We start from the raw sequence: 55,335 nt of genomic DNA, 5'->3' as shown, positions 1-55,335 counted from the left end.
CTGAGACCTCCCGCCGGCGTCCCGCGTGCTGTGCGCCCGCCGCCTCGGCGGGCGCGCCGCGCACCTCCGCCGAGGCGGAGTGGGGCTTTGCGATCCCGCAGCGGTCCCCCGCCGAGATCACCAAGAACATGGTGCTGATCCCGGGCGGGGAGTTCCGGATGGGCGGCGCCGACCCCGACGCGTTCCCCGAGGACGGGGAGGGGCCGGTCCGGACCGTGCGGGTGTCGCCGTTCTGGATCGACCGGTACGCCGTCACCAACCGGCAGTTCGCGGCGTTCGTGAAGGCCACCGGGTACGTCACCGAGGCCGAGCGGTACGGCTGGTCGTTCGTGTTCCACCTGCACGTCCCGCCCGGCACGCCCGTGCTGGACGGCACGGTCCCCGAGGCCCCGTGGTGGATCGCGGTCCCGGGCGCGTACTGGAAGGCCCCCGAGGGGCCCGGCTCGTCCATCGAGCGCCGCCCCAACCATCCCGTGGTGCACGTCTCCTGGAACGACGCCCGCGCCTACGCCGCCTGGGCGGGTAAGCGCCTGCCCACCGAGGCCGAGTGGGAGAAGGCCGCCCGCGGCGGGCTCGACCAGGCCCGTTACCCGTGGGGGGACGAGCTGACCCCCAAGGGCCGGCACCGCTGCAACATCTGGCAGGGCACGTTCCCCGTCCACGACACCGGCGAGGACGGCTACACCGGCACCGCCCCGGTCAACGCCTACGCCCCCAACGGCTACGGCCTGTACAACGTCTCCGGCAACGTCTGGGAGTGGTGCGCCGACTGGTGGAGCGCCACCTGGCACGCCGCCGACACCCCCGAGACCCGGATCGATCCCAAGGGCCCGCCCACCGGCACCGCCCGGGTCATCCGCGGCGGCTCCTTCCTGTGCCACCACACCTACTGCAACCGCTACCGGGTGGCCGCCCGCACCTGCAACACCCCCGACTCCACCACCTCCCACACCGGGTTCCGCTGCGCCGCAGACCCGGTGTGACCGGCCGCGGCGGACCGGTCGCCGTGACCGGAGACCGTGGCCGGAGGCGTCCCGGCCCGAGGGGCCGCCGGCCGCGCCCGGACCGGCGCCCCGTCCCGCCGGTCGCCGAAGGCCCCGCCCGCTCCCGCCTCCTCGTCCGGCCGGTGCGGCTCCGGCTCGGCACCACCGGACATCCCTCCCCTCCCGCCCTCTCCGCAGGCCGGATGAACGCCCCTATGGCGCGATATGGCGGGATGCGGGCTGTGAGGCGCCCGTTTGGGGGTAAGGGCTGGGTGTCGTGATGGGCTTGTGCGCCTGTCGCGGTGACATCGCACCCGGTCTCCTTGGGAGGAAGCGATGATCGGACGGGGCAGCAAGCTGTTCCGGCACGGGACCCGGCGTCCCAGGAACCACCCGGCCGATGTGGTGGACGGGCTGGAGCACATGAACGGGCTGGACGGGACCATTCGGGGGATCTCGGCGGTGATCTCCCGGGTGCTGCGGCCCGGACCGGTCAAGGACGCGCTGCACGGAGTGCCGATAGGCCACCCGGCGCACCCGTCGCTGACGGACGTGCCGATGGGGTGCTGGATGTCGGCGGCGGTGCTGGATCTGACGCCCGGCGGGGAACGGGCGGCGCGGACGCTGGTGACGGCCGGGCTGGTGGGGGCGTTGCCCACGGCGCTGACGGGCTGGACCGACTGGTCGGCGCTGCACCGGGGACAGCAGCGGGTCGGGCTGGTGCACGCGGCGGCGACGGGGGCGGCGTCGGCGCTGTACGCGGCGTCGCTGGTGGCGCGACGGCAGGGCCGCACCGCGGTGGGACGGATGCTGGGGTTCGCCGGGCTGTCGTTGCTGCTGAGCGGCGGCTACCTGGGCGGGCATCTGGCGTTCCGGCTGGCGGCGGGGGCCAACCACGCCGACAAGCTGGCGCACCTGGTGTCGCTGGGCTGGCACGACCTGTGCAAGCTGGACGAGCTGCCGGAGGGGTGGCCGGTGCAACGGCGGCTGGGCTACATCAGCCTGTTCGTGCTGCGGCAGGGCGAGGAGGTGCACGTCCTGGCCGATCGCTGCGCCCATCTGGGCGGACCGCTGCACCAGGGGCGGATCGTCTCCGACGAGAACGCCGAGAGCTGCGTGGTGTGCCCGTGGCACGGGAGCACCTTCCGGGTGGACGACGGGGCGGTGGTGCACGGGCCCGCCACCAGTCGTCAGCCGGCGTTCCACACCCGCATCTCCGAGGAGGGCATGGTCCAGGTCCAGCCCGTGCCGTGAGCGGACGCCCGGCGGACACCAGCAGACGACACCGGCGAACACCGGCGAACACCGGTGGACACGGCACGAGCGGACAGGCCGCAAGCAGACATTCAGCACGACAACGGTTAAAACCGGCAACACCCGGGTATAACTCGAATATACGTTCGAAACAGGGAGCGGGGGCATGAAGGGCGACTGGGTCGAGATCGTCATCGACGCCGGCGAGGGCACCCGGACCTACGAGGTGAAGGCCACCCGGGCGGGACGTCGGGTGGAGATCGCCAGCCGACGCGGTGTGGTCGAGGTCAGCGAGGTGACCCGCAACGGCACTCCGGTGCGCACCGCGCGCTTCATGACCAGCCGGATCCTCGCCCTGGTCGAGCACCCGGTGAACGACGCCGGCCCCGAGGAGCACGCCCCGCTGCGCGACGCCGGCTGACCCGGGCCGGCCCGCCCGGCGGCGATCCGCGCCCCCGCACGGGGACCGCGCCCGCCGCCCCGCACCCGGTCCCGCACGGTCACCTGACCCCGCCGATACGGCTTTTTGAGCCGATCCCTACCATCGGGGCATGACATATCCAGGGAGTCGGGTGTGAACCCGCTGGAGGCCGTGGCGATCTTCGCGGCCGGAGTCGGCGCGGGCGGGATCAACGCGGTGGTGGGGTCGGGCACCCTGATCACCTTTCCCACCCTGCTGGCCCTGGGCGTCCCGCCGGTGACGGCGAACGTCTCCAACAACATCGGCCTGGTCCCCGGCTCGATCGCCGGGGCGTACGGCTACCGCAGGGAGCTCGCCGGCCAGCGTTCCCGCCTGCTGCGGCTGGCCGCCGCCTCGCTCACCGGCGCCGTCATCGGCGCCGCCCTCCTGCTGGGCCTGCCCGACGAGGCGTTCCGGGTGATCGTCCCCGTCCTCATCGCGATCGCCCTGATCCTGGTCGTCGCCCAGCCCAAGGTGAACGCCTGGCTGGCCGCCCGGCGGGAGAAGACCCACCCGCACGGCGGCCCCTGGCTGTGGCTGGGCATCCTGGCCGCCGGCGTCTACGGCGGTTACTTCGGCGCCGCCCAGGGCATCATCCTGATCGCCCTGCTCGGGATCTTCCTCGACGAGGACCTGCAGCGCAACAACGCCGCCAAGAACGTGCTGTCCGCCCTGGTCAACGGGGTCGCTGCCCTGCTGTTCATCGCCATCTGGCTGACCGGCGGCGCCGAGATCTCCTGGCTCGCCGTCCTGCTGATCGCCCTCGGCTCCGCCGCGGGCGGCCTCCTCGGCGCCGCGATCGGCCGCCGGCTGCCGCCGGCCGCCCTGCGCGCCGTCATCGTCCTGGTCGGCCTGACCGCGATCGTCAACCTGGTGCGGGGGTGAGCGCGCGGGCCCTCAGCCCCGCGCCCGGGCGTACCAACGGCCGCCCTGCCGCTCCACCCGCAGCGGGAGGCCGAAGCACGCGGTGAGGTGCTCGTCGGTGACGACCTCCTCCACCTTGCCCTGGGCGACGACGGAGCCGCGGCGCAGCAGCAGGGCGTGGGTGAAGCCGTCGGGGATCTCCTCCACATGGTGGGTGACCATCACCATGGTGGGGGCGGTCGGGTCGTTCGCCAGCGTCCCCAGCCGGGCGACCAGGTCCTCGCGGGCGCCGAGGTCCAGGCCGGCGGCCGGCTCGTCCAGCAGCAGCAGCTCGGGGTCGGGCATCAGGGCGCGGGCGATCTGCACCCGCTTGCGCTCGCCCTCCGACAGCGTGGAGAACGTGCGGCCCACCAGGTCGGCGCAGCCCAGGGCCTCCAGCAGCTCCACCGCGCGGGTCACGTCGGTGGAGTCGTACTCCTCCCGGGACCGCCCCAGGATCGCGTACGAGGCGGTCAGCACCAGATCGATGACCTTCTCGTTGCGGGGCACCCGCTCGGCGACCGCGACGCTGGCGAAGCCGATCCGCGGCCGCAGCTCGAACACGTCGGTGCGGCCGAGCCGTTCGCCCAGCACGTCGACGGTGCCCACGGTCGGGAACAGCAGGGTCGCCGCGATCTGCAGCAGCGTGGTCTTGCCCGCCCCGTTGGGACCGATGACGACCCACCGCTCGCTCTCATGCACCGTCCAGTCGACGTCGTGCAGCAGCATGGCCTGGTCGCGCCTCACTCCGACGCCGCGGAGCTGCAGTACCTCGCCGCTCATCCGTATTCGTTCCTTTTGTCCAACGCTGCCCGGACCTGCCGGGATCGATCCTCGCAGCACGAACCTATGCCATCTTCGGTCGTCGTGCGCGCATCCCTGCACCGGTGTCCGGGACGGGCCCCGCCGCTTCGGTGCGCTGAGTGGACACCGCACCGAAGCGGCGCCCACCATGGCAGGGACGTCGGGCATGACGTCGAGCACGGCAAACGTTCGAAGACGGCAAACGTTCGAAGGTGGTCCCCATGTCAGAGGCGCTCCCTCCCCGCCGGGACACGGCGGCGGCCCTGGTCGCCTGGGGGAACGCCTGGCTGGGCGGCCATGTCGGGCTGGACGAGGCCGTCGACGCCGTCGAGCGGGCCGCCTGCCCCCAGGTGGTGGGCGGGCTGCCGGACGACCCCGCGGACATGCCGCTGCGGCGCGCCCTGGCGGCGTTGCGAGTGGCCGGAATGCGGACGCTGCGGCTGGCGCTGCCCGCCCCCGGCGATCCGCTGGGGCTGACCGGGCCGCCGGAGCTGAACGCCGCCGCCCTGGACGCCGGGGAGGCGGTCCTGGTGGGGCTGCCGGACGGGCCCCTCGGGCTGGTGCCCGCCGAAGACCGGCGCGGCTCGTCGTATGTGGGGATCCGCTGGCGGTGCTACCGGTCCCGGCCGGGGATCGCGGACGTCCCCTCGCTGCCCGAGGCCGACCGGCAGCTCGCCATGGCGATGCGCGAGGTCACCGAGACGCTGCTGACCGTGGACGGCGCCGCCGGGGTCCCGCCGCAGATCGCCGACGCGCTGGCCGATCTGCGCGATCCCGAACGCTGCGCCACCCTGGCCCCCGGCTATCCGCCGCGCGCCCACCGGGTGGCGGCGCTGGCCGGGCGGCTGGCCGTGGTGGTCGACCTGGCCCGCCGGCTGGAGGGGCAGGGGCTGACCGCCGCCCAGATGAGCCGCCGGGAGGAGGCCCTGCGGGTGCTGGACCGCGCGGTGCGCCGGGCCCGGGTCGCCGCCTGCAACAGCGCCTTCGACCCGGTCGGCTGACCGCCCCGGAACGCCACAGGGCGCCCCGCCGCCGGGACGCCCTGTGCGAAGCCGCCGAAGCGAAGCGTCAGGTGCGGACGACCAGGGTGCTCATCACCTTGTCGGCGAAGGTCTGCTTCTTGTCGTCGAACAGCGGCCACAGGTAGCCGATGGAGCAGGCGAGGCTGTCCAGGAAGTGCGCGAGCCGACGGACGAACGCCGAGAGGAATCCGATCGGCTGGCCGGAGTGCTCGCCGACGAGCCTGATGCCCATCTGCCGCTTGCCGATGGTCTGGCCGGTGGTGCCCTCCTGGTAGATCATCCACAGGGCGCCGGCCAGCTCCACGACGGCCGCCAGCAGGAAGAACAGGACCCCGAGCCCGACCAGACCGCCGTTTCCGTTGTCGTAGGGGCCGGGGGCACCGGCGCCGAGGCAGATGACGCCGATGACGTACAGCACGCCCCCCGGCACGCCGATGATCAGGCCGTCGATGATGGACGCGGCCACCCGCGAGCCCCACTCGGCCAAAGGCCCGTGGGCGGGGCCGTAGTGGTGGTGGTGGATCTCGGCCGGCTGGCCGTACGCCGGCTGGGGAGGAACAGGCTGACCGTAGCCGGGCTGACCATAGCCGGGCTGACCATAGCCGGGCTGGCCGTACCCGGGCTGCTGTCCGTACCCCGGCTGCTGCTGGCCGTACGGGTCATAGGGGTTGCCCACGCTTACTCCTTATTAAGTGATGGTTCCTCGTGGTCGTCTGACGTACGCCAGACCCGCCGGGCTCCATGACGCTCGGTACGAGACCATGCGCCCGCCTTGCGGTCCTGCGTTCACATGCGCAACAGATCGAACCGGGCGAGCTGCCACAGTTCGGAGGCCGCCAGAGCGGTGCCGAGGATCGCGGCGCGACTCGCGGGCCGCATCGACCACCATCGGCGCCCGGCCCCCAGGGGGGCCACGGCCAGCGCCACCGCGGCCGCTACCACGAGCGGGTTGGCGGCCACGGCGCGGATCGGGTGCCCCGATCCAAGCTCGATGAACACGGTCGTCCCGCCACACAGCGGACACGGGATCCCGGTGAGCGTCCGCATCGGACACGGCACGCCGGGACCGCCCACTCGGTGGACCCAGGCCACGGCGACGGCGGCCAACGCCATCGCCCCGGCCCGCAACGCGACGCCTTGAACGCCGTGCCGCGCAGCGGTGAGCACGCGGTCGACGACAATGCCGACGACGCCTCGCGGCGCCTCGGTCGTCGTGTCCACCGCCCCCGCCATGGAATCCTCCGCCCCCGATGGCAATGTCCAGATGACCCGTATACCCGGTGATCCCCAGGCCGGGTCAAGTCAAATCGGGCATCCGCGACCAGACCGTAATCTGATCTGTGTCCAAGGTCTCCTGCGGGGCAGGGGAAGGTTGCCGAAAGGGCGATCAGAGCCGCCCGGCGGCCCCCACGATCTGGGGTTCGCTCATGACGGAGCCGGGCTCGCCCTCCACCACGTCGGCGATCACGCACGTGATGTTGTCGGGGCCGCCGCCGTCCCGGGCCAGCTGGATGAGCCGGCGGATCGCGTCGGCGGGCTCGGCCTCCTCCGACAGCACCTCATAGATCGTCTGCGCGTCCACGACGCCGGACAGCCCGTCGGAGCACAGCAGGTACCGGTCGCCCAGCAGCGCCTCACGGCGGCGCAGGTCGGGGTCGCGGTCCTCGCGCCCGTCCAGCACCCGGTACAGCACGTGCGACAGCCGGGAGTGCTCGCTCTGCTCGTCCGGTCCCGCCTGCGGATTGAGCAGCCGCTCCATCGTGTGGTCCTGAGTGATCTGGAAAAGCTCGCCGTTGCGCAGCATATAACCGCGGGAATCGCCGATATGGGCCAACGCGATGTGCCTTCCCGACCACAACATCGCGGTCAACGTGGTGCCCATTCTGCTGAGGTCGGGACGTTCTTCCCGGGCGATGCGCAATTTCTCGTTGGCCTCGGCCACGGCCCGGGCGAGCGCGTTCTCCAGATCGTCAACGGGAACGTCGACGTCGAGGGAGCGCAGCGACCCGATGACGGTGGAACTGGCCACCTCACCGCCCGCATAACCGCCCATCCCGTCGGCGACCGCGATGAGCCGAGACCCGGCATAGGCCGAGTCCTCATTGTTCTCCCGGACACAGCCTATGTCGGAGCCTGCCGCATACTTGATTGTTACGTTCATACCGATTTCGATGACGATCTGGACATTGGAGTTCGTTCAGCCGCCGGTCCGACCGGGGCGGATGGCATAAAGCCGTCGAAGCGCGATCGTGCATCTTCGGCCCGGGATGCACACCGGGTCGCGTGCCGTGGTCCGGCCCGGGAGGACCGGCCGCCGCCCGCCGCCGAGAGCCACGGCCCGGCGAGCGCCCGCGGACGCACCGGCGGGACCGCGCGCGTCCCCGCACCCGGCTCCCGGCGAAGCCTCCGCTCAGTGCCCACGTTGCCGACCGTACTCTCTGTCATGGCCCTGCCGAATCAGTCTGCCGGACGGGCCGGGTAACCACCTGGTCATTCTGCCGTCTGGGATCGGTCACCCACGCGTCCCACCGGGGCGTTATACCGCTCTCGTCGATCTTCACGCCGGACGCCTCGCCGGGAGCGCCCCGGGATCGTCCTCCGGGGCGTCGGCGGAGCGGGCGGGCGGCCCGCACCCTCCCGAAGCGGCTCTCTCGTCCCCGACCCTCGCCCCGGATCCCGCTCTCTGGGACCGGGAGCGGACCGCGCCGCGGGAGCAGACGCGAGCCGGCGCGCCCGAGCGCGGGCGCGAAGGAGCGGACCGCGGCCGCCGGGGGCGCCCTCCCCCGTGCGAGCCCCGTGCACGCGACGGGCCGGACTGCGCTTATCCTCACCGAGGCGGTCTCGTCGGCGAGGCCGGGACCGCAGGGGGCGCATGACAAAGAAATCCAAGACGGACCTTGTGAAGGCCGAGGCGGCCACGCCCCGGGCGGGCCTGCTGACCGGCCGCTACCGGCTGCCGACCATCGGCATCGTGCTGACGGTCACGCTGCTGGCGTTCGAGGCCATGGCGATCGGCACGGTGATGCCGGTGGTGGCCCGTGATCTGGACGGGCTGACGCTGTACGGCTGGAGCTTCAGCGCGATGCTCATCGCCAGCATGGTGGCCACCGTGCTGGGGGGCGGCTGGGTCGACCGCGCGGGCCCGGGCAGGCCGCTGCTGAGCGGGCTGGGGGTGTTCGTCGCCGGCCTGCTGGTCGCCGGCGGCGCGCCGGCGATGTGGGTGCTGGTGATCGGCCGGACCGTGCAGGGCGTCGGCGTCGGCCTGGCGATGGTCGCGCTGTACGTGGTGATCGCGCGGGTGTATCCGGAGGCGCTGCGGCCCCGGGTGTTCGCGGCGACCGCGACCGCCTGGGTGCTGCCGTCGCTGGTGGGGCCCGCCGCCGGGGGCCTCATCGCCGAGCACGCGCACTGGCGGTGGGTGTTCCTGGGGCTGATCCCGCTGGTCGTCCCGGCGGCGCTGATGCTCGTCCCGGCGCTGCGCGGGATGGGCGCGCCGGAGTCGGACCAGGACCCGCCGCCGCGGCGCGTGATCCCCGCGCTCGTCACGGCGGTCGCCGCGGCGGCGGTGCTGTACGCCGTCGACGATCTGGCGTGGCCGTCGGTGCCCGCGGCGATCGCGGGGCTGGCCGGGCTGGGCTGGGGGCTGCCGAAGCTGCTGCCCGCCGGGGCGCTGCGGCTGCGGCGCGGCGTGCCGACCGCGGTGGTGCTGCGCGGGCTGCTGGCGGGGGCGTTCTTCGGGACGGACGCGTTCATCCCGCTGGCGCTGACCTCGCTGCACGACTTCACCCCCAGCCAGGCGGGGCTGGTGCTGACGCTGGCGTCGCTCGGCTGGTCGGCGGCCTCGCAGTACCAGGGGCGCTCGAAGCGCCCGCGGACGTTCTTCGTGCAGACCGGGGCGGTGTTCGTGGCCGCCGGGGTGGTCTCGGCGGCCGTGGCGATCCAGGTGGGCGGCTGGTGGGCGGCGCCCGCCTGGATCGTCGGCGGGCTCGGCATGGGGATGGCGCTGAGCAGCCTCAACGTCGTGGTGCTCAACCAGTCGGCTCCGCAGGAGCAGGGGGCCAACTCCTCGGCGCTGCAGCTCAGCGACACGCTCGGGTCGTCGCTGGCGATCGGCGCGGCGGGCGCGCTGGCCACCGCGTTCGGCGCCGACCGGCTGGAGATCGGCCTGCGGGTCGGCGCGGTGCTGCTCATCGGCATCGCGGCGGGCGCGGTCCTCGCCGCCCGTCGGGTGAAGTCCTGACGACGGACGTGTCGAACGTCACATCCGGTGGGCCCGCCGGGGGCCGCCGCGGCGATCGGGCGGCGATCGGGCGGCATCGTCCCCGCCGGGACCCCGGCCCGCCCCCGGATGACCTGTGGACGAAGGCCGTCGCGCGGAACGGGGCCGCCGGGCGCGGACGCCGGGGAAGGGGCCCGCGCCGCTCGACCCTCCGCGCGGCGCGGCACGAGCCGACCGGTAGCGTAGTCAGCAGCATGGACGGGTCCCAACGCACGCTGCTCCTCACGCTCACCGGCCACGATCGCCCGGGCGTCACGTCTCGGTTGTTCGCCACGTTGGCCGCCTTCCCGGTGACCGTCGTCGACGTCGAGCAGGTCGTCATCCGCGGCCGGCTGGTGCTGGGCGTGCTGCTGCAGTGTCCGCACGACGCCGACATCGGCCGGGTGTGGTCGGCCGCCGAGGAGGTGGCCGCCGACCTCGAGATGGACATCGAGATCTCCACCGGCCGGGGCAAGGTCTCCCCGCGTCGCCGCGGCCGGCTGCACGTCACCGTGCTCGGCAGCCCGCTGCGGCCGGGCGCGATGGCCGGGATCGCCGGGCGGATCGCCGCGAGCGGGGCCAACATCGACCGCATCGAGCGGCTGGCCTCCTACCCGGTGACCTGCATCGAGCTGCAGGTGTCGGGGGCCGACCCGGTGGCGCTGCGGGCGGAGCTGACCGCCGAGGCCGCGCAGCAGCAGGTGGACGTGGCGGTGCAGCGATCGGGGCTGTACCGGCGGGCCAAGCGGCTGATCGTGATGGACGTCGACTCGACCCTCATCCAGGGCGAGGTCATCGAGCTGCTGGCCGAGCAGGCCGGCTGCCTGCCCGAGGTCGCCAAGGTCACCGAGGCCGCCATGCGCGGCGAGCTGGACTTCGAGGGCTCGCTGCGGGAACGGGTGGCGCTGCTGGCCGGGCTGGACGCCTCGGCGATCGACGAGGTCCGCCGCAAGATCCGGCTCGCCTCCGGGGCCCGCACCCTGGTGCGCACCCTCAAGCGGCTGGACTACAAGTTCGCCATCGTCAGCGGCGGGTTCACCCAGATCACCGACGGGCTGGTGGAGGAGCTGGGGATCGACTACTCGGCCGCCAACACGTTGGAGATCGTGAACGGCAAGCTGACCGGGCGGGTGGTCGGCGAGGTGATCGACCGGGCCGGGAAGGCGCGGGCGCTGCAGGAGTTCGCCCGGCGCGCCCAGATCCCGATCAGCCAGACCGTCGCGATCGGCGACGGCGCCAACGACCTGGACATGCTGCAGGTCGCCGGGCTCGGCATCGCCTACAACGCCAAGCCGGTGGTCCGCCAGGCCGCCGACGCCGCGGTGAACGTCCCCTATCTGGACACGATCCTGTTCCTGCTGGGGATCTCCCGGGAGGAGGTCGAGGCCGCCGACGCCGAGGATCCGGCCGTGACGAGCGAATCCACGGCCGGCTGAGCCCTCGGCGCGTCAATCGGTCTGCTCCCGGCCGGTGTAGAAGGCCAGCACCCGTTCGGCCGCGGCCCGGGCGGCGGCCTCGTCGGCACCGGCGGCGATGTCGGCCAGGCACCACTGCTCGCCGCTCAGCGCCATGAAGCGCATGCCCTCCTCCGAGAGGTTCCAGGCCTGGAAGGCCTCCGGATCCACGGGCCGGCCGCTGTCGAGGTGCTGGAAGAGCCCGAGCAGGGCCAGCTCCCAGCCGATCCCCGTCGCGCCCGGACCGTACCGCTCCCAGAACTCCGCATGGTCCTCGACGCGCGCGATGTGCGCCAGCTCCAGCCGCGCCCGGCCGTCGGGCTCCGCGGTCAGCTTCACCTCGATCCAGCTCGTCTGCCCGTTGTACTCCCAGGTGGCGACGAAGCCGTGGGGCGGGTCGCAACGCTCGATCACGCCGCCCGCGTTGCCCTCGAGCTGGTAGCGCCCGCCGACCTTGAGCTCCCCGCTGACCGGAAGGAACCAGCGGGGGATCCGCTCGGGATTGGTGCAGGCGTCCCACAGGTCCTCGACGGTGGTGGCATAGCCGCGGCTGATGGTGCAGACCCTGGCCTCACCCGCCTCGAAGGTGCGGGTGCCGACGCTGCGGCGGACGGCGTTGATCTGTGCGGTGACATCGGTCATGGGGTGTTCTCCGTCTCGTCGGCGGCCGTCCGGCGGCGTTCCCGGCGTCCGCGGGCCACCTCGGTCTCCAGGGCGTCCAGCTTCGGCGCCCAGAACCGCCGGAACTTCTCCAGCCATGCGTCCACGTCCTGCAGCGGACCGGTGTCGACCGCGTACAGCCGCCGCGTCCCCTCCGCGCGCACGGTGGCGAACCCGTTGTCCCGCAGCACTTTGAGGTGCTGCGACACCGCGGGCTGCGAGATCCCGAACTCCTCGCGGATCACCGCGCACACCGCCCCGGAGGTCTTCTCCCCTTCGGCCAGCAGCTCCAGGATCCGGCGGCGCACTGGATCGCCCAGCACATCGAACGCATGCACGAACCCAAATTATTAGCTGCTGCTTATATAAGTCAATGCCGATATCACCTGGTCGTCCCGTCCTACCGCACCCCTCGCCCGGCGTTCTCCCCGCCCCCGCGTACTGCTCGCGGCGCACCCCGGCGGGGGCACGCCTCAGGGAGCGAATCGGCTCCACAGGCCCTCGCCGACGCGCTCGAAGCCCGCGCCGCCGACGCGGCCCGAGTCCGGTCCGTGCGGCCGCGGGGACCGCGGCCGTGCCCATGCGGCGCGACGGTGACGGCCTGAGTTCAGTCCGCGGGCGCGGGGATCGCGGCGACGAGCCCGCCGTCGACGATCAGATCCTGTCCGTTGACGTAGGAGGACTCAGGGCCGGCCAGGAACGCGACCGCCGCCGCCACCTCCTCCGGCCGGCCGAACCTGCCCGCCGGCACCCGCCCTCGCGCGGCCGCGGCCTCGGCGGGATCGAGATCGGCTTCGGGGTACATGGGCGTGTCGATGTATCCGGGGCTGATGGAGTTGACCCGGATGCCGCGCGGTCCCAGCTCGGCGGCCAACGTCCGGGCCAGGTTGTGCACCGCGGCCTTGGTGGCGGAGTACAGACCGGCGGTGGCGTTGCCCCGGTGCAGGGTCCAGGAGGCGTTGATGACGATGCGCGCGCCGTCGGCCAGCAGCGGGAGCGCCCGCTGAACGGTGAGGAACACCCCCCGGAAGTTCACCGCCACCACGCGGTCGAAGTCCGCCGGGGTGATCTCGGCGAACGGCTTGAAGACGGCGGTCCCCGCGTTGGCGAAGACGATGTCCAGCCGGCCGTGCCGGTCCCGCACGGCCTCCGTCGCCGCCTCCACCCCGGCCGCGTCCCCCACGTCCGCCACCACGCCCAGGCAGCGTTCGCCCAGCTCGGCGACGGCGGCGTCCAGGCGCCGCCGGTCCCGGCCGGTGACGACCACATGGGCGCCCTCGGCGACGAGCAGACGAGCGGTGGCCAGCCCCATGCCGCTGGTCCCTCCGGTGATCAGCGCGATCTGGTCGGTGAATCGGCTCATGGCCGTGATGCTCTCCGGCGCCCGGCCTCGTCACCAGAGCGCGCCGATCATGGGTGCGACACCACCACCCTGCCCGGCGGGCCCGCCAGCCGGTGCAGCTTCTCGGCCGTTCCCGTGCCCGGCCGCGGATTGTGCAGCACCAGCCGGTGCCCGGGGTGGTCCGGCAGCGGCAGCCCGGTGTACTCCAGCACCAGCAGGCCCTCCCGCGGATGCTCGATCGCCTTCACCCCCTGGGTGGAGTGGGCCACCTCGTGCCGCCGCCACAGCTCGGCGAACTCCGCGCTGGCCTCACGCAGCTCGGCGGCGATGCGCGCGAACTCCGGGTCGCCGGGATGACGGGCCGCGTCCGCGCGGAACTGGGCGACGATCCCCGGGGCCGCCGCCTCCCAGTGCGCGAAGGAGGCGCGGTAGGCGGGGCTGGTGAAGAACGCCACCAGGCAGTTGCGGTCCTCGTCGGTGAGGGCGAACACCTCCCGCGCCGTCTCGTTCAGCGCCGCGATCCCCCAGTGCCGGTCCAGCACGTACGCCGGACGCGGCGACCAGGCGTCCAGCAGCCGCTGCAGTTCGGCCCGGAGCGGCTCGCCCCGGTCGGCCTCCGGGAGCGGCGGATTGCAGCCCGCCAGCAGGTACAGGTGGGCGCGCTCGTGGCGGTTCAGCCGCAGCGCCCGCGCCACCGCGTCCAGGACCTGCGGCGACACCGTGATGTCGCGCCCCTGCTCCAGCCAGGTGTACCAGGACACCCCCACCCCGGCCAGCACGGCCACCTCCTCCCGGCGCAGACCGGGGGTGCGCCTGCGGCCGGTGTCGGGCAGTCCCACGTCCCGGGGGCTCAGCCGAGCCCGCCGGCTCCGCAGGAAATCACGCAGCTCCGTTCGGCGGCCCATGCCGCCAGGGTAGGCCGCGCCGGGTCAGCCCTTGGGGGTGCGATGGAGGACGAGGGTGCCGCTGCCGGGCCAGGCCCGCGCCCACGGACCGGGAAGCTCGATCACGGCCAGCGCACAGGTCGGGAACGACTCGGGGGCCTCGCTGGTGAGGGTGTGCACCAGCTCGTGCGTCGAGGGGTTGTGGCCGATCAGCAGGAGGCGTTCCACATCGTCGTCGACCGCCTGGATCAGCGACAGCAGGGCGTCGATGTGGTTGTCGTAGATCCCGGGCTCGAACTCCACCGGGGAGTCCAGTTCCAGGCCCTCCAGGGTCTCCCGGGTCCGCACCGCCGTGGAGCACAGCACCAGATCGGGCACCAGGTCGTTCTCGCGGAGCCAGGCGCCGGTGGCGGCGGCGTCGCGACGTCCGCGGTCCGCCAGCGGACGGTCGATGTCGGCCAGTCCGATACCCTCCACGGCCTTGGCGTGGCGCAACACGATCAGTGTGGGCATCCCCTCACTGTAGGGGCTGCGGGCGTCGGGCGCGGCCCGGGGAGCGGATCAGGGGCGGATCAGGGCGCGGCGATGGCGGCGATCACCCACAGGATGAGCATCACGGCGAACATCCCGCCGACGATCAGGGCGAATCCCTTCGCTCCGGACAGCGGAGCCTTCTCGCCGTTCATCCGCTCATCGTCTCCGTGCTGCGGCATCTGTCACCTCTCCCGACCTTCGGGAGGATTCCGTCGCCCCCAGCCTATGTCCCGGCGGGGACGGTCCGGCGCTCAGGGCCCGGCGGGCGCCGTCGTCTCCGCCACCAGATGGACGAAGGTGAACGTGCGGCCGGCGTCGGCCTCCAGCGTCTCCGCCTCCCGCCGGGACGCCTCCCGCACGGTCTCGTCGGCGGCGGCCTCGGCGCACACCTCGCACCAGGTCCGCCACAGCCGCCATCCCTCCTCCGGCTCCCAGGCCTCCAGCACCCGCACCTTGCCGGTCAGCTCCCAGTGCCGCCGCCACCAGGCGAGGGTGTGCAGCGACATGAACTCCCACTGCCACCACGGCCGCAGATGCCCGGGCACCCGTTCGATCTCCGCGCGCACCCCCGGGACGGTGACGCCGAGCATCCCGCCGGGCCGGATGAAGTCCGCCAGACATCCCGGGTAGAAGTCGTCGGTCCCGAAGTAGTGGTAGGCGTCCACGCTCACCACGGCGTCGAAGTAGCCGTGCGCGAACGGCAGCTCCCGGGCCTGGACCCGCAGCGGAACGACCCGGTCCGCGCATCCGGCCTCGGCGATCCGCCGCAGGTCGTCGGTGGGGTCGATCCACAGGTCGGCCGCCCACACCTGCACGCCGCACTCCCGGGCCAGGAACACCGACGTCATCGCCTTGCCGCAGCCCAGGTCCAGCACCCGCATCCCCGGCCGCAGCCCCATCCGGCCGATCAGCTCCTCCAGCGGCCACAGCGGGTTGGGGCCCATCACGTCCTCGATCATCCACCGCGGGTCGTAGGCCGCCGAACGCGGGAGGTGCGGGATCGTCAGGCGTTCCCGCAGGCGTTTCCCGTCGCCGTTCTCCATCCCTCTCCCTCGGTCCCTCTCCCTCTGCGCGCTCCCTCTGCGCGCTTTCGCCTCCCCTCGACGCCCGAGCCTTCCTCCGGGCCCGCCGCCCGACCAAGTCGTTTTCGGTGCGCGGCGGCCCTCCCCGTCCGCACGGCGCCCGAGACGGCCGAGGGACGACCGAGGGGCCGCCGATGAACCGCGACGGCACGGCGGACGGCGCGCGGGACGGGCGACCGGTGCGCCTCATCGGGTCTCCATGGGTCTCCCGTCGCCACGGCGCCGCCCCGGCCGGGGTGCAGGGCCGTGCGAACGGCGGAGGGCCCCTCCGCGCGGAGGGGCCCTCGCGTCGCGCTCTGTCGGGCTCTGTCAGGTGGACTTGCGTTCGGCGGCGTCGCCGGTCGCGGTCTCGGCGGCGGCCGGCTCGGCGGGCTCGGCCGGGGCGGCGCCGGCGGGCGCGCCCACGGCCGCCATCTCCGGGGCGTCGCCGCCGGTCGCGCCCGAGACGGTGTTCCCGTCGCCGAGGTCGGTGACCCGGCGCTTGGACCAGATGATGGCGCCGACCACGATGATCACCGCGGCGACGGTGACGCCGATCCGCAGCGGCACGTCGGCGGCGTAGGTGACGACGGCGTCCGCGATCAGCAGGGACACCAGGTTCATCACCTTGATCAGCGGGTTGATGGCCGGTCCCGCGGTGTCCTTGAACGGGTCGCCGACGGTGTCGCCGATGACGGTGGCCGCGTGGGCCTCGCCGCCCTTGCCGCCCAGGTGGCCCTCTTCGACCAGCTTCTTGGCGTTGTCCCAGGCGCCGCCGGAGTTGGCCAGGAACACCGCCATCAGCACGCCGGCCGCGATGGCGCCGCCCAGGAACGCGCCCAGCGGGGCGTATCCGAGCGCGAAGCCCACCGCGATCGGCGTCATGATCGCCAGCAGACCCGGGGTGGCCAGCTCGCGCTGGGAGTCCCGGGTGCAGATGTCGACCACCCGGTCGTAGTCGGGCTTGTCGGTGTAGTCCATGATCCCGGGCTTGGTGCGGAACTGGTCGCGGACCTCGATCACGACCCGTCCGGCGGCCCGGCTGACCGCCATGATCGCCAGGGCGGAGAACAGGAACACCACCGCGGCACCGACGATCAGCCCGATCAGCACGTTCGGGGAGTCCACCGACAGGCTGAAGTCGGCGTAGTCGCCGAGCGCGTCCCGGGCGCTCTGCGACGCCTCCCGCAGCGCCGTCTCCACCGTGGTCCGGTACGCGCCGAACAGCGCGGTGGCGGCCAGCACGGCGGTGGCGATGGCGATGCCCTTGGTGATGGCCTTGGTGGTGTTGCCGACGGCGTCCAGCCGCTCGAGCACCGCGGCGCCCTCGCCCTGCACGTCGCCGGACATCTCCGCGATGCCCTGCGCGTTGTCGGAGACCGGGCCGAAGGTGTCCATCGACACGATCACGCCGACCGTGGTGAGCAGCCCGGTTCCGGCCATCGCGACCGCGAACAGCGCGACCGTGGTGTTGCCGAAGCCCAGCAGGAACGCCCCGTACACGGCGGCGCCGATCACCAGCGCGGAGTAGACCGCCGACTCCAGGCCCAGCGAGATGCCCGACAGCACCACGGTGGCCGGGCCGGTGCGGGCGCTGTCGGTGACCTCCTTGACCGGCTTGCGGTTGGTCTCGGTGAAGTAGCCGGTGAGCAGCTGGATCGCGCTGGCCAGCACGATGCCGATGATCACCGCGCCGAGCGCCACGATCTGCGGGTTGGCGTCCAGGCCGGCGATCTCCGGATCGGTCACCCCGTCCAGCTCGGCGAACGAGGACGGCAGGTAGGCGAACGCGGCCACCGCCACCAGCAGCGCGGAGACGATCGCGGAGATGAAGAAGCCGCGGTTGATGGCGCTCATCCCGGAGCGGTCGCGGGACCGCGGCGCCACCGCGAAGATCCCGATGATCGCGGTGATCACGCCGATCATCGGCACCAGCAGCGGGAACACCAGCCCGTCGGCGCCGAAGGCGGCGGTGCCCAGGATCAGCGCCGCCACCAGCGTCACCGCGTAGGACTCGAACAGGTCGGCGGCCATCCCGGCGCAGTCGCCGACGTTGTCGCCGACGTTGTCGGCGATGGTGGCCGCGTTGCGCGGGTCGTCCTCGGGGATGCCCTGCTCGACCTTGCCGACCAGGTCGGCGCCCACGTCGGCGGCCTTGGTGAAGATCCCGCCGCCGACCCGCATGAACATGGCCAGCAGCGCGGCGCCGAAGCCGAAGCCCTCCAGCACGCCCGGCGCGCCGCCCTCGTAGGACAGCACGACCACGGCCGCGCCGAGCAGTCCCAGGCCCACGGTGAACATGCCGGCGACCCCGCCGGTGCGGAACGCGATCCGCATGGCCCTGCGTTCGGCGGCAAGGTCCCCGTCACGGGCCGCGGCGGCGACCCGCACATTGCCCCGCACGGCCAGCCACATCCCGACGAATCCGGTGATCGCCGAGAACAGCGCCCCGACCACGAAGAACACCGAGCGGCCGATCCGCACTCCGAGGTCGTCCGCGGGCAGCAGCAACAGCAGCAGCGGGATGATCACGACGAAGATCGCGACCGTGCGGAACTGGCGTCTCAGGTAGGCGCCCGCCCCTTCCTGGACCGCGCGGGCGATCTGTTGCATCTTCTGCGTGCCCTGGCCCGCGGACAGCACCTCGCGAACCAGCAGTCCGGCGACGACCAGTGCCAGCAGTGCGACCACGGCGACGACGGCGACCACGGTGAAGTCGCCGCCCTCCAGATCCAGGTTCGCACTGCCGGCCGGGCTTGACAGGGAAAGCCCAGACATCCGTCCTCCTCGACAGGGCGTTGCGTTGGAGATCGCCGATGGGGGCGATCTTTACCGCTTACCCCGCGGGGACAATTCGGACACCTCGCAGGGCACAGCGGGTGCCGGGAGTCTATGCATCCTCCACTCGAATGAGAAGCCTCATCAGTGGACTTTCCACAAGGCCGGAACGGCATACCAGCAAAATTTTCCCTGCACCCATCATCGCAGGTCAGAAGGCTGCTGTCGGAGGATCAACGCATCACGCGCATCATCTGTCACAATTTTCTCGCCGACACCGGCACCCATCCCCCGTCTCCGGGCCAACGGTAAACAGTTTTAACCACTCAGCCCAAATTTCAAGATCACCGAAAATCGCCCAGAAGACGGTCTCATATCGCACGGGACGATCCGCCGCCGACCCCCGGAAACCGGCATCCAGGAATGATCATTTCTCTCCGGAGAAAACGATCACCGGTGCCCGGCGCGCCCCGCCCGCCCCTCCCGTCCGCCCCCGCTCGCCGTCTCGAACGCGACCGCGTCTATGCGAAGGCGCCCGGCACGGGACGGAGCGCGCCGTCGTCCCCGATCGCCCGGTAGTAGCAGGTGCGACGCGACCGTCCCGAGGGCGTCCTGGTGTGGCACGCCCCGCCCGTCGTCGGCCGCACCAGGTAGAGCAGCGAGTTCTGCTCACAGTTGACGCGGACCTCGACCAGGGCCAGCGTGTCCCCCGACGTCGCCCCCTTGCGCCACAGCTCGTTGCGGGACGTGGACCACAGCACGGCGATGCCCTCCTCCAGCGACGCCTTCAGCGCCTCGTCGTTGGCGTATCCCACGAACAGGACCTCACCGCTGTCGGCGTCCTGCAGCACGACGGGCACCACCTGCGCCCCCGTCGCCGCGACCGCGGCCAGCTTGCCGAAGTCCAGCCTGAGCTCCAGCCCTTCCTCGAGCTCGCTGCTCATGTCCGCTCTCCCTTCTCCGTGCACGGCGCCCTGCAGGCGCCCATCGGCGTTCGTCACGCCCTCTCTATCCGATCGCACCGCCGCTCTCGGCCCCCTCCGGCCGCCCGCCGGGCGCTGACGGCCTCAGGGCCCGGCTTCCGACGGTCACGGCGGGCGCACCCCGCCGCTTCGCCGTGCGCCAGCGCTCACGGGGTCGGCCTTCGGCGCCCATGGCGCGGGTGCGGCGCCCCGCCCGCGGTCCCGGTGATCCCGGCCGCCCCGGTCCCTCGCTCCCCGAGTCCCGCCGGGCCGTCATGCGGACGTGCGGTCCCCAGGGCGCACCGGAGGCCGCCCCCGCGAGGCACACCGAAGACCGCCTCTGCAAGGACGGCAGGAAGCCGGACCGCCGCTCGTGCGGGCCGCCGCTCGCCATGCGGCTCCGGGGGAGGACCGTGCGGCGCCCCGCAGCGGGGCCGTGGAGCGCCCCGGCGGACCGGCGGACTTCCCCTTCGGGCCGCGCGGGGCGTCGCCTCCGCGCCATGGGCCGCCCTGGGTTCTGAACGCGCCCAGAGGAGCCTCAGCGCTCTCCCCGCTTCCGCCCGCGTCCCCGCCCGCGCCTGCTCGGTCGGCCCGCCATCGTCGTCCACAGGCCCTGAGCACGAGCCTCGGCCGACCTCCCACCCTCGCCATGCCCTCTCCGGCCGGCTCACAACCACCCCGGTCGGCTCACAACCACCGCCCACAGGTCTCACTCGCGACCGCCGCCCACAAGGTCTCCGGCGCAGATCTCCGCGGGCCTCTCGCCCGTCCGCGCCGACGACCACCGCCCGCAATCCCCCTGTGCGAGCCTCGGCGGCCCTTCGGCCCCGCCCCCGCCCTCACCGGTCACCGTCCACAGGTCTCGGGCGCGGACCTCGGCGGGCCTCTCGACTCCGCCCGCGCCCTCCTCCGGCCGGCCCCGCCGGCATGCCCTCCGCAGGCTCCACGCAGGGGCCTCGGCGGATCTCCCGTCTCCGCCCCTGCCTTCGGCCGTCCACCGGCCGGGCCGTATGGACGTCGGCGACGGCGGAGCGGATCGATGATCTTGAAATGGTGAGGGCCCTTGCGCGGGTGCGGAGCCATCACCCGCACCCACGCCGAAGAGGTCCCCCGATGGCCCACGCCGAGGCCGAGCCGAGGCCGCTCAAGGCCCGGCGCGGAAACCGCCGCACGGCCGTCGGGGCCGGCGACGCCGCGGCAGGCCCGCCGGCGGCGTGTCGCGGGTTCCGTTCGGAACGAAGACAAGCGAGGAGATGAGAACATCGCCGGACGGGCCGCACAGCACCAAACCCGTCCGGGATGTGGGGAACGGCCGGATGCGGCGCCCGGCCCCGCCTGCGCCCGCCGGCCGGGCGCAGATCGTCGCGGTGGCCGGGCCGTGGACGCCTCGCGGGCGACGGGCCCGACGATGATCAGGCGTCGCGCAGGGGCCAGCTCATACGGATCTGGACCCCCTTGGGGGTGGTGTCGATCTTGACGTCGTCGACGAGACCTTGGATCACCGCGAGCCCGAGTTCCGCCGCGTCGGCCAGGCCGAGGTCGGCGGGGCCTGCGGAAGGGTCGGAACCGTCCCGGCCCGGGGCCGACGCGGCGGACACCGGATCGATGTCCGCACCGCCCGCCGCGTCGTCACCGGGGACCGCATCGCTCACGACGACCTCGAAGCGGCGTCCGTCACCGCTCAACTCCAGCCGGACGGGCTCGTCGGGGCAATGCCGCTGATGGGCCTCCACCGCCCGCGAGCACGCCTCCGCGACCGCCAGCCGGACCTCGTCCAACAGCGTCTCGGGGACGCCGCTGCGCCGGGCCACGGCTGCGACGATCAGGCGCGCCGTCCGGACATGAACGGGGAGCGCGCTGAACGAGACCTCAACTGTCGCCATCTCGGGGGCCGTCTCGGTGCGTCGTCTACTTGGCGCTCTTGCGCTTCTCCTGGGCCTCCTCGATGGAGTCGTGAATGCCGAAGACCTTGGTCAGCCCGGTGATCCGGAAGATCTTCAAGATCCGCTCCTGGGTGCACACCAGTTCCAGCGAGCCGTCGTGGGCGCGCACCCGCTTGAGCCCGCCGACCAGGACGCCGAGCCCGGTCGAGTCCAGGAACTCGACCTTCTCCATGTCCACGAGGAGGTGAAACTTACCCTTGTTGACCAGATCGATCAGCTTCTCACGAAGCTTCGGCGCCGTGTAGACGTCGATCTCGCCTTCCACGCTGATGACGGTGAGGCCATCGTCGGTGGTGTAGTCGTTCACCTTCAGGTCCACAGATCCTCCAGCGCCGTGCCGCAGTGGTCCGGGGCAACGGAACCCCGCCGTGATTCAACCACGACCCGACGTCACTCATACACGATTCCGCCAGGTGACAGCCCTCCGCACAGGCCACCGCACGGATCGGCCTCCAGGGGCGCAGGCTCGGCCCATGCGGTGAGCCCGGCGCGAGGGGCGGGGGTTACCGCCGTCGCCGCCGGGACATATCTCCACCTCTTGCCCAGGATGTCAGACTGGAAACCTGTGGCCGCACAAAGTTCCCGATCTTCAGCCGCCGACCGGACGGACCACTCGTCGGCCACCAGCGGCGGCCCGCTGGACAGGCTGCTCGCCGACCCTCGGCGACGCGGCCGGGTGACTCATGTGCACACCGTTCCGGCGCGTCCGGGCGATCCCGCCGACTGGCCGTCGTGGGTTCCCGACCTGCTGGTCCGGCGGCTGGCCCTGGCCGGGATCGAGCGGCCCTGGCGGCATCAGGTCGAGGCCGCCGAGCACGCCCGCGCCGGCCGCTCGGTGATCGTCGCCACCGGCACCGCCTCGGGCAAGTCCCTGGCCTATCTGCTGCCCGCGCTCACCGCCGTCCTCGGCGAGGACGACGGGGAGGGCGCCCCCGGCACGGCGCCCGACGCACCGTCCGCCGCGATGGCCGGGTCGATAGCCGGGTCTGTGGCCGACGCGGTGCCCGGCGCCGCCGCGCGGCGTCGCCGGGGCGCGCGAGCGGGGGCCGCCCACGGCGGGAAGGGGACGGTGCTGTATCTGGCGCCGACCAAGGCGCTGGCGGCCGATCAGCTCCGTTCGCTGCGGTCCCTGAAGCTGGCCGCGGTGCGGGCGGCGACCTACGACGGGGACACGCCGCCCGATGAACGGAGCTGGGTGCGGCGGTACGCCGACTACGTGCTGACCAACCCCGACATGCTGCACCGGTCGATCCTGCCGGGGCACGCCCGCTGGGCGGCGTTCCTGCGCCGCCTCCGGTACGTGATCATCGACGAGGCGCACGGATATCGGGGCGTGTTCGGCTCGCACGTGGCCCAGATCATCCGGCGGCTGCGGCGGGTGTGCGCACGGTACGGATCCTCGCCGGTGTTCATCCTCGCCTCGGCCACGACCGCCGAGCCCGCCGTGACCGCCGGCCGGCTGACCGGGACGCCCGTGACGGCGGTGGCGGACGACGCCTCGCCGCGTGCCGCCGCCTCGTTCGCGCTGTGGGAGCCGCCGCTGACGGACCTGCGGGGCGAGCGAGGGGCGCCGGTGCGGCGCACCGCCACCGCCGAGGCCGCCGATCTGCTCGCCGATCTGGTGGCCCAGGACGTGCAGACGCTGGCGTTCGTGCGGTCCCGGCGCGGCGCCGAGTCGGTCGCGCTGAGCGCCCGCCGCGCACTGGAGGAGACCGATCCCGCGCTGGCCGAGCGGGTGGCGGCCTACCGCGCCGGATATCTGGCCGAGGATCGGCGGGCGCTGGAGGCGGCGCTGCGTTCGCGCGAGATCATCGGGCTGGCGTCGACGAACGCGCTGGAGCTGGGGGTGGACGTCTCCGGGCTGGACGCCGTGCTGGTGTGCGGCTGGCCGGGGACCCGGGCGTCGCTGTGGCAGCAGGCGGGACGGGCCGGACGGGCCGGCCAGGAGGCGCTGGCGGTGCTGGTGGCCCGCGACGATCCGCTCGACACCTATCTGGTGCACCATCCGGAGGCGATCTTCGGCACGCCCGTCGAGGCGACCGTGCTGGACCCCGACAACCCCTATGTGCTGGGTCCTCATCTGTGCGCGGCCGCCGCCGAGCTGCCGTTGACGGCGGAGGATCTGGAGCTGTTCGGCCCGGCCTCGGCCGAGGTGCTGGAGGATCTGGTGGGGCGCGGGATGCTGCGGCGGCGGGCGACCGGCTGGTACTGGACGCGGCGGGAGCGGGCCACGGACCTGGCCGACATCCGTGGGGCGGGCGGCCCGGCGATCCAGGTGGTGGAGGCCTCCACCGGGCGGCTGCTGGGCACGGTCGACGAGGCCTCCGCGCACACCACCGTTCATCAGGGGGCCGTCTATCTGCATCAGGGCGAGACGTTCCTGGTGCAGGAGCTGGACCTGGAGGAGGCGGTGGCGCTGGTGGAAGCCGCCGAGCCGGACTACTCCACCACCGCCCGGGACGTCACCGACATCCGCATCATCGAGACGCTGCGTTCGGCGTCCTGGGGGCGGGCCGCGTTGTGCTTCGGCACGGTCGAGGTCACCCGCCAGGTGGTGGCGTACCAGATGCGGCGGCTGCAGTCCGGCGAGATCCTGGGGGAGATGCCGCTCGACCTGCCGCCGCGCACCCTGCGCACCCGCGCGGTGTGGTGGACGCTGCCGGAGGACCGGCTGCGCGGCCTGGGCGGCGTGGACCTGCCGGGGGCCGCGCACGCCGCCGAGCACGCCTCGATCGGCCTGCTGCCGCTGTTCGCCACCTGTGACCGGTGGGACATCGGCGGGGTCTCCACGGCGCTGCATCCGGACACGGGGATGCTCACCGTGTTCGTGTACGACGGGCACGAGGGCGGCGCGGGCTTCGCCGAACGGGGGTATCGCGACGCGGCGACGTGGCTGCGCGCCACCCGTGAGGCGATCGCGGCATGCGAGTGCGAGTCGGGCTGCCCCTCGTGCATCCAGTCCCCCAAATGCGGGAACGGCAACGAGCCGCTGGACAAGCGGGGCGCCGTCCTGCTGCTGGAGGAGCTGCTCCGCGAAGCTCCGGGCGGCGCGGACCGATAGCGCCGCGCCGGCCCGCTCTTTCACACGGCCCGGGGCGCTCTCTCACACGGCCGGGGCCGCCTCCCGGCGGGGCAGAGCGCGCGAGGGCGTGCAGGGCGCTCAGGAGGCGCTCAGGAGGCGTTCAGGAGGAGCGGCGGCCCGGCGGGACGAAGCGGTACCCGGCGCCGCGGGAGACCGGGACGTCCCGCTCCGGGGCCTGTGGGGCCGCCTCGGCGCCGGTGCCGGTGTTCGGCCCGTTCGCCGGCGCCGTGGCCGGACGCGGGCCGGGGACGGAGGCGGCGGGCCTGGCGGGACGGGCGGGGGCGGCGGCCGTGCCGGTCTTGGCGTGCCGGCCGGTCCTGGCGCCGGGCCGCCGGGCGGAGGCCTCGGGCCGGGACTCGGGCGACTTCTTGGCGGAATTCCTGGTGGAGCGCGATCCGGTCGCGGCCTTGGCCATGGCCTCGGCTCGGGCGATGTGCTCCTGGGCCTTCTTGACCCGGTCCCGGCCGGACCCGCTGCGGGCGATCCTGGCCGCCATGCCGTGGCTGCTGACGCCCGCCTGGGCGACGCGCATGCGGCGGGTCCAGGTGCCCAGGTGCGCGGCGATCACCAGCAGGATCAGCGCCAGGGCGATGCTCTTGCCCCACTGCAGGCGGGCGAGGGCGTTCGGATCCGGGCCGCCGGCGTTCTGCCCGGCGACGACCGGCTCCGGATAGGCGAAGCCGGGGGTGGCCCCCTCGGGCTGCACGTTCGGCAGCGTGACCGGGGACTGCTCGTTGAACGGGGTCAGCGGGGTGCCGCCGCTCTCGGTGCCGGAGCCCGGGACGGGGGGCAGGTTGCCGACCGAGATGGCGCCTCCGCCCGTGTTGCCGCCGCCGGTGTTCCCGCCGCCGGTGGCGCCGCCCCCGGAGGCGGCGGGGCCGGCGAGCTGGACGGTGCGGGAGGTCGGGCTGGAGGTGATGGTGCCTCCGGTGCCGTTGGACCGGACGGCCCGGACGCTGACGGTCGCCGACCCGGTGCTCCCCGCGGGGATGGTGAACTTCTTGGTGCAGGTCGTCCCCGAGCAGAAGGTCGCGGTGGATCCGGACGCGGAGCCGTACTGACCCGCGCTCACCTTGTAGCCGGTGAGGTCGTCCTCCAGGCCGAGGTTCCAGCTGACGGTCAGGGTGTTGCCCGAGGCCTGCGCCGAGACGCCGGACGGCGCCGCCGGCGGGATGCGCACGGTGAAGGTGTTGGAGTCGTAGACGTGCTTGGTGAGGGAGCCCATCAGGCGGACGGTGTACTTGCCGTTCACGCCGATCGAGATGGGCGCCGAGAGGGTGCCCGACCCTCCGCCGCTGGTGAGGAACTGATCGCCGCCGCCGGGAACGGTGACGCGCAGCTGCATGCTGATCCCCGAGTACCGGGCCTGGGCGGTCACCTGGGCGCCGCTGGTGATCAGGGCGCCGTCCGCGGGGGCGGTGACCTGCCCCCATATCGCGCTCGCCGAGCCCGGACCGCCGGTCAGGATCACTCCCGTCGCAACGGGCGTCGCGATGAGCAGCGCACCGAGCCTGCGAATCATCGTCACGGCGGCAATCCCTTCGACAGCCGATCCCTTGTCGCCGCGGCGGTCCCGGGCGACGAGGTGATGACCTGTGGTCGCGCCGGTACCTATGCGCTTACAGCAGCGTAACGTACCGGCAGGTAATGAACATCACAGACAGGCGGCGTCAGCGTCGCCGATCAGGACGGACCCGGCCGGCATCCGCACTCGCCCCACATCTCCGATTCCAGCTATTGACGCGAAGTACAACGACTTTGCAGTGATCTAACTTACGCCCTCCGGACTCTGCGGACCAGCCCTCGCCCGGGAGACGAATCGTAACGATCCGAACGGCTCGGGCAGACGAACCGTCGTCGTCACCTCGACTTCGGCCACCATGCCGCGCACCGTGCAGGAGGAGAGCCGCACGCCCCAGCCGCGCGCCACCCGCGCGGCCCTCCGGCACGCCGGCCCGGGCCCCTCCACGGCCTGCGCGGCGGCCGCCAGCGCCGCCAGGTCGGCCGCGCCGTGGGCCCGATGCCGCGCCGCCCGCACCCCTCCGGCCGTCATGAACGTCACCCCGACCAGCCAGATCACCCCCATGAAGGCCAGGACCCACAGCGTCCCCGCCCCCTGATCCCCCCGCACCGCCCGCCCGCGCCGCATCCGGCGCAGGGTCCTCGTCGCGTCCGTGGGCGCCATCGGACGTCCTCGCCCGGCCGGCCGGTCGTCCCGTCGTCGGCGGATCCGCACGCCGACGCACGGCTCGCCGGTGCGGACGGCGTCCGGTCGGATCGCGGGCGCCGCGTGCGTTCCGTGCGCTGTTCCATCCATGGGGTCTCCGTTCGGGGCCGCGTTTCGGGGGTCGCGTCCAAGGCCTGCCGCCCGGCGAGGCGGCAGGGGGCGGTCGTCCGCCGTGACGCGGACCGGCGGACGACGCTCAAGGCCGTGCCCGGGTCGTGTCCGAGCCGTGTCCGGGTCGCGCGGGCGGCGGACCGGTCTCAGGAGGCGGCTCCCGGTTCGGTGGCCGACACGGCCTCGGCGCGCAGCACGACCGGGGGCAGGCCGGTCGGCACGGGGGCGTGGACTTCGGCGATGACCTCCACCCGGGTCACCGCGTCGTCGCGGGTCACCTGGACGGTCGCTCCGCCGGGGGCCGCGGCGGTCACCCTGCCGCGGACGGCCGTGAGCGGCTCGCCCCGGGCTGCGGCGCGGGCTCCGGCCCGGGCCGCGTCGGTGCACGACAGCTGGGCCGATGCGATCGACACCCCCCACATGGCCGCCACGGTGACGAGCACGAGGGCCGGCAGGGCGACCGACACCTCGACCGTGGCGAATCCGGCCTCTCCGGACGGCGGACCGGCGCGGACGAGGCCGCCGTCCGCTCGTCGGCGTCCGGTGCGGCGGACCGGGCGACGGCTCGGGCGGCGGCGCGGACGACGGCGGTGCGGGACGCTCCCGCCCGGCGAACGTCGCCGCCGCGGACCACCGGGCGCGGCCGGCGGGGCGGGCGAGGCGGGCATCTGCGCTCACCCGCCCATCCGCAGCGCCCCGCGGATGATCCCCATCAGCAGGCCGCGCACCTCCGCGCTGGTGACGACCTTGTACAGCAGTCCGCTGAACGCCACGGCGGCGAGCGTTCCCATCGCGTACTCCGCCGTGGACATGCCCAGGTCGCGGGTGGCGCGCCGCCACCGCCGGAGCATCGCTTCGATCGTCTTCATGCGTGGCTCCCTCCGTTGCGGGCCGCAGCGGCCCTGGGACCCACCCTGTGCCGTTCGCCGGGGCGAGGGAACGCCGGCGGCGTTCTGTGGAAAACCCTTCATCGCGGCCCCCGTCGCGAGGGCGGGGGCGAGGCGGATCGAAGGCGCCGCCCGCTCCGCGGGCCGTCCCGGACGGCCGGGCGGGTGCGCGACGGCGGATGCGCGGGCGGCAGGGGCGCAGGGCGGCGCCGGACGGCCGCGGGTGCGATGCGGCCGTCCGGCGGCGGGGACAGTGTCAGGGCGCCCGGCGCCGCGTTCTCCGTCCGGCCGCCGTGACGGGAGAACGAGCCTTCGGGGGTCGTTCACAGACGGGGCTCACAGGGCTCGGCCGTCCCGGACCGCACGCCGGCGCCGTGCCCGGCTCCCACGGGCGATCGCATGCGACGCACGCCCACCGGCGCTGAGCTGCGCGCCTCACGGAACGTCACAAATCGTCACAAAAAAGCCCTACTGAGCCGCTATTAGATTTGGTGTACTGTTGCCCCCCAACAATGTGATACCGGGAACGCCCCGAAACCGCCGTCCGCATGCGCCTCAGGCGTTCTGGGCCCGTTCCCGGCGAGCCGGACGGCGGTGCGAGGTCCTCCCGGGCGGCCCGTCCGCCGGGAGAACCGAACGAGGCCGGGGAACGGCAGCGGAGGATGACATGCCGGCACGATCGTGGCGACGTCTGACCCGTCGAGTGGGCGCGATCACCACTGCCGCCCTGATCGGTCCCCTTGCGGTCACCGCCGCCGTGCAGCCCGCGCACGCGGCGGCCTACAAGAGCGCCTCCAACGGCGCCACCGTGGCCGGAGTGACATGGCTGCAAAAAGGCACCATGTTCGACGTCACCGTCAACTCCAAGGCCCTGGGGACGCAGAAGAAGGTGCGGGTCCTGGTCCCCAAGACGTGGCGGCAGAACGCGACACGGACCTGGCCGGTGCTTTATGCGTTCCACGGGGGGAGGGACAACCACACCTCGTGGACCCGTTCCACCGACATCGAGGGCCTGGCCGCCAAGTACGACGTGATGGTGGTCATGCCGGCCGGGGACAACGGCTCCTACACCGACTGGTGGAACGGCGGCCGGGGCGGGATCCCCATGTGGGAGACCTTCCACATGGTCGAGGTCCGCGAGCTGATGGAGCGCAACTTCCGGGCCGGCGGCGCACGGGCCTGCATGGGGAACTCCTCCGGCGGCCAGGGATGCATCACCTACGCCGCCCGTTTCCCGAGGATGTTCCGGCACGCCGCCTCGTTCAGCGGACCGCTGTCGCTGCTCGCCCCGGGGATCCCGGCGATGCTGATGTACACGATGATGGGGTCGGGCTCCGACCCGTACGCCGTCTACGGCGACCCCGTCCTCGACCGGGCCAACTGGCGGGCGCACGACCCCACGTCGCTCGCCGAACGGCTGCGCGGCACCAAGCTGTACATCTCCAGCGCCACCACGGGCCGCCCGGGCCCGTTCGAGAACCCGGACATGGCCCCGTGGGACATCGGCCTGCTGAGCGAGATCGCCGTCGGTTACAGCAACCGGGTCTTCCTCAACCGGCTGCGCCAGCTGAACATCCCGGTGACCGCTCACATCTACGGCGACGGCCGGCACTCGTGGCCCTACTGGATCCGCGAGGTCAACACCGTCTGGCCCAGCCTGATGGCGTCCATCGGCGCCCGGCGGCTGTGAACGCCGGATGCGACGTCGGAACGCGCGTCCGGCCCGTGTCGACGCCTCCCGCGGCCGGTCCTGCTCCGGCCCACGCCATCTGAACGCCTGACGACGGGTCCTCCACGAGTGCGCCCGCCCCGGCCGGTCTCCGTGCCCGCCGGGGCGGGCGCACCGGGAACACCCGGCGGCGTCGAGCGGGCATCGCCCCGGCGAGGTCCCGACCCGGCGCAGACGCCCCCGTCGACCTCCGCGCCCCGCCCCGGGTCCGCCGGCCCGAGCCGGTCCGGCGCGTCGGGGGCCGTCACGGCCGCCGGCCCGACGCCCCGGGGGCCGGACCGGCGTCCTCTCCGGAGGGAGGCCCCTCAGGAGACGCGCGACCGGAGCAGGCAGAACTCATTGCCCTCGGGATCGGCGAGGACGTGCCAGGACTCCTCGCCGGTCTGGCCGACGTCGACCGGGCGCGCCCCCGCGGCGAGCAGGCGCTCGAGCTCGGCCTCCTGGTCGCGGTCGGTGCTGTTGACGTCGAAGTGCAGCCGCAGCTTGCCGTTCTTGGGCTCATCGGTCCGGCTGAGCACGAGGGTGGGCTGCAGGCCGCCGAACCCCTCCGGAGGGCCGATCTCGATGTCGTCCCCATCCCGCGCCAGCACCACGAACCCCAGCACCTCGCACCAGAACTCGGCGAGCCGCTCCGGGTCGCGGCAGTCCAGCACCAGCTCGGTGATACGGCAGGCCATCGACGGTCCCCTCTCGGTCGCACACGTGCCCCGACCTTTGCGCGAGCGGTGTCACCGTACCCGGGGCCGCGACGCCCCGCCATCGAACAAGGATCTCCCCGCGGCGGACCGCGAGCGGCCGGGACGACCGGGGCCGCCGCGGCGGTCACAGCGGAACGAGCAGCGATCGGGCGATCCCGGCGATCGCGGGGACGATCCCCAGCAGCACGAAGGCCGGCAGGAAGCACAGGCCCAGCGGGGCGATCGCGTAGACGCCCACCGCGCGCGCCCGTGCCATGGCCTCGGCGTGCGCTCGCCTCCTGCGATCCTCGGCGATCTTGGTCAGGGCCGGGGCGAGCGGAGCGCCGCTGTCGACGGCCCTGGCCACGGCACGGCCCAGGGACGCCAGCGAGGGTTCCGCGGTCAGCGCCAGCCACGCCTCGGCGGGATCCGCGCCCAGCCGCACCTTCGCGGTGATTCCGCAAAGCTCCGCGCCGAGCGGTCCGCCGAGGGCCTCCGCGACCGCTTCGGCGGCCTCCGGCCAGGACACGCCGCCGCGCAGGCAGGCGGCGAGCAGGTCGGCGGCCACCGGCACGTCCGCGGCGAGCCTCCTCGCGCGTTCCCGCCGCCCGCGGGTCTCGGCCCGGCCGAGCACGACCGCGACCGCCGCGGCCGTCGCGATCCCCGCGCAGAGCCCGCCGAGCCCGCCGAACACCGGCCATGCGATCAGTCCCGCCGCGAGCGGCGTCGCCCGCCGGGCGATGTCCCGCCGCGGCGGCGCCGCAGGCGAGGCCGGCGCCGTGTCCGCGGCGAAGGCCCGGACGGCGCCGCCCCGGTCGCGCATCGCGGACTCCAGCCGGCGTGCCGCGACCGATCCGCCCCGCGGGAGCGCGAACCCCGCACCCGCCGCGCACCCCACGGCGAGCACGGTGATGAACACGGTGCCGCTCATGCGCCGTCGCCCTTCCTTCCCTTCGTTCCTCTCCCGTGCCGGTCGTGCGGCCGCGGCCGGACGGGCCCGCGGGAGCGCCGGTCGCGCCTCGCGCCGCGGCCCCGGCTCGCCCGCGCCCGTCCGGGCCGGGCGAGCGCATGGAGCGCCGGCCTCATCGACCCGCCTCCGCCGACCGCGCCAGGCGGCGCGTCCACCACAGGCCGCCGAGGTCCAGGCCGACGCCGGCCGCAAGACACGCCAGCCCGGGGAGGGTGCCGAACAGGAAGGACAGCGGGTCGGCCCCCAGGGCGGCCGCCATGCCCACCCCGAGGACGGGGAGCACGGCCAGCAGCCGGGCGGTGGCGCGCGGTCCGGCCAGATGCGCGGCGATCTCCCGCCGCTGGGCCTCCTCGTCCCTGAGCGCGGCGGCCAGCCCTTCGATCACGGGGGCGAACGCGCCGCCCTTGTCGGCGCCGATCCGCCAGCACGCGGCGAGCATCCGCAGCCCGCCGGCGCCGGGGCGGTCCGCCAGCCGCTCCAAGGCGACGTCGAGGCCGGTGCCGGTCCCTTCGGCCTCACAGCGCCGCCACTCGGTCATGATGGGGCCGCCGACCCGGGGGTCCACCACGGCCGCCGCATGAGCGAAGGCCGCGTGCGGGGCGCGTCCGGCGCGCAGTTCCGCCGCCATGCCGTCGCACACCTCGATGACGGACGCCCGCCACAGCGACTCGTCCTTCCTTTCCGCACGCAGCCGCTCCCACCGGTCCCGGGCCCGGCGCAGGGCCCCGCTCCCGGGGACGATCCGCCGCGCGCCCGTCACGGTCTCCAGACGCAGCCGCGCCGAGGAGGGGGCGGAGAACACCCATACCGCGAGCCCGGCCAGACCGGCCGCCACGGCGACCTGGACCACTTTCCTCTCCTTCTTCCTCTCCTTCGCTCTGCACAGCGGCTCCGCACGGCGAGGCGCGGTGCGTCCCGTCACCGCCCGGCGCCCCTCCGTCCGTCGGGCACCGTGCGGTCCCGCCTCGGGTGCGGGCGGGGCCGGGCGGCCGTCACGGCGGGCGCCACAGCCCCTGAAGACGTCCGGCCAGGTCGGCGGCCCCCGGTTCGGCGATCAGGCGGCCGTCGGGGGTGAACGTCACCGCGGGCCGGGCGTGCACCAGCCCGTCCGGGCCGCGGCGGAGCACACAGACGGCGGCGACCCGGCGGCGTCCTCCCGCCGGCTCCCGGGTCAGGTGGACGACCACGTCCAGCGCGGCGGCCAGCTGGCTGTGCACGGCCTCGCGGGTCAGGCCGGCGGCGCAGCCCAGCGCCTCCAGGCGGGCGGGCACGTCGGCGGCGGTGTTGGCGTGCAGGGTGCCGCAGCCGCCGTCGTGACCGGTGTTGAGCGCCGCCAGCAGGTCGGCGACCTCGGCGCCCCGGACCTCGCCGACCACGAGCCGGTCGGGGCGCATCCGCAGGGCCTGACGGACGAGATCGTGGAGGGTGACCCCGCCGGCGCCCTCCACGTTGGGCGGCCGGGCCTCCAGGCGCACCACGTGCGGATGCTCCGGGCGGAGCTCGGCGGCGTCCTCCACCAGGACCAGGCGTTCCCGCGGGTCGGCCAGGGACAGCAGGCCGCTCAGCAGCGTGGTCTTGCCGGTCCCGGTGCCTCCCGTGATCAGGAAGGCCGCGCGCGCCGCCACCAGGGCCGCCAGCAGCTCCGCACCCGCCGGGGGGACGGACCGGGCGGCGACCAGCTCCTCCAGGGTGAACGCCCGGCGGCGCGGCAGCCGCAGGGAGAGACAGGTCCCGCCCGGGGACACGGGGGGCAGCACGGCGTGCAGGCGGATCCCGCCGGGGAGCCTGGCGTCGACGTACGGGGCGGCGTCGTCCAGTCTCCTGCCGGCCGTCGCGGCCAGGCGCCGGGCCAGCCTGCGGAGGGAGGTCTCGTCCGGGAACCGGATCGGGGTGCGCACGAGTCCCGCGCCGGCGTCCACCCAGACCTCGTCGGGCCCGTTGACGAGCACATCGGTCACCTCCGGGGAGCGGAGGACGGGCTCCAGGGGGCCGGCGCCGGCGAAGTCGGCCCGTAACCGGTCCGCCAGCGTCAGCACCTCCCGGTCGCCGAGCAGCCGGTCCTCGGCCCGGACCGCCGCCGCGACCCGTCCCCCGGTCGGCTCTCCGCCGGTGTCGGCCAGCCGGGCGCGGACGGCGTCGACGAGGTCGCCCGGTCGGCTCACGTCCGGCGCCTCCTCGCGTCCGCCGCGCCCTCGCCCGCTTCGGCCTCGGGGGGCGGCGCGCCGAACGCCGTCGATGGAGACCGGATGCGCGCTCATGCCGCCTCGCTCCGGGAAAGGGCGGGACGGGGGACGGGAAGGTCCTCAAGGAGGCGGTCGCACAGGGCGGGGAGGGATCCGCGGCGGCTCAGGCGGGGGAACTCGCCGCGTTCGACGGCGGCGGGAAGGCGGCGGTCGTCCCGGAACGCACCGGCCAGGGGCAGGTCGAGGGTGCGGGCGATGACCTCGGGGGTCAGTCCTTCGGGGGAGGGCTCGCGGATGAGGAGGCGGATGTCGTCGGCGTCGCCGCGCAGATCGGCGGCGAGCTGGTCGGCGGCGGCGACGGCGCGGAGCTCGGCGGGCACGACCAGGAAGGCGCGGGTCGCGGCGCGCAGGGCGAGACGGCCGGCCTCGCCGGGTTGTCGGGCCAGGTCGACGACGATCAGGTCGAAGCCGCGGAGCGCGGCGTCCAGCACGGTACGCATGCCGTCGGGGTCCAGGCGCACGGGGTCTCCGCGGTGCCAGGACAGCACGGCCAGGTCCGCCACCGTCGGCAGCGAGCGGCGGAGGAGCTCGGCGCTCAGGCGTCCGCGGCGCCCGGCCAGGTCGGGCCAGCGGGAGCCGGGCGCGTCCTCGGCCCCCAGCACCAGGTCGATGCCGCCGCCGCGGGGATCGCCGTCGATGAGCAGCGTGCTCACGCCCCGGCGGGCGGCGGTCAGGCCGAGCATGGCCGACAGCACGCTGGCGCCGGCCCCGCCGCGAGCGCCGGTCACGCAGACCGTCACGGCTCGGTCGGTCTGCGGCTCGGCCGCCGCCGCCAGGGCGTTCACCAGCCATTCCTCGTCGTCGGGCAGGGCGGCCAGGTCCTGGGCGCCGACGAGGACGGCGGAGCGGAAGTCCTCCGGCGTGCTCGCCCCGCCGGTCACCAGCACGACGCCGGTGCGCCGGCTGAGGCCCCCCGCGGCGAGCCTGTCCGCCATGTCGGCGCCCACCAGGACGAGCGGGGGACGGCGCCAGTCCGCCCTCGCCTGATCCACGGTGGCGGCCACGGTGGCCTCGGCGTTGGCCGCGGCGGCGAGCCGCAGCAGGTCGTCGGCGATCCGGGGATCGGCCGTCGCGATCAGTGCGGTGGTTGCCATGGGTTCCTCCCGGAGTCGGATGGCTCCACCCTCCGATCCGGCCGCCCCGCGCAGAAGACGATCCGCGTTCTGTGGACAACCCTCCGCCCCGCGGCGGACAGGCCCCGGGGCGGACGCGCACCGGGCGGAGCCCCGAACAGACCCGCACGGATCCCGAACGATCCCGAACGGCCCCGGCGGCTCCCCGGCGGCTCCCGACCCGCCGGCGGTCCCGCACGCTCTCGGGCGGATCACGAACGCGCCCCTCGCAATCCCCCGGTGATCCCGAACGCGGGCGCCGCGAGGTCTCCGAACAGCCGCCGCCCGGCGTTCCGCGGGGTCCGCGGTCCATGCGGGTGTCGCACGCGGTGCGCGCACGAGCCGCACACGCTTCCCGTGGGATCCACGCGCCCCGCGCCGGCTCTGCGCAGGGTCCGCGCGGCCTGCACGGGTCTCCGTGCGGGATCCCCGTGGTCCGCGCAGGGGCCCATGCGGAAGTCGAACAAGGTCCTTGCAGGGCCGCTCGGACGTGGGCGGGGTCCGCGCAGGGCGTGTCTCGATCCCTGCGCAGGCCGCACGGAGGGCCGGGCGGAGACGAGAGGAGGCCGGGCGAGGGCCGAGCGGAAGCCGAGCGGTGATCGAACAAGCGACGACCCCCGCCGGGGGGGATAGCGGGGGTCGTCTGACGGTCCGGCTCCGGGGGGGTAGAGACGGACCGTTTCCAGGGAGGTCCGAGGATCTCGCCGGTCGCGCCGTCAGCAGGGCACGCCAGTGTGATCTATAGGCGATGCAAAGCCGTTGCCTACAGTGTAGGGAGATACACCATATGCTGCCCGATCACCGAGACTTCCGTCGACCTGCGAAGAGATGCAACAGGTGACGCCTTTTTGTTGACTTCTCGAAACCTTCGAAGGTCAAACCGGGCATCTCTCCACTGATCTGGCACGTCAGACGGGGTGCCGCGGGCGAGCTCGGCCGTCCCCGACGGCTTGCGGAGAGGTCAGAGAGCACATCACCGACAAACGATCACATTCGTGATCAATTTTGGTGACAACTCGGACTCATTCCCCACCTTCCGTTCCGATGGCGCCCGTCGGCGGCTCACCGCTCAGGCGGCGGGCGACGACGGCCGGGCCGTGCGGAAGCCCGCAAAAGAGGGCTTGCAATCTGGGCATATGGGGCGTACACAGGTATTACGGACAAAGAGTCCGGGCACGGCACCCGGGTACCCACGCGCGACCAGCCGCGGGAGGCTCGCCGAGACGGGCTTGACCCGATCCGGCGGATGAGACAGCACGCTTGGTAACCCGGAGTGACGTGGCGACGGCGCCTCGGCACGAGGCGCCGTTCGCTGTGCGCATGCTCCAGGCCGCCCGCTCCGACCGCCGGTCGCAAGGGTTCACCCGCACGACCCGCTCATGCGAGCCGGTCACGCGGAATCATCCACGCGAGCTCCTCCGCTCGCCTGTTCCACCCGGTCACCCGTGCGACCCGGTCGCACGGCTCACCCGCACAGGTCACCGCACAGGCCGGCCCCGGGGCTCGGCCGCCCGACCGCACAGGCCGGCCCGCAGGTCAGCCGCTCGCCCCCGCACAGACCGCCCCGCAGACCGACTCGACCGCGCAGACCGCCCGCACGGCTCGACCACGCACGTCCGACCAGGAACGTCGACCACGCACGTCCGACCAGGAACGTCAACCGCGCACGTCCGACCAGGAACGTCAACCGCGCAGATAGGCCTCGCAGACGGCCAGCGAGTCCCGGGCGGCGGTCTGCACGGCCGCGGCGCAGTGCCGCACCCAGGCGGCGACGCCCTCCGAGGTGCCGCTGAGATAGGCGCGCAGGGCCTCGGCGTACTCCTCGGGGCGTTCGGCGTGCCCCACCTCGGGAGCGGTGAGGGACTTGGGATCCAGCCCTCGCTGGACGAGGGTGAGGCGTTCGGCGGCGCGGGCGACCAGGCCGTCGCCCCAGCCGAAGGGACGCAGCGCCAGCAGCTCGCCGTGCACGATGGCGGCGACCACGATCGCCGGCGCCTTGGTGGGCCGGGTCAGCAGGGTGCTCAGCGCGTCCAGGCGCGCCGCGACCTCCGCGGGGGCGGGCGGGGCTCCCAGCTCCAGAGGGTCGGCGACGGGCTGGTCCTCGGCGCGCGGCCGGCCCAGCGCCTCCTCCTCCACCGCGTCGGCGGCGGCCAGGACGTGCAGGCGGGCCAGGACCTGGCGGGGGGCCCGACGCCAGATGTCGGTGAGGGTGCCCAGCTCGGCGGAGATGCGCAAGGCGCCCTGCACCACCGGGTCCAGGTCGGCGCGCCCGCCGGTCACCGCGTCGGCCGTCCCGCCGGTCGCCTCACCGCCCGCCTCACCGCCCGCCTCACCGCCCGTCTCGGAGGCCAGCTCGGCGGCGTCGCGCCGGAACTCCTCCAGGCTCACCGAGACGCCCTCCAGGGCGGCGGAGGCGCGGGCGGCGCGCAGAGCCGCCTCGGTGGACACCTCGGCGCTGCGGCGGCGGAGGATGCGGTGCCCCAGCAGACGGTCCACCGTGGAACGGGCCTCGGTGACCGCCTCGGGCACTCCGGGCAGCGCCGCGACTTGGGCCAATGGATCTGTCACAGTGTCCGACCTTATGCCGTCGCGGCGGCCCCCGCGGACGGCGCCCCGCGGCGCCGGCGGACCACCGGAAGGAGCGCCCGGGGATCACCGGCGGGCAGGCGTCCCGCTCACGGGGGCCGCCAGAAGATTTCGCCCCTCCACGGCCTTGTGGGATGGGGGAATCACTGGTGAAGTGGACAACACCGGGCGCCACCCTGTTCCGTCTGAAGGAGAGCACACGTGAGCGACACGCGAGCGGAGCGGGCCCTCGGGTCCGCGAGCTTGGCGGCCGCACCCCGCCGGGGCGGCACGGCCCACGCGCCGCCGCCCGACCGTGCGGGGTGTGAGGTCAGTGCAGTGAACGGAGTTGCCCGGCGAGCGTGGTCCACCGGGCCGCGTGGCGAGGAGTGAAGAGCGTGAGCCAAGAGACCCTGTCCAACCTGCTGAAGGAGAACCGGCGGTTCGCTCCGCCCCAGGAACTCGCCGCCGCGGCCAATGTCAAGGCCGACGCCTACGATGAGGCCGCCGCGGACCGGCTCGGCTTCTGGGCCCGGCAGGCGGAGCGCCTGAGCTGGGCCAAGCCGTGGGAGCAGGTGCTGGACTGGAGCAACCCGCCGTTCGCCAAGTGGTTCGTCGGCGGCGAGCTGAACGCCGCCTACAACTGCGTGGACCGCCATGTGGAGGCGGGTCTGGGCGACCGGGTCGCCTACCACTGGGAGGGCGAGCCCGGCGACACCCGCACCCTGACGTACGCCGACCTGCAGCGCGAGGTCAACAAGGCCGCGAACGCGCTGCTGGAGCTGGGGGTGCGCAAGGGCGACCGGGTGGCGATCTACCTGCCGATGATCCCCGAGCTGCCGATCTCGATGCTGGCGTGCGCGCGGATCGGCGCGACCCACTCGGTGGTGTTCGGCGGGTTCAGCGCCGACGCGCTGCGCACCCGCATCGACGACGCCCAGGCCAAGGTGGTCATCACCGCCGACGGGGGCTACCGGCGGGGCAAGCCGTCGGCGCTCAAGGCCACCGTCGACGAGGCCGTCAAGGACACCCCGAGCGTGGAGAAGGTCCTGGTCGTGCGCCGCACCGGCGAGGAGGTCGCCTGGCACGAGCGCGACCTGTGGTGGCACGAGGCGGTGGACCGGCAGAGCGACCGGCACGAGGCGCGGCCGCACGACGCCGAGCACCCGCTGTTCATCCTCTACACGTCCGGGACGACCGGTAAGCCGAAGGGCATCCTGCACACCACCGGCGGCTACCTGACCCAGGTCGCCTACACCCACTGGGCGGTGTTCGACCTGAAGCCCGAGAGCGACGTGTACTGGTGCTCGGCCGACATCGGCTGGGTGACCGGGCACTCCTACATCGTCTACGGCCCGCTGGCCAACGCCGCGACCAGCGTGCTGTACGAGGGGACGCCGGACACCCCGCACCGGGGCCGCTGGTGGGAGATCATCGCCAAGTACAAGGTGACGATCTTCTACACCGCGCCCACCGCGATCCGGACGTTCATGAAGTGGGGCGAGGACATCCCCGCCAAGTACGACCTGTCCAGCCTGCGGATCATCGGCAGCGTGGGCGAGCCGATCAACCCCGAGGCGTACGTGTGGTACCGGCACCACATCGGCGCCGACCGCTGCCCGGTGGTGGACACCTGGTGGCAGACCGAGACCGGGGCGATCATGATCAGCCCGCTGCCGGGGGTGACCGAGGGCAAGCCGGGCGCGGCGATGCATCCGCTGCCGGGGGTCGTCGCGGACGTGGTGGACGACACCGGGACGCCGGTGCCCAACGGCGGCGGCGGGTTCCTGGTGCTCAAGGAGCCGTGGCCGGCGATGCTGCGGACGATCTGGGGCGACGACGAGCGCTACGTCAAGACCTACTGGTCCCGGTTCGAGGGCATGTACTTCGCCGGCGACGGGGCCAAGAGGGATGAGGACGGCGACATCTGGCTGCTCGGCCGGGTGGACGATGTGATGCTGGTGTCCGGCCACAACATCTCCACCACGGAGGTGGAGTCGGCGCTGGTGTCGCATCCGAAGGTGGCCGAGGCGGCGGTGACCGGCGCGACCGACCCGGTGACCGGCCAGGCGATCGTGGCGTTCGTGATCCCGCGCGGGGCGGCCGAGACCGAGGCCGAGGGCGAGGAGTTCGTCAAGGAGCTGCGGGACCACGTGGCCAAGACGCTCGGGCCGATCGCCAAGCCGCGGCAGATCCTGGTGGTGCCGGAGCTGCCCAAGACCCGGTCCGGCAAGATCATGCGGCGGCTGCTGCGGGACGTGGCCGAGCACCGTTCGCTCGGTGACGTCACCACCCTCACCGACAGCTCGGTGATGGACCTGATCGCCGCCAAGCTGCCGTCGGCCAAGCCCGAGGACTGATCCCGGGCCCGCGGGCCGCGGAACGCGGCGCGCCCCGGCACCGGGCGCGCCGCGTTCTCGTCGGCGACCTTCGCAGACTCCCGTGAAGGGAGACGCGTCACAGCGCCCTCAGGATTACCGCCGATCCGTTCGGGTACCTTTGACCTCGGTGTGCCGGGAAGTCTGGTCGGTCGGGAACATCCCGCTGTGGGGGTTCCCGTGTCCTGTTCGCCGACCAGCACATCGGGAGCACCATGCCGCGTCGCGTCGCCGCGCTCTGGCCCGTCCGTCACACCGTCCGCTACAGCCGCCACCTCGCCGAGGCGCTCCGCACCGAGACGATCGGCGGGTTCATCGTGCTCGGGGCCACGCTCGCCGCGCTGATCTGGGCCAACAGTCCCTGGAGCGGCGCGTACGAGGAGCTCCGGCACCTGCGGCTGGGGCCGATGGACGTGGCGCACTGGACCTCCAGCGGGCTGCTGGCGCTGTTCTTCTACCTCGCCGGGCTGGAACTGCGTGAGGAGATCGTCCACGGCGAGCTGCGGCGTCCCCGGCAGGCCGCCCTGCCGGTGCTCGCGGCGTGCGCGGGCGTGATCGTCCCGGCCGTGCTGTTCCTGGCGGTGAGCGCGGGCGAGCCCGGGGCCTCCTCCGGCTGGGCGATCCCCACCGCCACCGACATCGCGTTCGCGCTGGCGGTGCTGGCGGTGGCGTTCCCCGGCTGCCCGACGGCGCTGCGGGCGTTCCTGCTGACGCTGGCGGTGGTGGACGACCTGATCGCCATCACCATCATCGCGGTCTTCTACACCCACGAGCTGACGCCGCTGTGGCTGCCGGCGGCGCTCGCGTCGGCGGCCCTGTTCGGCGTGCTCCAGGCCAAGGGGGTGCGCAGCCCCTGGGCGTATGCGCCGATCGCGTTGCTGACCTGGTACTGCGTGTACCGCAGCGGCGTCCACGCCACCATCGCCGGGGTCGCGCTCGGCATGCTGACCAGCACCCGGGAGACCGACGAGGCGCGCCGCACCAACGCCGAGCAGGCCGACCACGTGCTGCGGCCGCTGTCGGCGGGGGTGTGCGTGCCGCTGTTCGCCTTCACCTCGGCGGGGGTGGCGCTGACCCCGTCCGCGCTGGGCGAGGCGCTCACCGACCGGGTGGCGCTCGCGGTGATCGTCGGGCTGGTCGTCGGCAAGTTCCTCGGCGTCTTCGGCGGCGCCTGGGCGGCGGTCCGGCTCGGCCTGGCCGCCCTCGGCGAGGGCCTGCGGTGGCGGCAGATCGCCGGGGTCGCCATGCTCGCCGGAGTGGGGTTCACCGTGTCACTGCTGATCGGCGGGCTCGCCTACCCCGACCCGGCGCGGGCGGACATCGTCACCACCGCGGTGCTGATCGCCAGCGTGACCGCCTCCCTGCTGGCCGCGGCCGCGTTCACGGTCCAGGGCCGGTCCCGCGCCCGAGAGCCCGAGACCGCGGCGGGCTGACTCACGCCCGCCCCGGGTGGCACTACGGTGATCTCTCCTGCAAGGCTATGCAGCGTACCCCTGGGATACCGGTGCCCTGGGAGAAGGAGTGCGACATGGCGGAGGCAGGGCCGGGCGAGCGGATCGAGGACAAGTCACTCGGTGAGCTGGTCGCCCAGGCGTCGAGCGGCATCTCCAAGCTGATCCGCGCCGAGATCAGCCTGGCCAAGACCGAACTGCGGGTGGACGTCCGCAAGGCGCTGGCCGGCGGCGCGCTGTTCTTCGTTGCGCTGGCGGTGTTCGCACCGGTGATCATCTTCATCGGGCTGGCGCTGGCCTACGGGCTGATGGACCTGTTCGGCATGTGGCCATGGGCCGCGTTCCTGTCCGTGGCGATCATCTACGTGGTGGTGGCGGTGCTGCTCGGCGTCGTCGGCGTGCTGGTGGTGAAGCGGATCCAGGGCGCCGAGCGCACCCGGCGGACGCTCCAGGACCTGCCGGAGGCGTTCCGGCGCGAGGACAAGCCGGCGCTCGACCCCACGGACTGAGCGGCATGGCCGGACGCGGCACATCCACGGTGCGGCTCGACGGCCCGTGGACGCACCGGGCGGTCAGCGCGGGGGGCACCCAGTTCCACGTCGCGGAGGCCGGCGAAGGTCCGCTGATCCTGCTGCTGCACGGCTTCCCCGAGTTCTGGTGGTCGTGGCGGCACCAACTGGTGTCCCTGTCGGCGGCCGGGTTCCGCGTCGCCGCGATGGACCTGCGCGGCTACGGCGGCAGCGACAAACCGCCCCGCGGATACGACCTGGTGACGCTGGCGGGGGACGCGGCCGGCCTGGTCCGCGCGCTGGGCGAGGCGAACGCGATCGTCGTGGGCCACGACTGGGGCGGCCTGCTGGCCTGGACGATGGCGGTGTACCAGCCCAAGGTCATCCAGCGCCTGGTCGTCGTGTCCGCCCCGCATCCGCTGCGGCTGCGGCAGGCGATCCGCACCGGCCTGCGCACCCAGGCGTGGGCGGCCCGCCACTCGCTGGGCTTCCAGCTCCCGATGTGGCCCGAACGCCGGCTGGTCCGCGACGACGCCGCCCTGGTGGGCCATCTGCTCCGCAGCTGGTCCGGGCCCGGCTGGCCCGACGAGCACACCGAACGGATCTTCCGGCAGGCCTTCCAGATCCCCGGCGTGGCCCACTCGGCCATGGAGTACCACCGCTGGCTGGTGCGCTCCCTGGCCCGCCCGGACGGCATCCGCTACGCCCGCCGCATGCGGACCCCCGTCCAGGCCCCCACCCTCCAGCTCCACGGCGCCCTGGACGGCTTCACCCTCCCCAGCACCGCCCAGGGCTCCGGCCGTTATGTCACCGCCCCCTACCGCTGGAGGCTCATCGACGGCACGGGCCACTTCCCCCACGAGGAGGACCCCGAGGCCTTCGACGAGGCCCTGCTGTCCTGGCTGACCGCCTCCGGGTCCTGACCGCCCGCCCGGCGGCCCTCCGGGCGGGCGGTCAGGACCGGTCGGGACGGCGCAGCGACACCGGCAGCGGAGCGTCGGCCAGGCCGGGGTCGTCGACGCGGGCGGCCAGCGACCGGGCCGCATGGACGACTCCGGGGACGTCGACGCCGTGGGGCGGAGCGCCGGCATAGCGCTCCAGCCGCTCGGCGGCCCTGGTGAGCAGGGCCCGGGCGCCCCGCGGGTTGCCGCGGCGGATGTGCGTCAGGCCCACGGCGACCTGCGCCAGGCCCCGCCACAGCTCGCGCTCGGGCTCCGGGGAGGACTTCCAGACGGCCTCCAGCACCTCGTGGGCGTGGAAGGGACGGTCGGCGTCCAGCAGCCGCTGCGCCTCGGCCAGCGCCTCGGCGGGCGTCAGGGACAACTCCTCGGGCATGGTGGGGACGCCCGCCGCGCCGCGCGGCAGCGGACGGCCGTAGGCGTCGCGGGGGCGGGCGTTGCGGGGCCGGCCCTCGGCGTCGCGGTCGCGCGCCCCGGCCATCAGTCCGAGCAGCTTCCGGTGCTGACGGGGGCGGTGGCGGTCTCGCCGACCTTGGCGTCCGGAGCGACCTCCTTGGCGGTCAGGGCGTAGCCGATGGAGGGGTTGTCCAGGGCGGCGGCGAAGATCACCCCGTACACCGTGCCGTCGGGGGACAGCAGCGGGCCGCCGGAGTTGCCGGGCTCCACCTTGCCGCGGATGGCGTAGATCTCGCGGGTGACCTGGCCGGAGTGGTAGATGTCCGGGCCGTTGGCGTGCTGGCGGGCGCGGATGCGGGCGGCGTCGACGGTGTAGCCGCGGCCCTTGGGGAAGCCGGCCACCACGGCGTCGTCCCGGGTGCGGGCCGGGCCGTCGAACCGCAGCGGCTTGGCGTTGAAGCCGGGGACGTACAGCACGGCGATGTCGCGGCGCGGGTCGTACACCACCACGCGGCCCCTGCCGCGCTTGCGGCCGTCCCAGGAGATCACGTCGATCGGGCCGCGGACCCCGGCGACCACGTGCGCGTTGGTCATGATCCGCTCGGGGGCGTAGACGAACCCGGTGCCCTCGATCTTGCGCTGGCACTGCGGAGCGGTGCCGACCAGCTTGAAGATGCTGCGTCGGGCGGCCTGCAGCCGGGGGGTGCTCGCGACGTTCTCGTCCGGCGGCGGCACCTCCACCACCGACTCCCCGCCCAGCCCGTAGAACACCCGCGGGAACTCGCTGGCGTCCACGAAGTCCTGGAACGAGGAGAACCAGGTCTGGGTCCGCCGGGGCATCACCGTGTCGACGCCCTCGAGGACCGCCGAGGAGTTCACCTGGGTGCGCAGCCAGTCGATCTTGGCCCCGGACAGCAGGACCCCGAAGAACCACGCCACGATCAGGATCGACAGCGAGCTGATCAGCGCGCCGCCCACCGCGTCGGCGGCGCGGGCGCTGTCGCCGGTGACCCGGTTGCGCAGCGCCGCGCCCAGCGACGAGGCGGCCAGCTGCCCCATCGTGGCGGCCAGGAACGCGATGATGATCGCCAACAGCGCCTGCTGGGCGGTGCCGTCGACCGTCGCCTCGGCGATCGGCGGCGCCACGAGCACGCCGATCACACCGCCCCCGATGAAGCCGATGAAGCTCAGCAGGCTCACGATGAAGCCCTGCCGGTACCCGGAAACGGCGAACAGCACCACCAGGACCAGCAAGATCAAGTCAAGAACGTGGTCGCCCAGCACGAATTCACCGTATAGGGCCGCGCGCGGAATGCACGTCCCCTCAGCGGACCAGTTGTGTGCCTTCCGCGTTCACCTCGAAGAATGACACGTGGCCGAATGCGGAACCGTTCGGCGGGTCAGCCCCGGGCGGCCAGCGCCAGCACTTCCGGCGGCAGATCCTCCACCCGTCCGGTGTCCCACGGCCGGTCCCAGCCGCCGACCTTGAGCAGTTCCGACAGCAGCATGGCGGTGAACCCCCACACCAGCATCCCCCGCACGCGGAACGCCGGCCCGGCGAACCCGGAGGGGTGCCGCACGTTCAGCCGGTTGGCCGGGTCGACCAGCTCCTCGATCGGCACCCGGGCGACCGCGGCGACCTCGCCGGGGTGACCGGGCGACACGTCCGAGGGCTCCCGCCACCAGGCCGCCACCGGGGTGACCCGGTGGTTGCTGCGCGACAGGTACAGCTCCGGAAGGACGGCCAGCACATCACAGCCGGAGGGGTTCAGCCCGGTCTCCTCGCGGGCCTCGCGCAGCGCCGCCCCCACCGGCCCGTCGTCGTCCGGGTCGATCCGCCCGCCGGGGAACGCCGGCTGTCCGGCGTGCTTGCGCAACGTGGCGGCGCGCTGGGTGAGCAGCACGTCGGGCCCGTCGGGCCCCTCGCCGAACAGCACCAGCACGGCGGCGGGCCGGGCACCGGAGGGCGGGCGCAGCCACGCGGGCACCGTCATCCGCGGGGCCTCGGCGATGAACCGGTCGAGCCAGGCGGGGGGCGCGGAAGCGGCGGAGGGCGCAGAAGTCTCGTTCATGGAGGTTTCCACATCTGTGCCAACCCGCGGGCGGTCCGCTTCGTTCCCGCTCACGAGAACGGCCCCGTGCGGACCAGCCGGCGCGCGGCCTCCTCGTCGGTGGGCCCCTCGCCGAACGACGGGCACAGCGCCGCCAGCGGGCACACCCCGCAGGCGGGGCGGCGGGCGTGGCAGATCCGGCGGCCGTGCCAGATCATCCGGTGCGACAGGATCGTCCACTCCTTGCGCGGGATCAGCTCGGCGACCTCGTGCTCGACCTTGACCGGGTCGGTCTCGTCGGTCCAGCCGAACCGGCGGGCCAGCCGCCCGAAGTGGGTGTCCACGGTGATCCCCGGGACGCCGAACGCGTTGCCCAGCACCACGTTCGCGGTCTTGCGGCCCACCCCCGGCAGGGTGATCAGCTCCTCCAGCGTGCGCGGCACCTCGCCGCCGAACCGGTCCCGCAGCCCGATCGCCAGCCCGATCAGGTTCTTGGCCTTGGACCGGAAGAACCCGGTGGACTGGATCAGCTTCTCCAGCTCCTGCGGGTCGGCCGCCGCCATGTCCTCGGGCGTGGGGTAGCGGGCGAACAGCGCCGGGGTGACCATGTTGACCCGCACGTCGGTGGTCTGCGCCGACAGCACCGTGGCGACCAGCAGCTGGAACGGGCCGTCGAAGTTGAGCTCGCAGTGGGCGTCCGGATAGGTCTCGGCCAGGATCCGGTTCATCTTCCGCGCCCGCCGCACCAACGCCAGCCGCGACTCGGGCCTGCGGGCCCGCCGCCGCGCCCCGGCTTCCGCCGCACTCGTCGCCATGCCCGAAAGGGTAGGTGCTCCCCGGGCGGCCCGGGTCCGCTCCGGTCGATCCGACGGCGGCGCCGGAGCCGGACGTCCGCGGCCCGCCCGGTCCCGAGACGCCCCGCGAGGTCACATTTCCCTGCCGCCGGGGTGTCGTGACGCGCCCGGAGGCGCGCCGGGGCGGCCTGGAGGAGCCCGGGTCGGGGGCGTCCCGGTGACGGGTCATATCCAACGGGGGAGCAGACTGTCCCTCTCCACCCGGTCCGGAGCCCGCCCTGGGGTGGTATGAGGGTGTTGTGCAGGTTGTTCGTACACTGCGCTGGCAGAATAAGTGGCGACCAGCGATTCGAGCGGGTTCGCGTAGACCGTTCCTCGCGGACGTCCACCCGGAGCCGGCACGCGCACGCCGTACGGGAGGGCGCTGAGGGGCGCGGCTGCGGTGCTCTGCGCGCCCGCCGGCAACGCCCCGCCTTCACGTACGCGGTGGGACGTACGTCACACTGTTCAGGTAGGTGTTTCGAGGAGGAAGCGTGACCGACCGCGACGTGGACGTATTGAGCAAGGCCCCGCTCTTTGAGGCGCTCGACGAACAGGGGGCCAAGGCGCTGCGCGCCAATGTGGCCGAGGTGCGGTTGGCACGCGGCCAGACCCTGTTCAACGAGGGCGAGACCGGCGACCGGCTGTACGTGGTGCTGGAGGGCAAGATCAAGCTGACCCGCACCTCCCCCGACGGCCGGGAGAACCTGCTGAGCGTGCTGGGCCCCGGCGAGATGTTCGGCGAGCTGTCGCTGTTCGACCCGCGCCCGCGGACCGCCAGCGCGGTCGCCGTCACCGAGTGCCGGCTGGCCGGCCTGGGGCACGACGACCTGCGACCGTGGCTGACCGGTCACCCCGAGGTGGCGGTGCACCTGCTGCGCGCGCTGGCGCAGCGGCTGCGGCGCACCAATGACGTGATGGCCGACCTGGTGTTCACCGATGTGCCGGGCCGGGTCGCCAAGGCGCTGCTGGACCTGGCCGAACGGTTCGGGCAGCCGTCCGACGTGGGACTGCACGTGCACCACGACCTCACCCAGGAGGAGCTGGCCCAGCTGGTCGGCGCCTCCCGGGAGACCGTCAACAAGGCGCTGGCCGACTTCGCCGCCCGCGGCTGGCTGCGGATCGAGGCCCGGGCCGTGGTGATCCTCGACGTCGAACGGCTGCGCAAGCGGTCCCGCTGACCGGCCGCGCCCGGCGGCCCACAGGTCGCCGGGGCCGTTGAGGCCGCGCAGCCGCCGGAACCGTCGGCCGCCGGTCAGGACGGCAGGCGGCCGACCTCCCTGAGGTAGTCCAGCTGTGCCTGCACGGACGCCTCGGCGGCCTTCCACAGCGAGCGATCGACCTCTGCATAGACCCGTTCGACGACCTCGCGCGCGGTGCGGGCACCGGCCTCCACCGCGGCCTCGACCTGGGCGAGCCGTCGCATCCGGTGGTCCAGATAGCCGTCCAGCGCGCCGATCGGGTCCTCCAGGCTGGGGCCGTGACCGGGCAGGATGATCTTCGCCTCGCGTTCGGCGGCGAACCGGCGGAGCCGTTCCAGCGAGGACAGGTAGTCCCCCAGCTTCCCCTCCACGACGGTGGTGCCGTAGCCCAGCACGGTGTCGCCGGTCAGCACCGCCCCGTCGGCGGGCAGCCAGAACGTCAGGGAGTCGTGGGAGTGCCCCGGGGTCTCCATGACGTGGAGTTCCAGCCCGCCGGTCGTGATCACGTCCCCTTCGACCAGGCCCTCGTCCCCCAGCCGGTGCCGGGGGTCGAGAGCCCGGATCTTCGGCGCCCCGGTCAGCTCGGCGAAGGCGCGGGCGCCGGCCGCGTGGTCCGGGTGCCCGTGGGTGAGGACGACCAGCGCGACGCGCCGCCCGCTCTCCTCCACGGTGCGCGCCACCCGGCGCAGATGCCGCATGTCCTTGGGACCCGGGTCGATCACCACCGCCTCGATGGAGCCGGGTTCGGCCACCACCCAGGTGTTGGTGCCGTCGAGGGTCATCGGTGAGGGGTTGGGAGCAAGCACGCAAAGCGCCCGCTCGGTGCCCATGCCGTCGATCTCGTTCATTTCACCCATCTTCGCCCCGGTGATCCTGCCGAGATGACGCAGGGCCGACGTTCCGGCGATCAGCCTGGTCAGGCGCGCGTTCCCGGGCAGGGTCGGCACCAGGCGCCCGCGCAGGGACGGCAGCCCCATGGCCCCTCACACGACGCCCGGGTAGAACCGGGCGGTGTCCTCGGGAAGCACCAGATACGCCTCCCCGTCGATGATCTCGGTGTAGGGGGCGTGCACCGTGATCTCCCGCTCGGCGGCCAGCACGTCGGCGACCGTGTCGTAGGCGGTGAGGGAGTGCAGGGTCGCCAGCGTCGGCGGCAGCAGGAACCACTCGCCCGCGCGGGCGCGCTCCATCGCCTCCGCGGGCCGCACCCAGACGGCCGTGTCGGCCTCGGTGCTCACATCGCGGGCGCGTTGCCCCTCGGGGATCGCGGCGACGAAGAACCGGGTGTCATAGCGCCGGTTCTCGACCTCCGGAGTGATCCAGTGGTCCCACGGCCGCAGCAGATCGCTGCGCAGCACCAGCCCGCGCCGCGCCAGGAACCGGGCGAACGACTGGGAGCGATCCAGCAGCGCCCGCCGGTCGGCCTCCCAGTCCTCGCCGCGCGTGTCGGCCACCACCGAGTCGGTGGTCGGCCCGGCCAGCAGGACCAGGGTCTCCTCGAAGGTCTCCCGCACGGCCGCGCAGACCAGCCCGCGGGCGACGGCCTCATCGGCCCCGAACGCCTCGCCCCACGCCGCGGCGTCCGGACCCGCCCAGCCGATGCCGACGTCCCCGTCACGGGGATCGACCGAGCCGCCGGGGAACACATAGGCGCCCGGCGCGAACGCCATCGACGAGACCCGCCGCAGCATGAACGCCTGCAGCCCGTGCCTGGGATGGTCGCGCAGCACCACGACGGTGGCGGCGTCGCGGGGCTTGACCGGTTCGATCTCCCCGGCCTGGATCGCCTCCCAGCGCTCCTTGAGGTCGGGGGTCAGCTTCAGCCCTTTGACGCCGCTCATCGGCCGTGCACCTTCCTGGTCCTCATGGCGGCCCATTCGGGCATACCGAATGCCGTTCCGTCAAGCCCCGATCTCGGCGATCAGCTCCACCTCGACCGGAACGTCCCGGGGCAGCACCGCCACGCCGACCGCGCTGCGGGCGTGCCGGCCGGCCTCCCCGAACACCTCGCCGAGCAGGTCGCTGGCCCCGTTGACGACCTGCGGCTGGTCGACGAAGTCCGGGGCGCTGGCCACGAAGCCCACGACCTTCACGATCCGGACCACCCGCGACAGCTCGCCGACCTCGGCCTTGAGCGCCGCGATCGCGTTCAGCGCGCACACCCGGGCGGCCTCCTGGGCCTGCTCCAGGGTGACCTCGGCGCCCACCTTGCCGGTCGCGATCGGCTCGCCCTTGACGAACGGCACCTGCCCGGAGGTGTAGACCAGGGAGCCGGTGCGGACGGCGGGCACATAGGAGGCCAGCGGCGCCACCACGTCGGGCAGCTCGAGGCCGAGCCGGGCGATCCGCTCCTCGGGGGTGGTCACTGGACCTCTCGCTTGAAGTAGGCCACGAGGTTCTCCGGGTTCGGCCCCGGGATCACGGTGACGAGCTCCCAGCCGTCCTGACCCCAGTTGTCGAGGATCTGCTTGGTGGCGTGCGTCAGCAGCGGAACGGTCGCATACTCCCACTTCTTCATGGCGTTCAGCCTAGCGATCGCCCCCTCCGCGGCCAGGGGGTGCCGGGGGAACGACGGCGGGCGCGCCCGTTGCCGTCCAGGCCGCCGAACCGGGCGGCCGTACTCGGCCCGCGCGAGGCACGGTCGGACGGTGCGGCCGTGGGCACCGGCTCGGCTCATCGAGGTCGACGAGAGCAGCACCCCGCAGGCCGGGCCGATGTGCGTCCGCCGAGGGCCGATCGACGTCACCCCGTCCCGTCAGGACGCCCAGGAGATCGTGCGCGCTTCTCTTCGGACCGCGAGCCGGGTGGTGGGCCCTCGACGTAGACGCCCAGAAAGCGGCGCGTCGCGGATCGGGTCCGGGTGCGCGGCGCATCGTGCAGGGTCATGTGCCGCTCCTCCGCGCGGATGCCGGCCAGTAGCAGTGCGAATACGCCCAGTGCACCACCGGCCAGGAAAACTGCGAGCAGAACGACCGCGTCGAGCATCGAGATCACTTCCCCGAGGTGCGTGGGCGGGGCCCGACACAACCGAGAGTGCGGTGCAACGCATGGACGGGACACTGCGCGACTGGACGTGTTCGGGACGTCCTCACTAAGGTGAAGGCGTCCTGAGACGTCCTGGTGAACCGGTCGGGTGAATGCCGAACGAACGCCTGCGCGCGGTCCTGCTGGAACGGGGTTTGACCGCGGCCGCGCTCGCCGAAGCGATCGGCGTCGACCCGAAAACCGTCGAGCGATGGGTGACCAAGGGACGCATCCCCTACCGACGGCACCGTTTCGCGGCGGCCGCGCATCTGGGGGTCGATGAGACTTACCTGTGGCCCGAAGCGCTCTCCCGGGAACAGGTGGTCTCCGCATCAGAAAGCGAAATCGTCACCGTCTACCCGCATCGCTGGTCGGTGCCGCGCGACGCATGGGGAAGGTTGTTCGCGAAGGCGAAGCGGGAAATCGGCGTCTTGGTCTACGCCGGCTTGTTCCTGTCCGAGGACGCCGGGGTGCAGCAGATCTTCGCAGACCGGGCCCGCGCCGGTGTGCGCGTGCGGATCCTGCTGGGCGACCCCGACAGCCCGCAGGTCAGCGAGCGCGGCGCGGACGAGGGCGTCGGCGACGCCATGGCGGCCAAGATCCGCAACGCGCTGGTGCTGTACCGGCCGTTGCGCGCCGTCGACGGCGTCGAGTTCCGTCTGCACAGCACCGTGCTCTACAACTCGATCTATCGGGCCGACGACGAGCTGCTGGTCAATACTCACATCTACGGCGTCCCCGCGTCCCACGCCCCGGTCTGGCACCTGCGCAAGATCTCCGGCGGTGACATCGTGAACACCTATCTGGACAGCTTCGAACGGGTATGGGAAGGCGCCACACCGCTCCGGAGGGATTGATGGGCCGCAGAATCGACTATTACGACGACCCTGATGCGCCCAAGGCCAATAGCCTGGTCCCCTCCGTCAACGTCGTCGTCACCAACGACGCCGGAGAGATCCTGATGATCCGGCGCACCGACAACGACAATTGGGCGCTTCCCGGCGGCGCCGTCGACCTCGGGGAATCCCTCTCCCAGGCCGCGGTGCGCGAGACCAAGGAAGAGACCGGGGTCGACTGCGAGATAACCGGCATGGTCGGCATCTACACCGACCCTCGGCACGTCATCCGCTACACCAGCAACGAAGAGGTCCGCCAGGAGTTCTCCATCGTCCTCAAGGCCCGCCGCGTCGGCGGCGAGCCCACGACGAGCGACGAATCCCGCGAGGTCCGCTGGGTCACCGCGGCGGAGGCGCTGAACCGCCGGATGGACCGCTCGATGCGCCTGCGCATCGGCCACTACCTGGAGAACCGCGACCAGCCGGTCATCGGCTGAGCGCTCATCCCACCGCCACCTGCAACCGTTCATCGACCTTGCGCACCGCCTCCAGCAGTCGCGGGGACGCCGCCTCGACGGCACGGCTGACCAGGTGATCAGGACCGTAGCGGGCGTGGATCTCGGCGAGCCGCTGCTCAACGGTCAAACGGCGACCGTCAGGGCCCGTGGTCATGTCGCAGTAGATCAGCGCTTCGGTCAACGGCTCGGAAGCGGGCGGGAACTCGCTCACCAGCTCCTCGGCGAGACCGCGTTCGGCGGCCTCGATCACGGCGCAGGAGTGATGTGCGACCAGACGACACAGGACGTCCTGGGCGCCCAGGACGTCGCGCAGGTACCGGGCTCCGTCCAGCGGATGGAAACCGGTGACCGCCAGCTCCGGGGCGTACCCGATGTCATGCAGCCAGGCGGCTGCCTGGAGCAGGTCGGCGTCATCGCCCATGATCGGGGCGAGGCTGCGCGCCTGTGCGGCCACCCCCTGCGTATGCGCCCACCGACGCGGAAGCGTCGCTTCGAGGATGCTGCGGGCGGTCTCGCTCGCCCAGACGGCCATGTCGTTCATGCTTCCCGAAGCTACGAGTTCGGCGGGAGACGTCCACGGACGGCCTCGGACCTTCTAGGGACGTCTCTCGGCAAGCCGTCCCCTGCCGGGCCGGGTGCATGTCAGACGGCGTTCCAGTGGAAGCCGCGGCATGTGACCTCACGCGCATCCCGTGGGAACGTTCACTCGACGAGGTCTCTTCTTCGGGAGGCATCCCCGTATCTCATCTCGCCGCGTCGGCCCGCCCGGATCGCGAGGCGGCGAGGTGCGGTTCGTCGTAGATCTCCGCCAATCGTTCGGCGAACCGTTCCAGCGACTCGGCCCAGATGAGGCCGTCCCGGGTGTGTCCCACCCATCCACCGCGTGACAGCGGAATGATGAGCGCACGGGGATAGCGCACCACCAGCTCCGTCGCGTCCTGTTCCGTGGCGTCGAGAACGCCTCGCACACGGTCGCGGCTCATGCCGTCTCCGCCATCAGACCCAGGCTGATCATGATCCGCCGACCCCACCCGGCGCCCCGGACCTTGCGTCGTCCCTCGCGAGGCACGGCGGTGCGCGCTCCTGCCCGTGGTCCACGCCGGCGCTCGACCGTGTGCCGTCGTTCTTCGGAGGACACGGCGATGCGGGACGTCGGGGGAGGCATCGATCGCACCACCACGCCGGCCCTCGCCCCGTGCAGCGTGGGGCGCCGGGGCGGACGCCCGGCCGCCGGACGGGGGACCTGGAGGTACCGCCTGTAGTGCTCATCGAGCCGCCGCACCAAGGAGGCGGCGGTCGGTGCCTGGATCAGTCGAGTGGCACCGCTCGGGGCGGCCATCCACAACCCCGTCTTCTCGCCGTACCAGGCGGCGGCATCGGGGTACTGAGCGTGGATCTCGGCGAGCTGTCGCCGCCGTGCCCCCTCCCCGGTGCGTGCGGGGATCGGCCATGCGGGCGGGGGCGCTAGGGCTCGGCTCATGTCGGGGTTCACCTCCTGGCCGGGTCCCGGGAGCGGTGTCGTCACCGCTCCCGGGGGATCGCTTCGCGTAGGTGGGACGACGTCCGCAGGAGCCGTTCACCACGCCACCGAGCCTCTTGCCGAGGGCGGGACCTCTCTACCGACACTTGGGGGACGTCTAGGGACGTCTTTTGTTATCGTCGTTCACGACCTCGTCTCCCGGGAGGGTCCATGAACGACGCCTTGCACCAAGCGCTCATCGACGCGGGACTCAGCGAAGTCGACGTGGCCGCCCGACTCGGCGTCGACCCCAAGACCGTTCAGCGCTGGATCGCCGGCCGCATCCCCTACCCGCGCCATCGGTCCGCCCTGGCCCGCCTTCTCCGAGTCGAGGAGACAGCCCTATGGCCTGGGCCGAAGACGCGCCGCCCCACGGTCAAGCGGCCCGAGACCGAGATCATCGCCGCCTATCCGCACCGCGCGTCGGTCCCTCGTCAGATGTGGCAACAGCTCTTCCGGAGCGCTCACCGCGAGATCGGCGTCCTGGTCTACGCCGGCCTGTTCCTCGCCGAGGATCCCGATCTACTGCGCGTCATCGCCGACAAGGCCCGCGAAGGCGTCTCCGTACGGATCCTGCTCGGCGACCCCGAGGGGTCCTGCATCGCCGGTCGCGGCGCCGAAGAAGGGCTGGGCGATGCCATGGCGGCCAAGATCCGCAACGCTCTCGTCTTCTACCGCCCGCTGTGCGAGATCGACGGCATCGCCATACGTCAGCACGACACGGTCCTCTACACGTCGATCTACCGCGCCGACGACGACCTCATGATCAACCCGCACATCTACGGCGTTCCTGCAGCCCAGGCCCCCGTCCTCCACCTCCGCAAGACCAGTGGGGACGACATGGCCAGCACCTACCTGGCCGGTTTCGAACGCGTCTGGGCGCTGGCCGAGCCACTCGGTCAACCGCCGTCGACCCCGCGCATTCGACTCATACCGCCAGGTCACATGGACGGCGCCCGGACCGACCGGTCGCAGGTCCACGATCACAGGTCCAGGTAGTGGAAAGTCGGGTGGGGGTGCATGAGGAAGTCGTGGTGCGAGATGTTCCAGGCGTAGGCGCCGGCCATGGCGAAGGCGACCACGTCGCCCACGGCGATGCGGTCCACGGGGATCTCGCGGGCGAAGACGTCCTTGGGCGTGCACAGCTGGCCGACCAGCGTGACGGGGACGTCCGCGGCGCGGGGGCCGTCTCCGTCACGCGGGATGAGGGTGAACGGCTGGTCGTGGTTCTTCGTGACGGGGGTGCGGATGTGCTGGGTGCCGCCGCGCAGGATGGCGTACCAGCGGCCATGGGCCTTCTTGACGTCGAGGACGTCGGTGACGTACCAGCCCGCGTAGACGCTGATCGCGCGCCCCGGCTCGATGCGCAGGGTCTCGTTCGGGCGGGCCAGCGCGGCGATCCCGCGGCCGTAGCGCGCCCAGTCGAAGCGGTTACCCGGGTCGCCGTAGTCCACGGCCATCCCGCCGCCGAGGTTGATCTCGGGGGCGTCCGCGCAGTCGGTGCCGTGCAGCCAGGCGCGCGCCCAGTCCATGATCTCGGCCGCCTGCCGCACCAGCGTGTCGGCGTCCAGCCCGGAGGCCAGGTGGGCGTGGATGCCGCGGAGCCGGATCCACGGTGCCCGGGCGAGGATGCCGCGGCACCGCTCGATCGTCTCCGGGTCCATCCCGAACGGGCCCGACATGGCCAGCGCCGCGCCCCGGCGCTCCCCGGCGAGGTTGACGCGCAGCAGGACGTCGGCCTCGCGCCGGAGGGCGGCCAGGCGTTCCAGCTCATACGGGCTCTCGACGTGGATGCGCTGGGCCTCGGCGACGGCCTGCGCCAGCTCGGCATCGGTCTTGCCGGGGCCGCCGAACGCCACCGGCACCTCCGGCAGCACCCGGCGGACGTGCGCCAGCTCCCCGCCGGAGGCCACCTCGACGCCCGCCACATAGGGGGCCAGGGTGGTCAGGATCAGCGGGTCCGGGTTGGCCTTGGCCGCATAGAACAGCTCCGGCCCGTCCCGCAGCGCCTCCCTGATGCCCGCCACGTGCTCCCGCAGGGCGGCCAGGTCGTAGACGTAGGCGGGCAGCTTCCCCTCGGCGGCCAGCTCCTCCGCCCGCAGCCGCACGCCCTCAGTGAGCATGCGGCCAGTTCGGGGGCGTCGGAGGGGCGTACGGCGGGTACGGGGGCGGCACCTGGCCCGGCGGGGGCGCCGGAGGCGCCGGAGGCACCGGGCCCTGCGGGCGGAAGTAGTCGGCGGTCGGCGCGCTGGGGGTGAAGTCCCGGGGGGCGATGATCCGCGCGAACTGCCGGATCAGATCCTCATGGTCCCTTCCCCGGGCCACATACGTGGCGTGGCCGCCGCCATGGAAGTGGACGCCCACGGTCGAGGACTTGCCGTCCCCGTTGCGGAACACCGCGGTCAGGGCCTCTGCGGGCACATAGCCGGGCCGCCGCTCCACCGGCGTCGAGCGGCCGAACAGCCAGCGCCGGTACGGGGGGAGGATCAGCAGCGGCAGCGTCAGGATCACCAGCACGAACACCAGGTGCTCGAGAAGCTCGAGGAACAGGTGCACCCCTATCCCGAGCAGGAAGTACGCGAAGCACAGCAGCGCCGGCGCCGCGACCAGCATGGTCACCGTGTCCGAGGCGCTCTCGCTCTTGACGAACGGCAGCGCCGGCAACGACAGCACGATCGCCAGCCCGAGCACCTTCAAGAGCGCGATGGTGCCGAACATCCGGCGGCCCAGGTGTTCCGCCCGGTCGAGCAAGGT

The 55,335-nt window shown here is 73.2% G+C and carries 56 protein-coding genes (1 of these 56 only partly in view); 18 read left to right on the top strand and 38 right to left on the bottom strand.

Annotation, left to right across the window (positions count from 1 at the left end; all coding sequences use genetic code 11):
* The 5 genes from EIO00_RS17315 to EIO00_RS17295 all read left to right on the top strand — a co-directional run.
* Positions 1-4, top strand: partial view of a molybdopterin oxidoreductase family protein gene (locus EIO00_RS17315; protein WP_140180236.1) — the final stretch only. The gene continues 2,228 nt to the left of window position 1, outside the view; 4 of the gene's 2,232 nt are visible here — the last part of the coding sequence; its start codon lies off the left edge, out of view; its stop codon occupies positions 2-4.
* 124 nt (positions 5-128) lie between these two features.
* Positions 129-983 (top strand): formylglycine-generating enzyme family protein, encoded by an 855-nt coding sequence (locus EIO00_RS17310; protein WP_175596259.1) that lies wholly within the window; start codon positions 129-131, stop codon positions 981-983.
* Between the two features lie 336 nt (positions 984-1,319).
* Entirely contained in the window at positions 1,320-2,237 is a 918-nt protein-coding gene (locus EIO00_RS17305; RefSeq protein WP_140180232.1) for a Rieske (2Fe-2S) protein, read from the top strand.
* 166 nt (positions 2,238-2,403) lie between these two features.
* Complete coding sequence (locus EIO00_RS17300) at positions 2,404-2,658, top strand: hypothetical protein (RefSeq protein ID WP_140180230.1); 255 nt, start codon at positions 2,404-2,406, stop codon at positions 2,656-2,658.
* 153 nt (positions 2,659-2,811) lie between these two features.
* Positions 2,812-3,582, top strand: a complete 771-nt coding sequence (locus EIO00_RS17295; protein WP_140180228.1) for a sulfite exporter TauE/SafE family protein — start codon at positions 2,812-2,814, stop codon at positions 3,580-3,582.
* Between the two features lie 12 nt (positions 3,583-3,594).
* Here the strand turns inward: EIO00_RS17295 and EIO00_RS17290 are convergent, their stop codons facing one another.
* Positions 3,595-4,383, bottom strand: coding sequence for an ABC transporter ATP-binding protein (locus EIO00_RS17290; RefSeq protein WP_140180226.1), 789 nt, complete (start codon positions 4,381-4,383; stop codon positions 3,595-3,597).
* Between the two features lie 242 nt (positions 4,384-4,625).
* Here EIO00_RS17290 and EIO00_RS17285 point away from each other — a divergent pair, with 242 nt between their 5' ends.
* Positions 4,626-5,405 (top strand): hypothetical protein, encoded by a 780-nt coding sequence (locus EIO00_RS17285; protein ID WP_140180224.1) that lies wholly within the window; start codon positions 4,626-4,628, stop codon positions 5,403-5,405.
* A 67-nt stretch (positions 5,406-5,472) separates the two neighbouring features.
* On the opposite strand, the gene EIO00_RS17280 is transcribed toward EIO00_RS17285, so the two are convergent.
* The 3 genes from EIO00_RS17280 to EIO00_RS17270 form a co-directional block, all read right to left on the bottom strand.
* Positions 5,473-6,102, bottom strand: coding sequence for an RDD family protein (locus tag EIO00_RS17280; protein ID WP_140180222.1), 630 nt, complete (start codon positions 6,100-6,102; stop codon positions 5,473-5,475).
* Positions 6,103-6,212: 110 nt separating this feature from the next.
* On the bottom strand, positions 6,213-6,659 hold the full coding sequence (locus tag EIO00_RS17275) for a DUF2752 domain-containing protein (protein WP_140180220.1): 447 nt from the start codon (positions 6,657-6,659) through the stop codon (positions 6,213-6,215).
* 154 nt (positions 6,660-6,813) lie between these two features.
* On the bottom strand, positions 6,814-7,587 hold the full coding sequence (locus EIO00_RS17270; protein WP_140180218.1) for a PP2C family protein-serine/threonine phosphatase: 774 nt from the start codon (positions 7,585-7,587) through the stop codon (positions 6,814-6,816).
* Between the two features lie 711 nt (positions 7,588-8,298).
* Between EIO00_RS17270 and EIO00_RS17265 the strand changes: the two genes are divergently transcribed.
* A complete protein-coding gene (locus EIO00_RS17265) occupies positions 8,299-9,666 on the top strand; it encodes an MFS transporter (protein WP_140180216.1) in 1,368 nt (455 codons plus the stop codon).
* Positions 9,667-9,899: 233 nt separating this feature from the next.
* Complete coding sequence (serB, locus tag EIO00_RS17260; protein ID WP_140180214.1) at positions 9,900-11,120, top strand: phosphoserine phosphatase SerB; 1,221 nt, start codon at positions 9,900-9,902, stop codon at positions 11,118-11,120.
* Positions 11,121-11,132: 12 nt separating this feature from the next.
* On the opposite strand, the gene EIO00_RS17255 is transcribed toward serB, so the two are convergent.
* The 11 genes from EIO00_RS17255 to EIO00_RS17210 all read right to left on the bottom strand — a co-directional run bounded on the left by EIO00_RS17255 (position 11,133) and on the right by EIO00_RS17210 (position 21,621).
* Positions 11,133-11,780, bottom strand: a complete 648-nt coding sequence (locus EIO00_RS17255) for an SRPBCC family protein (protein ID WP_140180212.1) — start codon at positions 11,778-11,780, stop codon at positions 11,133-11,135.
* Positions 11,777-12,136, bottom strand: a complete 360-nt coding sequence (locus EIO00_RS17250) for an ArsR/SmtB family transcription factor (RefSeq protein WP_140180210.1) — start codon at positions 12,134-12,136, stop codon at positions 11,777-11,779. The genes EIO00_RS17255 and EIO00_RS17250 overlap by 4 nt, the downstream gene beginning before the upstream one ends.
* A 269-nt stretch (positions 12,137-12,405) precedes the next feature.
* Positions 12,406-13,161, bottom strand: coding sequence for an SDR family NAD(P)-dependent oxidoreductase (locus tag EIO00_RS17245; protein ID WP_140180208.1), 756 nt, complete (start codon positions 13,159-13,161; stop codon positions 12,406-12,408).
* A gap of 47 nt (positions 13,162-13,208) precedes the next feature.
* The gene (locus EIO00_RS17240) at positions 13,209-14,045 is read right to left on the bottom strand and encodes a helix-turn-helix transcriptional regulator (protein ID WP_140180206.1); all 837 of its coding nucleotides are present in this window, start codon (positions 14,043-14,045) and stop codon (positions 13,209-13,211) included.
* A gap of 24 nt (positions 14,046-14,069) precedes the next feature.
* A complete protein-coding gene (locus EIO00_RS17235) occupies positions 14,070-14,537 on the bottom strand; it encodes a SixA phosphatase family protein (protein ID WP_140180204.1) in 468 nt (155 codons plus the stop codon).
* 59 nt (positions 14,538-14,596) lie between these two features.
* Positions 14,597-14,737: a hypothetical protein gene (locus tag EIO00_RS24250; protein ID WP_161602746.1), complete on the bottom strand. Its 141-nt coding sequence runs from the start codon at positions 14,735-14,737 to the stop codon at positions 14,597-14,599.
* 72 nt (positions 14,738-14,809) lie between these two features.
* Positions 14,810-15,601, bottom strand: a complete 792-nt coding sequence (locus EIO00_RS17230; protein WP_140180202.1) for an SAM-dependent methyltransferase — start codon at positions 15,599-15,601, stop codon at positions 14,810-14,812.
* A gap of 348 nt (positions 15,602-15,949) precedes the next feature.
* Positions 15,950-18,397, bottom strand: a complete 2,448-nt coding sequence (locus tag EIO00_RS17225) for a sodium-translocating pyrophosphatase (protein WP_140180200.1) — start codon at positions 18,395-18,397, stop codon at positions 15,950-15,952.
* Between the two features lie 521 nt (positions 18,398-18,918).
* On the bottom strand, positions 18,919-19,341 hold the full coding sequence (locus EIO00_RS17220; protein ID WP_140180198.1) for a phosphoribosyl-AMP cyclohydrolase: 423 nt from the start codon (positions 19,339-19,341) through the stop codon (positions 18,919-18,921).
* A gap of 1,430 nt (positions 19,342-20,771) precedes the next feature.
* A complete protein-coding gene (locus tag EIO00_RS17215) occupies positions 20,772-21,242 on the bottom strand; it encodes an ATP-binding protein (protein ID WP_140180196.1) in 471 nt (156 codons plus the stop codon).
* Between the two features lie 25 nt (positions 21,243-21,267).
* Positions 21,268-21,621, bottom strand: a complete 354-nt coding sequence (locus EIO00_RS17210; RefSeq protein ID WP_140180194.1) for an STAS domain-containing protein — start codon at positions 21,619-21,621, stop codon at positions 21,268-21,270.
* 366 nt (positions 21,622-21,987) lie between these two features.
* Between EIO00_RS17210 and EIO00_RS17205 the strand changes: the two genes are divergently transcribed.
* Positions 21,988-24,363, top strand: coding sequence for a DEAD/DEAH box helicase (locus EIO00_RS17205; protein ID WP_338325938.1), 2,376 nt, complete (start codon positions 21,988-21,990; stop codon positions 24,361-24,363).
* A 121-nt stretch (positions 24,364-24,484) separates the two neighbouring features.
* Here the strand turns inward: EIO00_RS17205 and EIO00_RS17200 are convergent, their stop codons facing one another.
* The 4 genes from EIO00_RS17200 to EIO00_RS17185 all read right to left on the bottom strand — a co-directional run bounded on the left by EIO00_RS17200 (position 24,485) and on the right by EIO00_RS17185 (position 27,591).
* The gene (locus tag EIO00_RS17200) at positions 24,485-25,912 is read right to left on the bottom strand and encodes a fibronectin type III domain-containing protein (protein ID WP_140180191.1); all 1,428 of its coding nucleotides are present in this window, start codon (positions 25,910-25,912) and stop codon (positions 24,485-24,487) included.
* A 240-nt stretch (positions 25,913-26,152) separates the two neighbouring features.
* Complete coding sequence (locus EIO00_RS17195) at positions 26,153-26,569, bottom strand: Rv3654c family TadE-like protein (RefSeq protein ID WP_161602745.1); 417 nt, start codon at positions 26,567-26,569, stop codon at positions 26,153-26,155.
* Positions 26,570-26,868: 299 nt separating this feature from the next.
* A complete protein-coding gene (locus tag EIO00_RS25315; protein ID WP_241661424.1) occupies positions 26,869-27,189 on the bottom strand; it encodes a TadE family type IV pilus minor pilin in 321 nt (106 codons plus the stop codon).
* 207 nt (positions 27,190-27,396) lie between these two features.
* Positions 27,397-27,591 carry a DUF4244 domain-containing protein gene (locus EIO00_RS17185; protein ID WP_140180185.1) on the bottom strand — a complete coding sequence of 65 codons (195 nt, stop codon included), beginning with the start codon at positions 27,589-27,591 and terminating at the stop codon, positions 27,397-27,399.
* A gap of 685 nt (positions 27,592-28,276) precedes the next feature.
* Between EIO00_RS17185 and EIO00_RS17180 the strand changes: the two genes are divergently transcribed.
* Positions 28,277-29,299 carry an alpha/beta hydrolase gene (locus EIO00_RS17180; protein ID WP_140180183.1) on the top strand — a complete coding sequence of 341 codons (1,023 nt, stop codon included), beginning with the start codon at positions 28,277-28,279 and terminating at the stop codon, positions 29,297-29,299.
* Between the two features lie 344 nt (positions 29,300-29,643).
* On the opposite strand, the gene EIO00_RS17175 is transcribed toward EIO00_RS17180, so the two are convergent.
* The 6 genes from EIO00_RS17175 to EIO00_RS17150 form a co-directional block, all read right to left on the bottom strand.
* Positions 29,644-30,015: a VOC family protein gene (locus EIO00_RS17175; RefSeq protein WP_140180181.1), complete on the bottom strand. Its 372-nt coding sequence runs from the start codon at positions 30,013-30,015 to the stop codon at positions 29,644-29,646.
* A gap of 145 nt (positions 30,016-30,160) precedes the next feature.
* Positions 30,161-30,946 (bottom strand): type II secretion system F family protein, encoded by a 786-nt coding sequence (locus EIO00_RS17170; protein WP_241661423.1) that lies wholly within the window; start codon positions 30,944-30,946, stop codon positions 30,161-30,163.
* Between the two features lie 151 nt (positions 30,947-31,097).
* On the bottom strand, positions 31,098-31,835 hold the full coding sequence (locus EIO00_RS17165; protein WP_241661422.1) for a type II secretion system F family protein: 738 nt from the start codon (positions 31,833-31,835) through the stop codon (positions 31,098-31,100).
* A 142-nt stretch (positions 31,836-31,977) separates the two neighbouring features.
* The gene (locus EIO00_RS17160; RefSeq protein ID WP_241661421.1) at positions 31,978-33,147 is read right to left on the bottom strand and encodes a TadA family conjugal transfer-associated ATPase; all 1,170 of its coding nucleotides are present in this window, start codon (positions 33,145-33,147) and stop codon (positions 31,978-31,980) included.
* Positions 33,148-33,239: 92 nt separating this feature from the next.
* A complete protein-coding gene (gene ssd / locus EIO00_RS17155) occupies positions 33,240-34,322 on the bottom strand; it encodes a septum site-determining protein Ssd (protein WP_140180177.1) in 1,083 nt (360 codons plus the stop codon).
* A 1,701-nt stretch (positions 34,323-36,023) separates the two neighbouring features.
* Complete coding sequence (locus EIO00_RS17150) at positions 36,024-36,908, bottom strand: Fic family protein (RefSeq protein WP_140180176.1); 885 nt, start codon at positions 36,906-36,908, stop codon at positions 36,024-36,026.
* 395 nt (positions 36,909-37,303) lie between these two features.
* On the opposite strand from EIO00_RS17150, the gene acs reads away from it, so the two are divergent.
* The 4 genes from acs (at position 37,304) to EIO00_RS17130 (ending at position 42,166) form a co-directional block, all read left to right on the top strand.
* Positions 37,304-39,265 carry an acetate--CoA ligase gene (gene acs, locus EIO00_RS17145; protein WP_140180174.1) on the top strand — a complete coding sequence of 654 codons (1,962 nt, stop codon included), beginning with the start codon at positions 37,304-37,306 and terminating at the stop codon, positions 39,263-39,265.
* A 233-nt stretch (positions 39,266-39,498) separates the two neighbouring features.
* Entirely contained in the window at positions 39,499-40,716 is a 1,218-nt protein-coding gene (gene nhaA / locus EIO00_RS17140; protein WP_140180172.1) for a Na+/H+ antiporter NhaA, read from the top strand.
* 95 nt (positions 40,717-40,811) lie between these two features.
* Positions 40,812-41,243 (top strand): phage holin family protein, encoded by a 432-nt coding sequence (locus tag EIO00_RS17135; RefSeq protein WP_140180170.1) that lies wholly within the window; start codon positions 40,812-40,814, stop codon positions 41,241-41,243.
* Between the two features lie 5 nt (positions 41,244-41,248).
* Positions 41,249-42,166: an alpha/beta fold hydrolase gene (locus tag EIO00_RS17130; protein WP_140180169.1), complete on the top strand. Its 918-nt coding sequence runs from the start codon at positions 41,249-41,251 to the stop codon at positions 42,164-42,166.
* 31 nt (positions 42,167-42,197) lie between these two features.
* Here the strand turns inward: EIO00_RS17130 and EIO00_RS17125 are convergent, their stop codons facing one another.
* The 4 genes from EIO00_RS17125 to nth form a co-directional block, all read right to left on the bottom strand.
* Entirely contained in the window at positions 42,198-42,683 is a 486-nt protein-coding gene (locus EIO00_RS17125; RefSeq protein ID WP_140180167.1) for a DUF309 domain-containing protein, read from the bottom strand.
* A complete protein-coding gene (locus tag EIO00_RS17120) occupies positions 42,683-43,858 on the bottom strand; it encodes a MarP family serine protease (protein WP_241661420.1) in 1,176 nt (391 codons plus the stop codon). Before EIO00_RS17120 ends, EIO00_RS17125 begins: the two co-directional genes overlap by 1 nt.
* 140 nt (positions 43,859-43,998) lie before the next feature.
* Positions 43,999-44,670 carry an NUDIX hydrolase gene (locus EIO00_RS17115; RefSeq protein WP_140180165.1) on the bottom strand — a complete coding sequence of 224 codons (672 nt, stop codon included), beginning with the start codon at positions 44,668-44,670 and terminating at the stop codon, positions 43,999-44,001.
* A 50-nt stretch (positions 44,671-44,720) separates the two neighbouring features.
* Entirely contained in the window at positions 44,721-45,464 is a 744-nt protein-coding gene (gene nth, locus EIO00_RS17110) for an endonuclease III (protein ID WP_140180163.1), read from the bottom strand.
* Positions 45,465-45,976: 512 nt separating this feature from the next.
* Here nth and EIO00_RS17105 point away from each other — a divergent pair.
* Positions 45,977-46,663: a Crp/Fnr family transcriptional regulator gene (locus EIO00_RS17105; protein WP_140180161.1), complete on the top strand. Its 687-nt coding sequence runs from the start codon at positions 45,977-45,979 to the stop codon at positions 46,661-46,663.
* Between the two features lie 74 nt (positions 46,664-46,737).
* Here EIO00_RS17105 and EIO00_RS17100 read toward each other — a convergent pair whose 3' ends face one another.
* The 5 genes from EIO00_RS17100 to EIO00_RS24245 all read right to left on the bottom strand — a co-directional run bounded on the left by EIO00_RS17100 (position 46,738) and on the right by EIO00_RS24245 (position 49,669).
* Positions 46,738-47,541: an MBL fold metallo-hydrolase gene (locus EIO00_RS17100; RefSeq protein ID WP_140180282.1), complete on the bottom strand. Its 804-nt coding sequence runs from the start codon at positions 47,539-47,541 to the stop codon at positions 46,738-46,740.
* 126 nt (positions 47,542-47,667) lie between these two features.
* Positions 47,668-48,525, bottom strand: a complete 858-nt coding sequence (locus tag EIO00_RS17095) for an NUDIX hydrolase (protein ID WP_175596255.1) — start codon at positions 48,523-48,525, stop codon at positions 47,668-47,670.
* A 60-nt stretch (positions 48,526-48,585) separates the two neighbouring features.
* On the bottom strand, positions 48,586-49,050 hold the full coding sequence (locus EIO00_RS17090) for a RidA family protein (RefSeq protein ID WP_140180159.1): 465 nt from the start codon (positions 49,048-49,050) through the stop codon (positions 48,586-48,588).
* On the bottom strand, positions 49,047-49,202 hold the full coding sequence (locus tag EIO00_RS17085; protein WP_140180157.1) for a Sp36 family protein: 156 nt from the start codon (positions 49,200-49,202) through the stop codon (positions 49,047-49,049). The genes EIO00_RS17090 and EIO00_RS17085 overlap by 4 nt, the downstream gene beginning before the upstream one ends.
* A gap of 224 nt (positions 49,203-49,426) precedes the next feature.
* A complete protein-coding gene (locus EIO00_RS24245; protein WP_161602744.1) occupies positions 49,427-49,669 on the bottom strand; it encodes a hypothetical protein in 243 nt (80 codons plus the stop codon).
* 152 nt (positions 49,670-49,821) lie between these two features.
* Between EIO00_RS24245 and EIO00_RS17080 the strand changes: the two genes are divergently transcribed.
* Both EIO00_RS17080 and EIO00_RS17075 read left to right on the top strand, forming a co-directional pair.
* Positions 49,822-50,565 (top strand): helix-turn-helix domain-containing protein, encoded by a 744-nt coding sequence (locus EIO00_RS17080; RefSeq protein WP_140180155.1) that lies wholly within the window; start codon positions 49,822-49,824, stop codon positions 50,563-50,565.
* Entirely contained in the window at positions 50,565-51,041 is a 477-nt protein-coding gene (locus EIO00_RS17075; protein ID WP_140180153.1) for an NUDIX hydrolase, read from the top strand. The genes EIO00_RS17080 and EIO00_RS17075 overlap by 1 nt, the downstream gene beginning before the upstream one ends.
* A gap of 4 nt (positions 51,042-51,045) precedes the next feature.
* On the opposite strand, the gene EIO00_RS17070 is transcribed toward EIO00_RS17075, so the two are convergent.
* Positions 51,046-51,603, bottom strand: a complete 558-nt coding sequence (locus tag EIO00_RS17070) for an HD domain-containing protein (protein WP_338325937.1) — start codon at positions 51,601-51,603, stop codon at positions 51,046-51,048.
* Between the two features lie 202 nt (positions 51,604-51,805).
* The gene (locus tag EIO00_RS17065; protein ID WP_140180151.1) at positions 51,806-52,045 is read right to left on the bottom strand and encodes a hypothetical protein; all 240 of its coding nucleotides are present in this window, start codon (positions 52,043-52,045) and stop codon (positions 51,806-51,808) included.
* Positions 52,046-52,752: 707 nt separating this feature from the next.
* Between EIO00_RS17065 and EIO00_RS17060 the strand changes: the two genes are divergently transcribed.
* The gene (locus EIO00_RS17060; RefSeq protein WP_241661418.1) at positions 52,753-53,580 is read left to right on the top strand and encodes a helix-turn-helix domain-containing protein; all 828 of its coding nucleotides are present in this window, start codon (positions 52,753-52,755) and stop codon (positions 53,578-53,580) included.
* Here EIO00_RS17060 and EIO00_RS17055 read toward each other — a convergent pair.
* Together EIO00_RS17055 and EIO00_RS24240 are read right to left on the bottom strand one after the other, a co-directional pair.
* Positions 53,565-54,704: a type III PLP-dependent enzyme gene (locus EIO00_RS17055; RefSeq protein WP_140180149.1), complete on the bottom strand. Its 1,140-nt coding sequence runs from the start codon at positions 54,702-54,704 to the stop codon at positions 53,565-53,567. The genes EIO00_RS17060 and EIO00_RS17055 overlap by 16 nt on opposite strands.
* Positions 54,694-55,335: hypothetical protein (locus EIO00_RS24240; protein ID WP_175596254.1), on the bottom strand; the 642-nt coding region annotated here is incomplete at its 5' end. The genes EIO00_RS24240 and EIO00_RS17055, both read right to left, overlap by 11 nt.

The sequence above is a fragment of the Thermomonospora catenispora genome, assembly GCF_006363815.1.
GTDB lineage: Bacteria > Actinomycetota > Actinomycetes > Streptosporangiales > Streptosporangiaceae > Thermomonospora > Thermomonospora catenispora.
The sequence above is the reverse complement of the archived record's forward strand: the minus strand, read 5'-3'. Positions and strand labels throughout refer to the sequence as shown.

What these genes read in the sequence shown, in the direction of transcription:
- EIO00_RS17310 (WP_175596259.1), top strand. Translation starts at nt 129, where the DNA reads ATGGTGCTGATCCCGGGCGGGGAGTTCCGGATGGGCGGCGCCGACCCC.
- EIO00_RS17305 (WP_140180232.1), top strand. Translation starts at nt 1,320, where the DNA reads ATGATCGGACGGGGCAGCAAGCTGTTCCGGCACGGGACCCGGCGTCCC.
- EIO00_RS17300 (WP_140180230.1), top strand. Translation starts at nt 2,404, where the DNA reads ATGAAGGGCGACTGGGTCGAGATCGTCATCGACGCCGGCGAGGGCACC.
- EIO00_RS17290 (WP_140180226.1), bottom strand. Translation starts at nt 4,383, where the DNA reads ATGAGCGGCGAGGTACTGCAGCTCCGCGGCGTCGGAGTGAGGCGCGAC.
- EIO00_RS17285 (WP_140180224.1), top strand. Translation starts at nt 4,626, where the DNA reads ATGTCAGAGGCGCTCCCTCCCCGCCGGGACACGGCGGCGGCCCTGGTC.
- EIO00_RS17275 (WP_140180220.1), bottom strand. Translation starts at nt 6,659, where the DNA reads ATGGCGGGGGCGGTGGACACGACGACCGAGGCGCCGCGAGGCGTCGTC.
- EIO00_RS17270 (WP_140180218.1), bottom strand. Translation starts at nt 7,587, where the DNA reads ATGAACGTAACAATCAAGTATGCGGCAGGCTCCGACATAGGCTGTGTC.
- EIO00_RS17265 (WP_140180216.1), top strand. Translation starts at nt 8,299, where the DNA reads ATGACAAAGAAATCCAAGACGGACCTTGTGAAGGCCGAGGCGGCCACG.
- serB (WP_140180214.1), top strand. Translation starts at nt 9,900, where the DNA reads ATGGACGGGTCCCAACGCACGCTGCTCCTCACGCTCACCGGCCACGAT.
- EIO00_RS17255 (WP_140180212.1), bottom strand. Translation starts at nt 11,780, where the DNA reads ATGACCGATGTCACCGCACAGATCAACGCCGTCCGCCGCAGCGTCGGC.
- EIO00_RS17245 (WP_140180208.1), bottom strand. Translation starts at nt 13,161, where the DNA reads ATGAGCCGATTCACCGACCAGATCGCGCTGATCACCGGAGGGACCAGC.
- EIO00_RS17240 (WP_140180206.1), bottom strand. Translation starts at nt 14,045, where the DNA reads ATGGGCCGCCGAACGGAGCTGCGTGATTTCCTGCGGAGCCGGCGGGCT.
- EIO00_RS17235 (WP_140180204.1), bottom strand. Translation starts at nt 14,537, where the DNA reads ATGCCCACACTGATCGTGTTGCGCCACGCCAAGGCCGTGGAGGGTATC.
- EIO00_RS24250 (WP_161602746.1), bottom strand. Translation starts at nt 14,737, where the DNA reads ATGCCGCAGCACGGAGACGATGAGCGGATGAACGGCGAGAAGGCTCCG.
- EIO00_RS17230 (WP_140180202.1), bottom strand. Translation starts at nt 15,601, where the DNA reads ATGGAGAACGGCGACGGGAAACGCCTGCGGGAACGCCTGACGATCCCG.
- EIO00_RS17225 (WP_140180200.1), bottom strand. Translation starts at nt 18,397, where the DNA reads ATGTCTGGGCTTTCCCTGTCAAGCCCGGCCGGCAGTGCGAACCTGGAT.
- EIO00_RS17220 (WP_140180198.1), bottom strand. Translation starts at nt 19,341, where the DNA reads ATGAGCAGCGAGCTCGAGGAAGGGCTGGAGCTCAGGCTGGACTTCGGC.
- EIO00_RS17215 (WP_140180196.1), bottom strand. Translation starts at nt 21,242, where the DNA reads ATGGCGACAGTTGAGGTCTCGTTCAGCGCGCTCCCCGTTCATGTCCGG.
- EIO00_RS17195 (WP_161602745.1), bottom strand. Translation starts at nt 26,569, where the DNA reads ATGGCGCCCACGGACGCGACGAGGACCCTGCGCCGGATGCGGCGCGGG.
- EIO00_RS17185 (WP_140180185.1), bottom strand. Translation starts at nt 27,591, where the DNA reads ATGAAGACGATCGAAGCGATGCTCCGGCGGTGGCGGCGCGCCACCCGC.
- EIO00_RS17180 (WP_140180183.1), top strand. Translation starts at nt 28,277, where the DNA reads ATGCCGGCACGATCGTGGCGACGTCTGACCCGTCGAGTGGGCGCGATC.
- EIO00_RS17175 (WP_140180181.1), bottom strand. Translation starts at nt 30,015, where the DNA reads ATGGCCTGCCGTATCACCGAGCTGGTGCTGGACTGCCGCGACCCGGAG.
- EIO00_RS17170 (WP_241661423.1), bottom strand. Translation starts at nt 30,946, where the DNA reads ATGAGCGGCACCGTGTTCATCACCGTGCTCGCCGTGGGGTGCGCGGCG.
- ssd (WP_140180177.1), bottom strand. Translation starts at nt 34,322, where the DNA reads ATGGCAACCACCGCACTGATCGCGACGGCCGATCCCCGGATCGCCGAC.
- nhaA (WP_140180172.1), top strand. Translation starts at nt 39,499, where the DNA reads ATGCCGCGTCGCGTCGCCGCGCTCTGGCCCGTCCGTCACACCGTCCGC.
- EIO00_RS17135 (WP_140180170.1), top strand. Translation starts at nt 40,812, where the DNA reads ATGGCGGAGGCAGGGCCGGGCGAGCGGATCGAGGACAAGTCACTCGGT.
- EIO00_RS17130 (WP_140180169.1), top strand. Translation starts at nt 41,249, where the DNA reads ATGGCCGGACGCGGCACATCCACGGTGCGGCTCGACGGCCCGTGGACG.
- EIO00_RS17125 (WP_140180167.1), bottom strand. Translation starts at nt 42,683, where the DNA reads ATGGCCGGGGCGCGCGACCGCGACGCCGAGGGCCGGCCCCGCAACGCC.
- EIO00_RS17115 (WP_140180165.1), bottom strand. Translation starts at nt 44,670, where the DNA reads ATGAACGAGACTTCTGCGCCCTCCGCCGCTTCCGCGCCCCCCGCCTGG.
- nth (WP_140180163.1), bottom strand. Translation starts at nt 45,464, where the DNA reads ATGGCGACGAGTGCGGCGGAAGCCGGGGCGCGGCGGCGGGCCCGCAGG.
- EIO00_RS17100 (WP_140180282.1), bottom strand. Translation starts at nt 47,541, where the DNA reads ATGGGTGAAATGAACGAGATCGACGGCATGGGCACCGAGCGGGCGCTT.
- EIO00_RS17095 (WP_175596255.1), bottom strand. Translation starts at nt 48,525, where the DNA reads ATGAGCGGCGTCAAAGGGCTGAAGCTGACCCCCGACCTCAAGGAGCGC.
- EIO00_RS17085 (WP_140180157.1), bottom strand. Translation starts at nt 49,202, where the DNA reads ATGAAGAAGTGGGAGTATGCGACCGTTCCGCTGCTGACGCACGCCACC.
- EIO00_RS24245 (WP_161602744.1), bottom strand. Translation starts at nt 49,669, where the DNA reads ATGCTCGACGCGGTCGTTCTGCTCGCAGTTTTCCTGGCCGGTGGTGCA.
- EIO00_RS17080 (WP_140180155.1), top strand. Translation starts at nt 49,822, where the DNA reads ATGCCGAACGAACGCCTGCGCGCGGTCCTGCTGGAACGGGGTTTGACC.
- EIO00_RS17075 (WP_140180153.1), top strand. Translation starts at nt 50,565, where the DNA reads ATGGGCCGCAGAATCGACTATTACGACGACCCTGATGCGCCCAAGGCC.
- EIO00_RS17070 (WP_338325937.1), bottom strand. Translation starts at nt 51,603, where the DNA reads ATGAACGACATGGCCGTCTGGGCGAGCGAGACCGCCCGCAGCATCCTC.
- EIO00_RS17065 (WP_140180151.1), bottom strand. Translation starts at nt 52,045, where the DNA reads ATGAGCCGCGACCGTGTGCGAGGCGTTCTCGACGCCACGGAACAGGAC.
- EIO00_RS17060 (WP_241661418.1), top strand. Translation starts at nt 52,753, where the DNA reads ATGAACGACGCCTTGCACCAAGCGCTCATCGACGCGGGACTCAGCGAA.
- EIO00_RS17055 (WP_140180149.1), bottom strand. Translation starts at nt 54,704, where the DNA reads ATGCTCACTGAGGGCGTGCGGCTGCGGGCGGAGGAGCTGGCCGCCGAG.